At 46.1% G+C, this 57671-nt stretch carries 53 protein-coding genes (2 of these 53 running past the window's edge); 21 read left to right on the forward strand and 32 right to left on the reverse strand.

Annotation, left to right across the window (positions count from 1 at the left end; translation table 11 throughout):
- The 8 genes in view from VIC_RS18290 to VIC_RS18325 are tightly spaced (at most 57 nt apart) and all read right to left on the reverse strand, a layout consistent with a single transcriptional unit that may run on beyond the window.
- Positions 1-283, reverse strand: partial view of a type II secretion system F family protein gene (locus VIC_RS18290; protein WP_006961603.1) — the 5' end (the start) only. Its footprint begins 623 nt before the window's first position; 283 of the gene's 906 nt are visible here — the first part of the coding sequence; the start codon lies at positions 281-283; its stop codon lies beyond the left edge, outside the window.
- Complete coding sequence (locus VIC_RS18295) at positions 280-1617, reverse strand: CpaF family protein (protein WP_006961604.1); 1338 nt, start codon at positions 1615-1617, stop codon at positions 280-282. The genes VIC_RS18290 and VIC_RS18295 overlap by 4 nt, the downstream gene beginning before the upstream one ends.
- On the reverse strand, positions 1617-2783 hold the full coding sequence (locus VIC_RS18300; protein ID WP_006961605.1) for a P-loop NTPase: 1167 nt from the start codon (positions 2781-2783) through the stop codon (positions 1617-1619). Before VIC_RS18300 ends, VIC_RS18295 begins: the two co-directional genes overlap by 1 nt.
- Positions 2783-3409 carry a CpaD family pilus assembly lipoprotein gene (locus tag VIC_RS18305; RefSeq protein ID WP_006961606.1) on the reverse strand — a complete coding sequence of 209 codons (627 nt, stop codon included), beginning with the start codon at positions 3407-3409 and terminating at the stop codon, positions 2783-2785. Before VIC_RS18305 ends, VIC_RS18300 begins: the two co-directional genes overlap by 1 nt.
- A 7-nt stretch (positions 3410-3416) precedes the next feature.
- Positions 3417-4826, reverse strand: a complete 1410-nt coding sequence (locus VIC_RS18310; protein WP_006961607.1) for a type II and III secretion system protein family protein — start codon at positions 4824-4826, stop codon at positions 3417-3419.
- Positions 4827-4844: 18 nt separating this feature from the next.
- On the reverse strand, positions 4845-5684 hold the full coding sequence (gene cpaB, locus VIC_RS18315) for a Flp pilus assembly protein CpaB (protein WP_006961608.1): 840 nt from the start codon (positions 5682-5684) through the stop codon (positions 4845-4847).
- Positions 5685-5708: 24 nt separating this feature from the next.
- Positions 5709-5891: a Flp family type IVb pilin gene (locus VIC_RS18320; RefSeq protein WP_006961609.1), complete on the reverse strand. Its 183-nt coding sequence runs from the start codon at positions 5889-5891 to the stop codon at positions 5709-5711.
- A 57-nt stretch (positions 5892-5948) separates the two neighbouring features.
- Positions 5949-10820, reverse strand: coding sequence for an Lcl C-terminal domain-containing protein (locus tag VIC_RS18325; protein ID WP_050778639.1), 4872 nt, complete (start codon positions 10818-10820; stop codon positions 5949-5951).
- Positions 10821-10991: 171 nt separating this feature from the next.
- On the opposite strand from VIC_RS18325, the gene VIC_RS18330 reads away from it, so the two are divergent.
- The 3 genes from VIC_RS18330 (at position 10992) to VIC_RS18340 (ending at position 14273) form a co-directional block, all read left to right on the forward strand.
- Positions 10992-13034 (forward strand): hypothetical protein, encoded by a 2043-nt coding sequence (locus tag VIC_RS18330; protein WP_006961611.1) that lies wholly within the window; start codon positions 10992-10994, stop codon positions 13032-13034.
- Positions 13035-13455: 421 nt separating this feature from the next.
- Positions 13456-13890, forward strand: coding sequence for a hypothetical protein (locus tag VIC_RS18335; protein WP_006961612.1), 435 nt, complete (start codon positions 13456-13458; stop codon positions 13888-13890).
- Between the two features lie 68 nt (positions 13891-13958).
- A complete protein-coding gene (locus VIC_RS18340; protein ID WP_006961613.1) occupies positions 13959-14273 on the forward strand; it encodes an NIPSNAP family protein in 315 nt (104 codons plus the stop codon).
- Between the two features lie 72 nt (positions 14274-14345).
- Here the strand turns inward: VIC_RS18340 and VIC_RS18345 are convergent, their stop codons facing one another.
- Complete coding sequence (locus tag VIC_RS18345) at positions 14346-14987, reverse strand: MarC family protein (RefSeq protein ID WP_006961614.1); 642 nt, start codon at positions 14985-14987, stop codon at positions 14346-14348.
- A gap of 156 nt (positions 14988-15143) precedes the next feature.
- Here VIC_RS18345 and nfsA point away from each other — a divergent pair, with 156 nt between their 5' ends.
- The 8 genes from nfsA (at position 15144) to VIC_RS18385 (ending at position 24090) form a co-directional block, all read left to right on the forward strand.
- Positions 15144-15866, forward strand: a complete 723-nt coding sequence (gene nfsA / locus VIC_RS18350) for an oxygen-insensitive NADPH nitroreductase (RefSeq protein ID WP_006961615.1) — start codon at positions 15144-15146, stop codon at positions 15864-15866.
- Between the two features lie 430 nt (positions 15867-16296).
- Positions 16297-18048 carry an SgrR family transcriptional regulator gene (locus tag VIC_RS18355; RefSeq protein WP_006961617.1) on the forward strand — a complete coding sequence of 584 codons (1752 nt, stop codon included), beginning with the start codon at positions 16297-16299 and terminating at the stop codon, positions 18046-18048.
- Between the two features lie 192 nt (positions 18049-18240).
- Positions 18241-19239 (forward strand): ABC transporter substrate-binding protein, encoded by a 999-nt coding sequence (locus VIC_RS18360; protein WP_006961618.1) that lies wholly within the window; start codon positions 18241-18243, stop codon positions 19237-19239.
- A gap of 71 nt (positions 19240-19310) precedes the next feature.
- Positions 19311-20210: an ABC transporter permease gene (locus tag VIC_RS18365; protein ID WP_039952184.1), complete on the forward strand. Its 900-nt coding sequence runs from the start codon at positions 19311-19313 to the stop codon at positions 20208-20210.
- Complete coding sequence (locus VIC_RS18370) at positions 20203-21426, forward strand: quaternary amine ABC transporter ATP-binding protein (RefSeq protein WP_006961620.1); 1224 nt, start codon at positions 20203-20205, stop codon at positions 21424-21426. Before VIC_RS18365 ends, VIC_RS18370 begins: the two co-directional genes overlap by 8 nt.
- Positions 21427-21672: 246 nt before the next feature.
- On the forward strand, positions 21673-22620 hold the full coding sequence (locus VIC_RS18375; RefSeq protein ID WP_236612189.1) for a hypothetical protein: 948 nt from the start codon (positions 21673-21675) through the stop codon (positions 22618-22620).
- Between the two features lie 224 nt (positions 22621-22844).
- On the forward strand, positions 22845-23798 hold the full coding sequence (locus VIC_RS18380) for an alpha/beta hydrolase (RefSeq protein WP_006961622.1): 954 nt from the start codon (positions 22845-22847) through the stop codon (positions 23796-23798).
- 1 nt (position 23799) lies between these two features.
- Positions 23800-24090 carry a hypothetical protein gene (locus tag VIC_RS18385; RefSeq protein WP_006961623.1) on the forward strand — a complete coding sequence of 97 codons (291 nt, stop codon included), beginning with the start codon at positions 23800-23802 and terminating at the stop codon, positions 24088-24090.
- An 85-nt stretch (positions 24091-24175) separates the two neighbouring features.
- Here the strand turns inward: VIC_RS18385 and VIC_RS18390 are convergent, their stop codons facing one another.
- Together VIC_RS18390 and VIC_RS18395 are read right to left on the reverse strand one after the other, a co-directional pair.
- Positions 24176-26161 (reverse strand): hypothetical protein, encoded by a 1986-nt coding sequence (locus VIC_RS18390; protein ID WP_006961624.1) that lies wholly within the window; start codon positions 26159-26161, stop codon positions 24176-24178.
- Positions 26162-26255: 94 nt separating this feature from the next.
- Positions 26256-26666 (reverse strand): hypothetical protein, encoded by a 411-nt coding sequence (locus VIC_RS18395; RefSeq protein ID WP_006961625.1) that lies wholly within the window; start codon positions 26664-26666, stop codon positions 26256-26258.
- A gap of 451 nt (positions 26667-27117) precedes the next feature.
- On the opposite strand from VIC_RS18395, the gene VIC_RS18400 reads away from it, so the two are divergent.
- The 6 genes from VIC_RS18400 to VIC_RS18420 all read left to right on the forward strand — a co-directional run bounded on the left by VIC_RS18400 (position 27118) and on the right by VIC_RS18420 (position 30285).
- The gene (locus tag VIC_RS18400) at positions 27118-27468 is read left to right on the forward strand and encodes a DUF4144 family protein (protein ID WP_006961626.1); all 351 of its coding nucleotides are present in this window, start codon (positions 27118-27120) and stop codon (positions 27466-27468) included.
- 90 nt (positions 27469-27558) lie between these two features.
- Positions 27559-28266 (forward strand): class I SAM-dependent DNA methyltransferase, encoded by a 708-nt coding sequence (locus VIC_RS18405; protein ID WP_006961627.1) that lies wholly within the window; start codon positions 27559-27561, stop codon positions 28264-28266.
- Between the two features lie 25 nt (positions 28267-28291).
- Positions 28292-28696 carry a fosfomycin resistance glutathione transferase gene (fos, locus tag VIC_RS18410; protein WP_039952185.1) on the forward strand — a complete coding sequence of 135 codons (405 nt, stop codon included), beginning with the start codon at positions 28292-28294 and terminating at the stop codon, positions 28694-28696.
- A gap of 50 nt (positions 28697-28746) precedes the next feature.
- The gene (locus tag VIC_RS27215; RefSeq protein WP_080555946.1) at positions 28747-28956 is read left to right on the forward strand and encodes a GDCCVxC domain-containing (seleno)protein; all 210 of its coding nucleotides are present in this window, start codon (positions 28747-28749) and stop codon (positions 28954-28956) included.
- Positions 28957-28994: 38 nt separating this feature from the next.
- The gene (locus VIC_RS18415) at positions 28995-29759 is read left to right on the forward strand and encodes a carbon-nitrogen hydrolase family protein (protein ID WP_006961629.1); all 765 of its coding nucleotides are present in this window, start codon (positions 28995-28997) and stop codon (positions 29757-29759) included.
- A gap of 91 nt (positions 29760-29850) precedes the next feature.
- Positions 29851-30285 carry a GNAT family N-acetyltransferase gene (locus tag VIC_RS18420; RefSeq protein ID WP_039952186.1) on the forward strand — a complete coding sequence of 145 codons (435 nt, stop codon included), beginning with the start codon at positions 29851-29853 and terminating at the stop codon, positions 30283-30285.
- 72 nt (positions 30286-30357) lie between these two features.
- On the opposite strand, the gene VIC_RS18425 is transcribed toward VIC_RS18420, so the two are convergent.
- From VIC_RS18425 to VIC_RS18465, 9 genes are all read right to left on the reverse strand, one after another.
- Positions 30358-31170: a maleate cis-trans isomerase family protein gene (locus tag VIC_RS18425; RefSeq protein WP_006961630.1), complete on the reverse strand. Its 813-nt coding sequence runs from the start codon at positions 31168-31170 to the stop codon at positions 30358-30360.
- Positions 31170-31625: a nucleoside deaminase gene (locus VIC_RS18430; RefSeq protein WP_019276346.1), complete on the reverse strand. Its 456-nt coding sequence runs from the start codon at positions 31623-31625 to the stop codon at positions 31170-31172. The genes VIC_RS18425 and VIC_RS18430 overlap by 1 nt, the downstream gene beginning before the upstream one ends.
- Before the next feature lie 93 nt (positions 31626-31718).
- Positions 31719-32114 carry a DMT family transporter gene (locus VIC_RS18435; protein ID WP_006961632.1) on the reverse strand — a complete coding sequence of 132 codons (396 nt, stop codon included), beginning with the start codon at positions 32112-32114 and terminating at the stop codon, positions 31719-31721.
- Positions 32115-32163: 49 nt separating this feature from the next.
- Positions 32164-32487, reverse strand: a complete 324-nt coding sequence (locus VIC_RS18440) for a DMT family transporter (RefSeq protein WP_006961633.1) — start codon at positions 32485-32487, stop codon at positions 32164-32166.
- A 67-nt stretch (positions 32488-32554) separates the two neighbouring features.
- Complete coding sequence (locus VIC_RS18445; protein WP_019276344.1) at positions 32555-33157, reverse strand: DsbA family oxidoreductase; 603 nt, start codon at positions 33155-33157, stop codon at positions 32555-32557.
- Positions 33154-35013: an acyl-CoA dehydrogenase family protein gene (locus VIC_RS18450; RefSeq protein ID WP_006961635.1), complete on the reverse strand. Its 1860-nt coding sequence runs from the start codon at positions 35011-35013 to the stop codon at positions 33154-33156. Before VIC_RS18450 ends, VIC_RS18445 begins: the two co-directional genes overlap by 4 nt.
- 36 nt (positions 35014-35049) lie before the next feature.
- The gene (locus tag VIC_RS18455) at positions 35050-35427 is read right to left on the reverse strand and encodes an ectoine synthase (RefSeq protein WP_006961648.1); all 378 of its coding nucleotides are present in this window, start codon (positions 35425-35427) and stop codon (positions 35050-35052) included.
- A 50-nt stretch (positions 35428-35477) separates the two neighbouring features.
- Positions 35478-35732, reverse strand: coding sequence for an acyl carrier protein (locus VIC_RS18460; protein WP_006961650.1), 255 nt, complete (start codon positions 35730-35732; stop codon positions 35478-35480).
- A gap of 9 nt (positions 35733-35741) precedes the next feature.
- A complete protein-coding gene (locus VIC_RS18465; RefSeq protein ID WP_006961652.1) occupies positions 35742-37214 on the reverse strand; it encodes an AMP-binding protein in 1473 nt (490 codons plus the stop codon).
- A 399-nt stretch (positions 37215-37613) separates the two neighbouring features.
- Here VIC_RS18465 and VIC_RS18470 point away from each other — a divergent pair, with 399 nt between their 5' ends.
- Positions 37614-38039: a MarR family winged helix-turn-helix transcriptional regulator gene (locus VIC_RS18470; RefSeq protein ID WP_006961654.1), complete on the forward strand. Its 426-nt coding sequence runs from the start codon at positions 37614-37616 to the stop codon at positions 38037-38039.
- Positions 38040-38331: 292 nt separating this feature from the next.
- Positions 38332-39924: a BCCT family transporter gene (locus VIC_RS18475; RefSeq protein ID WP_006961656.1), complete on the forward strand. Its 1593-nt coding sequence runs from the start codon at positions 38332-38334 to the stop codon at positions 39922-39924.
- 59 nt (positions 39925-39983) lie between these two features.
- On the opposite strand, the gene VIC_RS18480 is transcribed toward VIC_RS18475, so the two are convergent.
- The 8 genes from VIC_RS18480 to VIC_RS18515 form a co-directional block, all read right to left on the reverse strand.
- Positions 39984-42107 carry a TonB-dependent receptor gene (locus tag VIC_RS18480; protein ID WP_006961658.1) on the reverse strand — a complete coding sequence of 708 codons (2124 nt, stop codon included), beginning with the start codon at positions 42105-42107 and terminating at the stop codon, positions 39984-39986.
- A 157-nt stretch (positions 42108-42264) separates the two neighbouring features.
- On the reverse strand, positions 42265-43575 hold the full coding sequence (locus tag VIC_RS18485) for a lysine N(6)-hydroxylase/L-ornithine N(5)-oxygenase family protein (protein WP_006961660.1): 1311 nt from the start codon (positions 43573-43575) through the stop codon (positions 42265-42267).
- Between the two features lie 52 nt (positions 43576-43627).
- The gene (locus tag VIC_RS18490) at positions 43628-45412 is read right to left on the reverse strand and encodes an IucA/IucC family protein (RefSeq protein WP_006961661.1); all 1785 of its coding nucleotides are present in this window, start codon (positions 45410-45412) and stop codon (positions 43628-43630) included.
- Positions 45412-46332, reverse strand: a complete 921-nt coding sequence (locus VIC_RS18495) for a GNAT family N-acetyltransferase (RefSeq protein ID WP_006961662.1) — start codon at positions 46330-46332, stop codon at positions 45412-45414. The genes VIC_RS18490 and VIC_RS18495 overlap by 1 nt, the downstream gene beginning before the upstream one ends.
- Positions 46325-48109, reverse strand: coding sequence for an IucA/IucC family protein (locus tag VIC_RS18500; protein ID WP_006961663.1), 1785 nt, complete (start codon positions 48107-48109; stop codon positions 46325-46327). The genes VIC_RS18495 and VIC_RS18500 overlap by 8 nt, the downstream gene beginning before the upstream one ends.
- 217 nt (positions 48110-48326) lie before the next feature.
- Positions 48327-50324, reverse strand: a complete 1998-nt coding sequence (gene fhuB / locus VIC_RS18505) for a Fe(3+)-hydroxamate ABC transporter permease FhuB (RefSeq protein WP_006961664.1) — start codon at positions 50322-50324, stop codon at positions 48327-48329.
- Positions 50324-51220: an ABC transporter substrate-binding protein gene (locus VIC_RS18510; RefSeq protein ID WP_006961665.1), complete on the reverse strand. Its 897-nt coding sequence runs from the start codon at positions 51218-51220 to the stop codon at positions 50324-50326. Before VIC_RS18510 ends, fhuB begins: the two co-directional genes overlap by 1 nt.
- Before the next feature lie 25 nt (positions 51221-51245).
- Complete coding sequence (locus VIC_RS18515) at positions 51246-52013, reverse strand: ABC transporter ATP-binding protein (protein ID WP_006961666.1); 768 nt, start codon at positions 52011-52013, stop codon at positions 51246-51248.
- A gap of 152 nt (positions 52014-52165) precedes the next feature.
- Between VIC_RS18515 and VIC_RS18520 the strand changes: the two genes are divergently transcribed.
- Positions 52166-53371, forward strand: a complete 1206-nt coding sequence (locus tag VIC_RS18520) for an MFS transporter (protein WP_006961667.1) — start codon at positions 52166-52168, stop codon at positions 53369-53371.
- On the opposite strand, the gene VIC_RS18525 is transcribed toward VIC_RS18520, so the two are convergent.
- On the reverse strand, positions 53368-54099 hold the full coding sequence (locus tag VIC_RS18525) for a siderophore ferric iron reductase (RefSeq protein WP_006961668.1): 732 nt from the start codon (positions 54097-54099) through the stop codon (positions 53368-53370). The genes VIC_RS18520 and VIC_RS18525 overlap by 4 nt on opposite strands.
- Positions 54100-54362: 263 nt before the next feature.
- Here VIC_RS18525 and VIC_RS18530 point away from each other — a divergent pair, with 263 nt between their 5' ends.
- Positions 54363-54917: a type II secretion system protein gene (locus tag VIC_RS18530; RefSeq protein ID WP_006961669.1), complete on the forward strand. Its 555-nt coding sequence runs from the start codon at positions 54363-54365 to the stop codon at positions 54915-54917.
- 109 nt (positions 54918-55026) lie between these two features.
- Here the strand turns inward: VIC_RS18530 and VIC_RS18535 are convergent, their stop codons facing one another.
- The 3 genes in view from VIC_RS18535 to VIC_RS18545 are tightly spaced (at most 15 nt apart) and all read right to left on the reverse strand, a layout consistent with a single transcriptional unit that may run on beyond the window.
- Entirely contained in the window at positions 55027-55623 is a 597-nt protein-coding gene (locus VIC_RS18535) for a fructose PTS transporter subunit IIA (protein ID WP_006961670.1), read from the reverse strand.
- 10 nt (positions 55624-55633) lie between these two features.
- A complete protein-coding gene (locus tag VIC_RS18540) occupies positions 55634-57325 on the reverse strand; it encodes an alpha-amylase family glycosyl hydrolase (protein WP_006961671.1) in 1692 nt (563 codons plus the stop codon).
- Positions 57326-57340: 15 nt separating this feature from the next.
- Positions 57341-57671 carry the final stretch of a glycoside hydrolase family 38 N-terminal domain-containing protein gene (locus VIC_RS18545; RefSeq protein WP_006961672.1) on the reverse strand. It continues 2291 nt past the right edge of the window, so 331 of the gene's 2622 nt are visible here — the last part of the coding sequence; its start codon lies beyond the right edge, outside the window — the gene reads right to left on this strand; the stop codon is at positions 57341-57343.

A 57671-nucleotide genomic window follows, 5' to 3' on the forward strand; every position in this document is an offset into this window, starting at 1 on the left:
ACCATGCCAGCGCTTGCAGCCAGAATATCGTGCCAAGCGGTAAAGCGAATGCTGATAAAGCAAGCAGTAGCTTGTCCTGACGTGGCAACAAGGCGTCAGTACGATACAAGAACTCGCGCACTCTCCCGCCAGACTGGCGCGATTTAACAATCGAGCTCAAATGACTCGTACCCGCCTCAGGGGTATACTTCGACAAGCGTCGCTTCACATTACGACGCTGGCTGTAGTAATGAAGGGAAAACGCTACGGTCAGGCACCAAATCACGACCAGAGCAAGGATCATAAGTTGAGCTCCATGGCCGAACGTAATTGGCTGTCAAGTTGGTAATATTGCGCTTTGGATGCAAAAGCAGGCAAGCTTCTGGCACTCATGTACTTGCCCAGCAGTTGACCCTGATGATCTTCGCCCTGAACCTCAAAGCGGTAGAGATCGTTGGTGACATACTGCTCGCCTTCCAAACCGATAACCTCTGTGATAGCGACGACACGACGCTTGCCATCACGCATTCTCTCTACCTGAACCACCACATCAATCGTATCAGCCACTTGTCGACGCAATGCAAACAATGGCAAGGTGGATTGCGCCATCATCAGCATGTTTTCAATTCGAACCAATGCATCTAACGAAGAATTCGCGTGTAAGGTCGATAAAGAACCTTCGTGGCCAGTGTTCATAGCCTGCATCATTTCAAAGGCTTCGTCACCACGCACCTCTCCAAGGATGATACGATCAGGGCGCATCCTTAGCGCATTCTTAACCAACTCTCGTTGACTGACAGCAGCGAGCCCTTCTGCGTTTGCAGGTCTGGTTTCAGCTCGAACCACGTGCGGCTGTTGAAGCTGAAGCTCTGCGGCATCTTCAATGGTGATAATCCGCTCATGAGGCGAAATACTGAATGACATCGCATTGAGCAGCGTCGTTTTACCTGCACCGGTTCCACCCGCAATCAAAACGTTCAACCGACAACGAACAATGATGTCCAGTAAGCGCACCATACTGTCTGACATGGCGCCATTTTGCGCCATCTGATTGAGAGACAGTTTTTCCTGATTGAATTTACGAATTGAAATACACGTGCCATCCAATGCAAGCGGAGGGATCATGACATTGACCCTGCTGCCATCTTCTAAACGCGCATCAACCAGTGGAGAGCTTTCATCAATTCGACGACCTACTTTGCTGACGATTCGACGAGCTAGGTTGAGCAACTGCTCTTCACTGCGAAACTCGACCGACGTCTTTTGCAATTTACCCAATTTCTCGATGTAAACCTCATTGGGGCCATTCACCATGATGTCACTTACCATGGGATCATCGATCAATGGTTGCAGCGGCCCCAAACCCAATAGCTCATCCACCAGCTGTTTGACCACTAGCGCGACTTCACGATTGCCCAGTGGTAGCTGATGAGTCGCAACCACATCCGTCACCAGCAGTAAAATCCTCGCTTCTAATTCCTGAGGGCTGAGTTTGATGACAACACTGGCTTCAATCGCATTCACCACCTGAGAGTGGATCAGGTGATAATGTTCACGAATAGGATCCGATTGCGCTGCTACGGCACTGTGTGCGTGGTTTACCGCTAATGGCTCTTTCGCTCTTGTCGACTTAAACATTACGCCCCTCGTTTCCAGAATCTGAATGAGCGTGATTGCGGTGTGCCTTCAACTTTATCCGCTAAGTCAGAAAACGCTTGGCTGACCTTGCGATTCCCTCTGATGGCAGACTGCCCCAACGACTCTTTAGCTAAGAAGTGATTCGGTGCAAAAGGCACTGAAACATCAATATCAACACCCAGTGCACGGTGAACATCATTCAATGCAATTAAGGAAGCTTTGTTCGATTTGGTGCGATTGACGACTAAGAGGTTTTCCTTAGCGAGACCAGCTTCTGCCCCAGCAGAAAGGAAGCTAAAGATTTGCCCAGCGTTACGAATTGACGACAAGGTTGGCTCAACGACGATAACGCGCACATCTGCACTTTTTAGCACGCTCATACCGACCTGATCTCTCAGAGAGAACGAGGGAATATCAAAGATGAGATTATCGGCGTGCTCCAGGCAGTATTTACTGAAATGTTCTAACGCGTTTTTGTCCGGCCAAAACGGGTCTGTATCCAAAGGTAAATAGCCCGTGAACAAGGTTAAGTCTGGCTGAACCGTAATGCCACTTCGTTCAAAGACTACTGGCTCAAGGCGCTCTGGATACTGCAGCATTTCAACCAAAGCGGTATTCCCTTGAACATCGAAGTGCAAGTCCAGATCCCCTGAGGCAAAATCAAGGTCAGCCACTGCTGTCGACTGGCCACGGCTGTTCATCATTCGTGCGAGATTCGCAACGACAGTGGAAGTGCCAACGCCACCTTTAGTACCTACTACAGAGATACGTTTACCCCTTTGGTTTCCATTGTGATGGTGACCAAAATCGAGAGACGCGAACGCATCCGGTGCAATAGGATTCACCAGATATTCGAGAGCTCCAGCCGATAGCAAACTGCGGTAGTAAGCGATCTTCTCATCATCACCAATTGCGATGACCTTGCAGCCTGTACGATGAACTAGATTACTCACAAGACTTTGAGCATCTTCAATTGACAAACCAATCACATCTAGCGCAATGACGCTGTGGTTATTGATCAGTGCCTGCTTGATGATCTGCTCACGCTCTAGAGAAACCTGAGTAAGCTGAGTGATCCCTTGCTCTGCAAATGCAAGGCTTAGATGGTAGCTGTCCAGCGCCGGAGAGCTTGCCACCAATACTGAAAGGTTCTGATTTTTCATCATTAGTTACCCCCCGTACTAATCGAAATCACCGAGCCGTTGTCTTGACTATTTTCATTGGTGCTTGCTGGAGCAACATAAGCATCAATGGCTGCAACGGCTTTTGCCCCATTCGTTGGACCGAGCTTTTCACCCACAACCAAATCCTTCGGGTTAGCGACCATTTGCGCTAAAGCCGCAGCATTACTGCACCCGTATGCCTGATGCGTTTTATATTGGTTGAAGATGACCGGCTGTGATTTGTCAGTGCCACATCCAGGCACTTTGGCACGAAACGACTCAACGATGACCTGCACATCACCAGATTGAGTTCCGGTCGCACGTTCCGTCATGATCTGGTGCTTGGCGAGGCCCTGTCCGAGCAATAGGTTTGAAATAGGCTTAATCTGAGACTGCCCTTTAGGTGAATAGCTCACCAATTTCACTCTTAGGCTATAAGGGTTTCCGCGCTGAACGATGAACGAACGGATATCTTGTTGCTGCTGCGGAGTTAGCGACTGCTTTTCGACCGCAAGAGTAAGCTTATTAGTTACGGAGACCACATCTATGGCAGGCTGACGCGCTATTTGATCAGAAGCACAGCCACTCAGGGCAAGCAAAACAGGCAAAAGTAACGATTGTATTTTCATGCGCACCTCAGTAGTAAAATCCGTTGTCGCCCAGTAAACGAGGCTTGCGGTTGTCGGTGTAAGTTGCTTTGCCACTGGTTCCGACGAAATCCTCGTCAGGCAGCGCCAGTAGTCTCTCCAAATCGCTTTGTGGAATCAGAGCATCGGTAGGAATCGGCAAGTTATCGCTTCGTGTTGGCTCGACAAGATAAGCGGTAGCGATAATGATCAGTTCTGTTTCACGGCGTTGATACTCGTTAGAACGGAAAAGACCACCTAGAATTGGAATATCTCCCATACCCGGCAGTTTTTGTAGCTGCTCAATTTCACTACTTTGCAGTAAACCGCCAAGTGCAAAGCTCTGCCCGCTAGCCAGTTCAATCGTTGTTGACGCTCTACGTGACGTAAAGGAAGGCAGTACATTGCCATTTAAAACCGCTTGATTATCAACAGAGACACTGCTGACCTCAGGCTCAACTTTTAAGCTGATTCTATCTGGACCAAGCACCACAGGTTTGAAGTTCAGATTGACACCAAATGGCTTGTACTCAACCGTCGCAGTGTCCCCTTGAATCAGAGGAATTGGCACTTCGCCACCAACTAGGAAGTTAGCTTCTTCACCAGACATTGCGGTCAGGTTTGGCTCTGCCAGAATCGACATATCACCAGTAGAAGCCAGCGCATCAACCAGCGCACTTAGGTTAGGTTTGCCCCAACTACTTACATCCCAAGGTTTATTGTAAAGAAAGCTACCGACCGTATTCTCAACGGTGCTGCCATTGGTGACCAGAGAGCCCCACTTAATGCCGAGTTTATTCGATACATTGCGTGAGACTTCTGCAATTCGAATACGGATGTTAACTTGCGTTGGCATCGTCACGACCAACTGGTTAATCAGCTCGTCACCATTCGAGTTTTGCTGGTTTTCAGAGTTACTCTCCGATGAATTACTGCTTTTTGAAGAGTCATTGTTATTGCTCTCTTGCGGAGCGACGATCGGAGACAAATACCCTTTCGCCACATTAACGATACTGTGCGCCATTACCGGAGTCGGCACAGACCCTTTAAGCCACAGCTTGCCACCGAGTGATTCAGAATTCACGGAAGCGTCAGGGAACTGGGCTTTGATTAGTTCATCCAATTCCTGAGTATCATGGACCACGCGAATTTTGTTGCTGTAAATCACTCGTTCCTGCTCATTAAGAACGGTGATCGTGGCAGTGCCAGCCTGCATACCAAACACCATGATTTTAGTGTTGGTCATAGGTTGATAGTCCGCGATGTGTGTATTGGAAATAAAAATCGACTTTGCCTTTTCTGACAGGCGAATCATTTTCGCTTCATTTATGTTCACTTCGAGGGCATTTGCCCATGTTGGAAGCGCAAAAAGCCAACCGGGAAGCAGCAACAAGCTCCACCAGCGCAGTAATGTGTTCATTGTTTCGTCCTGAAGTTGTTAGTTTTTGTCGCTGTTTGGTCGTAACTGAATCAGGTCTACGTCCGGAGCAATTAGTTTGCTTTCCGGATTCAGCTGAGTCGTTGTGATGGTATGGCTTTGCGGTAATGAAAAGTCTGTTTCACCCGAACCACGCAATGAAAGAGTCAAGCGGCCTAACTGGTTAGCAAGCACAATTTGTGTTGCCTGCTCTGGCGTCACTTCAAGTGATACAGAGCTGTTATCCGGTATTTTTGCCCCGTAGTCATGACGCTTTTCCTGGAACCCTTCAGATGATGAGAGATTATTGAAAGCAAGAATACGAACATTGGTTGCAATAGTGCTGACGTAAAGGCCTTCAACCACATTATCGTACTTCTTCAACTCGCTGACCTTAGAACCCAGCAGTAAAATATCGACTTTATCACCCGGTTGAACAAAGCCAGAATTGGCAGTCACCTGATCAACAGGCACCGATACCGCTCTATACCCAGCTCTGACTTTCAAGGCTAATGAAGCCCCACCCTGTGGTGGTATCAAGTCAGCCGCAGCGATAACTTGCCCTTGTTTAATTGCAATATGTGCAATACCACTCGCCAGGTTAATGGAAGTGATCTCATCTTCCGTCACGTAATCGACGTAATCAGAAAGCTGCTCCTCACTCAGAGATTGCCAACGAAACATATTGGGCGTGTAGACATCGCCGACACCGATATCCTGACCCGAAACCAGCACTCGCTGGAACACTTGTTCAGGTTGCTCTTTCGTCTGATGTTCTGAGTTATCTTGCCCAAGCAGCAACAATCCTATGCCTACGCTAGACAGTAAGATAGATAACATCATCAATCGCTTAGCCGTCATGATTATTCCTTCAGCCTTGTCGGTTTAGTTACCAGAATCCTGAGTTTGCTCCAGTGATTCGATCACTGTCTCGTAGGCACCCACAATGGCTTTGGTCAACTTGCCATCACTGCCTCCAACGAACGAAAGAAGAACAACAGACATTGCCGCTGCCAAAATTGCGTATTCAATCGCAGCTGCGCCACGTTGCTTATTTTTATTTAACATGAATAGACTCCTGAAAAAGAGAAGGTTCAGCCGCAATAAAAGGGCTGAAAGTTATTATTATTTTGAGATAAATCGGTATAGGTAATTTTTAAAGAACTCGTGAGAGCTTCTTTCTTTCCGTCCTTGCTCACCTGATTTTAAATCTAGATAATCGTAATAATTTGAAGTTGTTAGGTTGTTCAAATAAATGGAGACTGTGCCGCCGTAAGAGCCTTTTACTATGCTGTGTACGAATACAGTTTCATCTAGTGGCATCAAGCTTGATAGTTCATCGACAGATGGCAACCGCCAGTTGCTTAAGCCGCAAACTTTTTCAGAGTTTTGAAGGTTTAACCTTTCGCTGTAAAGTGCGTAATCAACTTGGCGAGCCCCCCCATCATTGGTATCAAACAACTGCCAGACTTCCCCAGTAGAATCATTTTTTGCACACGATGCCTGTTCTCTACTTTGCACAATATCGCCATTGTGCGCGAGATAGATCCAGTTAATCTGTTGGACCGTTTCACGGACTAAACGCGCTAACGTAACATCTTGATCTGAATAATGACTGTGTGAGAACCTTTCCGTCTCACCTATGTGCGTTTCAGTTGAATAGGTATAAGCCTTCTGCTTGTCCGCACTGTATTCAGCGTCTGACCAGTAGTAATATGTGGAAGTTTTCTGGCCTTGATTAGCGGGGTGATGAGGGAAAGCTTTAAGATCTAAAGTCGCCTCTTTACCTTCTAGCGTGGTAGCTGTCGCCAATCCTTTTAACTGAGGTAAGCTCGGCACCTGCCAGTCACTGAATCCGCAAAAAGAACGATTGTTTCTCGCTTCTAAGTAACCACCAGCACCTAGCAAGGTTTTTATGTCAGCGCCTGCTGCATTGAAAGAGACGTGGTCAACACCACCAATTTGGCCATCTTGTAGTAGAGTCCATGTTCTCTTTTTATCACCAGAACTCACATCCAATACACAACGCCAACCTTGAGCATATGTTGCACTTGCAGGCAAGAAACGACCAAGTAAATCTAATTTGGCAAACCGACCCAATACGGTCGCTTCTCCCTGACTGACAACATACCCAGCGTCATGCGCTCGATTTAATCCGTCTACAATTGCGACTTTCAGAGCCGAAATATCCTGAAGTGAAGAAGCGTGTGCAACTTCCTCTGTAAGAGGGGTAATTAACAAACCAAGTGTCTTAAAGCGATCCGGAAGAGCCGCTAAATTCGTGTCTAATAGTTGCTTCAAAATCGCAAGTGATTGGATTTCACTTTCCATTTGAGCGACTAAATCGCTCAATGCCAATGACGAAGAATGAATTTCACTGCCTAGACTTGCTGCCAATAAACGATCTTTTTCAGAAACAAGCTCACTATCTAGTGTATGTATTTTCGCTATTTGTTTGGCGGCTTCTAGAAGCTCTTTTGTTACGACTAAAGCATTTATGTTTTCACGAATGGTAGACAGCTTAGTCTCAAGGCTTTTTACGTTGACCAGGAAACTAATGCTCGCCGTATCAGTGTTGTAGCGCAGGAGGTTGGACTGTAGTTTAAAATCTTTTAACACTGATTCAAATTGCACTAATTGAGAACTTGATGGCATGACAGCCTTGTTCACAGTCTCCAGTTGATCTGAAACGTCAGTAAGTAATATTCGAGACGTTTTGGTTTGATTCTTGAGTGCAGTAAACCAGTTAGATAAAAAATTCTCAGACTCTGTCGTTAACGTATTTTGGTCAGATAATAGCTTTTCTGCACTAGCTAACTGAGTGATTGAGTCAGCGAGCAACCTATCGCTAGATATGGTTTCCCATTTTGCATAAGCATAGTTGAAAAGCATACCAGGCTCTTTTTCTATACCTTTTGCATAGGTCACGGGTACGCCGGACTTGTTGGCCCAAATGGACGGAGAAGCATCACTGATCATGTTGCCTCGCACTGTTGGAGGCAAAGAATCACTGTTTCTCTTCGACAGTAATGCAACTTCCTCAGCTGTAGGCAAAGTCCATTGGCTGATACCGCAGTTGTTTAGTTCAGATATCACGCTCATTACTTCAGCTGAAGTCGAGATAGAAACAGAAGTTGACCAAAAGATAGGTGTACCTTTACCTTCAGTATCATATTCAGCGATACATTTAACATTGCTACCTACCCAACCATTGTAATCCGCATAGCTTGGTACTTGCAGCATTGACACCATCGGAAGATACTGAATCGCAACAAACTTACCTTCCAAACTAGATGCCCAAAGAATCTCACTCGCCGGGTGTTCCAAACCTGGGAATACGCTCTTTTTAACACGCAGGCCGACGTTACTCTTCGCATAAGCCTGTGTACCGATAAACTGAGGAACCGATGTAACAGGTTTCCAGCTAGCACCTTGGTCGACCGTAAATTCATAATACTCAGGCTTATCAAAGGTGACGGCTTTATCAGCAATGGTGGTCGAGAGGAAGTTCCAAGAGATTAAGTTGGGGTACTTTGTGTTGGCTTGGTCACTCCCTACAACGATGTTTCCACCTGTCAGTGCAGGTAATTTTGGAAGCTCTGTAAAGGCAGTGTCATTACTGGCTTGTGCGCCTGCTGGCATGCCGTTTTCACTATTAGCACGAACGCGTACTTGAACATGACCGATACTTTTGGCGACATCGCCCACTACTACAGGCTTTTCTAGCACTGGAGCCCAATCAGTTCCCTGATTCATTGACCACTCATAGTCGGACAATGAGGTAAAGCCAGTGACAAAGGTCCAGTCCAATGTATCAGCAATGTCATCCACCACCACACCTGTTGGCGCTGCTGGCGCATCCGGTTGCTTTGTCAGAGCCTTGGTGTTTGACAAAGCGGAACTAGCAAGACGTCCTGTGACGGGATCGTACTTAACACGGACCTCTAAACTACCAACGGCATAAACTTTGTCTTCAAGTTGAAGAGGTTTGCTCTGAACGGTTGCCCAAGCTGCACCATCGACGCGATATTCATAATCACTATCCGAATTAAAACCATCGACCCAATCCCAATTGAACGTATTTAACGCATCATTAACCAGCCCATTCGTCGGCGCACTTGGCGTACTTGGAGTGACAGTGAATACCTTGTCTGAACACAAGTTTTCACCGACAGCATCATCGTCTGATGCTTTGATACGAACACAGACCTGTCCCACTTTGAATGCTTCATCAGGAATAGCCTGAGGTTTTGATGTTACAGGGCGATAGCTGATTCCACTATTAAGTGAGTATTCGTATTGCTCCACGTTCGGGTAACCGTCAACGTTCGTCCAGTTCAGAAGGTTGTCAGCATCGTTGATGACTGGAAGCGTCGGTGCAACAGGCTTGTTCAACACTTTGTTAAACGCGCTGCTCACCACCAGACTTTTACCAGCCGGGCGGCCATCAATCGGGTTCGCTTTCACTCTCAGTTGAATGGTGTTGGCTGGAATGTTTACATTGCCAATTTGGTAAGGGTTCGCTGACGCATCTTGCCATCCGCTGCCGAGATTGATTTCATAATCAGCGGCGTTACCGAAACCAGACACGTTTTCCCAAGCCAGGATATCTGAGTCATCATTCGCAGAGATTAAAACCGGAGCAACGGGCGCATCAGGAGTGACCGTCATCGCGGTCTCTGATTTCACCACCAGCCCAGCAGGACGACCTGAACTTTGGTCAGCTTTAACTCTGAGCTTTAAGTCTCCGACTGGAATCGCAATATCAGCGATGTTTTGTGGTTTGCTCACTACATCGTGCCAATTTTTGCCACCATCCAGTGTGTACTCATAGTGAGCGACGAGCCGAAAATCTGCCGAGTGTTGCCAGTCAAAGCTATTGTCAGCGTCATTGAGTGTCAAAGATGTCGGAGCGGCAGGTACAAGCGTCGCCGTGAACGCTTTAGTCGATAGAAGTGCCATGCCTGATGCCAAAGATCTCGCTGGCTTTGCCATGATACGTACCTGAACATCACCAACACTTCTTGCTGGAGCACCGACATTAATGGGCTTTGACGTTGCCGGTTGCCAACTTTGACCTCTATCTAACGAGAATTCGTAAGCGTTAACCTCTGTGAAACCCGGAACAAATTGCCAATCAAACGTGTCAGCCGCGTCATTGACGACCCCGCCGCGTGGTGCTCTCGGTCTGGTTAGAATTTTGTCGCCATCTAAGTCTTCTGGCTTAATTTTAAGATGCTCATAGTAATCAGAACCGATCTGAGCTAACGCTTCTTCCGTATTGCTCGCGCCATGAGATAACTGATCGGTACGAAGCTTTAGTTGCGCGGCGTCTAAATTCGCCAATCTTTGAATCGAGCCTTTTCTCGCCACTTCCTGACTGACACCGTCATTGACGGAGCTTTCCTGAGCAGACTGCAAGACTCGGGTAATCCCTCGTGCCAGCATGTGTATCTCTCGACTTTCCTGAGAAGTATCTGCCGCATAGTCTGACTTAAGCACATCGGCGGAAACACTTAGCTCGCTAGCAAGGCTTTCTGCAGCTTCATCAAACGTTGCCCCAGAACTTGTTGCTAGGCTGGCAACCATCGACGTCATAGGGCTGATGATGCTCGGTTGTGATGATGGCGTTTCCAGAGTGAAGCCCTGAGTGACAGCTTGATTTGGGTTGTCCATGTCAACCGTCACATTGGCAATGGCTTCTACCAGCAACTTGTAATTTTCGACGTTGCCTTCAAAAGGCAATGTGTACTGACCCGACTTGTCCGTCTGAACCGTTGTACCATCTCCACTATCACAGACCGCATTGTTGTTTTTATCCAGACAAACATTCGCTTTGTAAAGATAACCATCGAGTACCACACCAGATAATACTGAGCCAGAGTTGCCTGTTGCAGGCGTCTCATTTGAAGTCAGTTTTGGGTCAGATTCATTTCCTCCGCCACAACCGAAAAGTGCAACGGAAATAGCCCCGACACTGAGCTTTTTGGTCAGCATTTTCACCGCTGGATACTCCTTAAATTTGTAGGTCTAATCAAAATTCCGGCGGCGATATTAATTTAAATGATATTTATTATCAATATCATTTGATCTTTTATTTCACATGGTGATTAAATAATAGAGATAAATGCTAGGTCTGATATTAATTAACAAGATTATTGGTTTAACATGCTTAAGAATACAACAATATGCAGTGTAGCCCTTGCTGTGTCTAGTGCTATAGCTCTATCCGCATGCGGTGGTGGCGGAGAATCTGGAAGTTCATCATCGGCGGCAACAGCCAGCACGTACAGCTACCAAAGTATGGCATCCTGTGCAGATACTGACCTTGATGGCAGTTGTAGTAACTATGAAAAACAAGTGGCGGTTACGAGCGGCTATTCAAGAATGATCGATGCCAATGGGGCAATACTTACCTCTCCCGCTGAATTGAGCATCATCTCTCCCTTCACGACTCTGCTCCACAGTGAGATGCTATACAACCCATCGACGAGTGGCAGTGTCGAAAAATCAAAGGTTTACCTTCAGTCTGTGCTTGGCCAGCACGTAGGTGTCGACTTCACATCGGTGGACGTCAGCCATGGCCCTCAACAAGCGACAAATCTTCTGATGGCATCGCTGGAACAAGCTCAGACCCAGGGCTCAAGCAGTTCGCCAATGGTGAATATAGCCCAAGCTCTTGATGCAATGATTGAACACAAGACGCTTGATCTTTCCGCAATAGATCTAGCAGCTCAAACATCACGCCATGTCAGTTTTGATGGTTCACTGTTAATTCATGGGTCACAAAGTGATGCTGGCTTGGCCGCTATGAAATCGATCGCCCTTAACCCTGCCAATAGCAGAATAATCTACGTTGATGCACGCGATAATGTCCGAGAGCTGGATACGGCCACAAAACAATCGGTTGCAGTCGGTGCTTCAAGTTCATCATTTAGCTCTCGTAGTATCTCTTCGTATGATGACGACGATGAAGATGAGCATGACGATGATGACCATTATGGCGGAAATGCTAACAAACTTCCTGGATATCAACAGGATACCTCCAACACGCTCAAGGAAGTGGTTCCCGCGCTCAACAGTGTTCAGTCATACAAATTGTACGAACCTAATGGCGTACGAAACCAGAGCTTCGTCTGCAATACGACAGGGGGTAACGGCATATTCCTGACCAGCCTGCAGGACAAGACGGGCAACCCGAATACCAACGTTGCGGTCAGAACAGCAACGCGGAAATTGCAAATCGATGCGTACGGAGGTGCCTCAGGAAGTGAGCTCCCTGTGACTCCACCACCTGCTCAACCAACCGTTCCGCTATCTGCGTCTTCCTGCTACAACGATAACTTTGAGTGGATGCACCCTCTCTATCAGCAAGGTACGATGATTGCTAAGTTGGATGACGGATTAAATGCAAACGGGGATCAGCTACGCCGCTTAGACGCCACCACGCTCAGTATGGAGTCCATTACTTACACGTTAGATTCTGATGAGAAAACCATTATCTTCTCCAAAGATGATAATGAAATTCTGATTATCTCGGATAATCGTCAATCTGCACCTAAGCTAGTTGAAACCAAGACTTTAACCGAACGGTTAGCTTTGAATATCACCGACGTCTTAAATGCCAGCTTCGCTTCTGGCGGTCAAATAGTGATGGCACTGGCATCGGAAAACAAAATCATTTGGACAGATAAAGCGCCTAATACTCAGCAACTTGGCTCTGTTAATCTCGACGGTCAGGTCAAGCTGATGGACTCATCTCCCAACGGCGCGTTCACCGTTGCCATCACTGCCACCAGCGTCTACTTGCTCGACAATGTTAAGCGAGAAATCGCTAAGCAAATCAGCTTTGACGCAAGCCAGACAACGAATCTGTTTGTCCAAAACGACAAAGCGATAGCCATTAACAAAAATGGAGTAGATTACTTCCAGTTCGCCAACATCTCAGGGCCTAAGCTAAAAGTTGCTTCTCAATTAGTAACCAAGGAGCTGCTTGAGAGCTGGGAAAAAACCTCGACCTCTCACTGGAACTCAACCAGCTTAGGTTATGTGCTGACTCAAACAGGAACATCGGCAAGTTCAGCGCAGGCGTTTAATGATGTCACGTTGAACTGGAGCCCTTCAACAGCGACACAGGCTAGCCAGATTACCGGAGTCTACATAAACGGCACAAACCGTGGTGACAGAGTGCAACTATACAAAGCGCTTTAGCCCTAAGGGAGGCCAAGCCTCCCTTTATTTTGTGAGTACAAAATGAAGCGACCTGGTGCCTTTCAGCGCTGCTCTCTATACATGCGACAGGCTTGTTCAAAGTTATTCAGTGAATAAAATATCACCTAAGTCCTAGTAGCTAAAACCACTTTAAATTCAGTTACTTTTCCAGCTTTACGAAGCATTTGTAGCTCGTTAGTATTGGCGTTCAACGTTGAACTAGGAATCATAAGCGAATACTGCAAAATACAAGGTTTAAAACCCTCACCCCGTATCATGAATTACATCGATCAAATGAATCACATTACGGACATGTCAACGGTGTTTGAACGTATCATGAATCAGCAATAACCATTGATAGCATTAAAGGCTTCTCTGGAAACATCCGGTGAAGAAAGAAAGTTTTGGGAGTGCATTTACAATGCGTTATAAAACTATGGCCTTAGGCTTGTTGTTTTGCAGCCTTTCGGCACAAGCAGCGAGTCTTGATCCTTGGGCAGAACAGCTCGAGCAAGAAATGCATGCCAAATATACCGTTCTTAATGAACGCGTTTCAGCGTGTAAGGCCATGCGCAAAAGCTTTGATTATGCCAAGCCATTAAATGAAGGTTGGTTTAAGACTCTTGATACCACTGAGCAACAAAAAGTTATTCAGTTTGGATTCGCAAACGCCTCACAGCAATGCTCAGCGAAAGAGCGCGAAGCTTATGCAGGTTCTATGCTCGATTACGTCGCTTACACCGGAGACAAGAAGCCTCTCAATGAATGGCTTGAAGCACATCAATCGTCCTTGCTCAGCCGCTCGCCAATGCTCGATTACTGGCGTGATGTCAAAACTTTGTTTCGTCTGACGTAAAATATTGCGTTTGTTATTAAATCGGATTACAACAAGAAACATCACTTTATCTACCAGTGGATGACACTTTGAAACTCATTGAACTTCGTGAATACAAGATCAAACCCGGCATGACTCAACAATGGCTAGACTGGATGCACGAGGAAATTCTTCCGTATCAGATCTCTAAAGGCATGAAAGTACTCAATACCTATATTCACAAGGGTGAAGACGGAGAAGATTACTTTATCTGGTTACGCGAATTTGACGATGAAGCATCACGCGAAAAAATCTACGCGGAAACGTACAACGAGTGGTGGATCAACGAAATTCGCCCACGGGTATTTGAGCATATCGACCAAGACTCCGTCACAGTACGTGTATTGACCCCTTCGGGCATCTGATCACGAATTGAACGCATTAAAAAGGCCATCCATCAGGATGGCCTACATGTATCAGTTTAAAAGTGCTCAACCTTAAACAAAGACAGTTTTGTAAGCTTCCGCCAACCCTTCAATCAGCATCTGAGTACCAATTACCGCTAAAATCAACCCCATCATTTTAGTCACCACGTTCAGCGCACTTGGGCCAACGGCTTTCACCAGCTTGTTGCCAAACAAGAAAAGAACGTAAGTGATGACGCACAATACCCCGAACGCGACGATAGTAATGATCGTCTGGTCAAAGCCACCTGTCGTGGCAAAGTTCATTGCTGTGGCGATCGTACCTGGGCCAGCAAGAATAGGCATTGCAAGCGGAGAAACCGCAACACTCAAAGCCGCTTGCTGCTGCTCTGGAGAATAGGCTTTTTCCTTGGTTTTATGATGAGTGGAATTGCCTTGCAGCATATGAAAACCAATCAGGAACACTAGGATTCCCCCCGTGATGCGCAGCGCGTACAACGTGATGCCAAACAAATCAAAAATCAGTTTCCCTGAAATGGCAAACACTGAAACAATCACAAAAGCAAAGAAAACCGAACGAAAAGCAATCGATTTTACCGTCTGTCGATCATCATCGCTGGTCAGGCCAAGAAAAATAGGAATGTTGGCAATCGGGTTCATGATGGCGAAAAAACCCATAAACACAGTAACAGCATGCACGACTAATTCTTTCATAAGTCCTTCTTATTCTATAAATTTTCGATTTCAGTATAGAAGGAGACCATAACTGTGAAACAGAAAAGTGACAACTAAGTGATCTCTGACTCGACATTTCCACGCATACTCGATATGTTGCACAAGCAATTTATACCAAGAACAAAGGACTCAGCCATGACACCGACGATAGACACTATCCTGTCTCACCGTTCGATCCGTAAATTTACCGATCAGGCCATCGATTCATCTCAGCTCAACACCATTATTCAGTCTGGCCTTGCAGCTTCGTCTTCCAGCATGTTGCAAGTTGTGTCGATCATCCGCGTCACGGATAAAGAAAAGCGCAAGGCGTTAGCGCATCTAGCAGGCGATCAGCCTTACGTTGAGAGCGCGGCAGAGTTTCTTGTATTTTGTATTGATTATCAAAGACATTTTGAAATTAACCCGCAGGTAAAACCTGAATTTACTGAGTTGACACTGATCGGGGCAGTAGATTGCGGCATCATGGCGCAAAATTGCCTAGTGGCAGCCGAATCACTCGGGTTGGGCGGTGTTTACATTGGCGGTTTGAGAAGCTGTGCTGAGGAAGTTGACCAGTTACTGAATCTGCCAGCCAACAGCGCGGTATTGTTTGGGCTGTGTTTGGGTCATCCAGATCAAAACCCTGAAATCAAACCACGCCTGCCTGCACACGTCATTGTGCATGAAAACGAGTATCAGACTCTGAATCTAGACGATATTCGCGAGTACGATGAAACAATGCAGACCTACTACGCAGGTCGTAGCAGCAACCAGAAACAAAGCACTTGGTCTGAGCAAGTCACAGGCAAACTCGCTGGCGAGTCCCGTCCGCACATCAAAGGTTACCTAAACAGTAAGGGCCTAGCCAAAAAGTAACACCTCACAGGCTCAGGCATGGGCCTGAATGCGTGGTAAAAAGAGCAGCACTGCCAATCATGTTCGTGGGGGTTTTAGGAGCATGTTTGCCTGCCAGTGCTGCTGTCTTTAGCCACTTACCAGTGGCAAAGTTGTATCAAGGCCAGAATCGCTGAACGTTCCAACCAAGAATCGGTTTTTTCCAATCTCTCGTGATAGTACGAGACCAGACACTTCTGCTTACTGTAACTCATCTTGCTTCTCTCTCTGTATCCTGTGTTGACCTGATTATTATTCCTCTATAATAGGAACAGAAAAACCGAGAGATTTATTCTATATATTTCCCTATTAGTTCCCCAATTGGGTTTAATCAATCAAATGACGCCCAAAATAGGTAAAATAGGGAAATTAAAAATTAGCATTGTGCTTGTTTTTTCGATCTGAGGGACCGATGTCAGACTTAAACTTACTGCGTTACTATTCCCGACTAGAACCACTAGGTGTTGGCGAAGAAATCAAAACGTCTCTGCCGCAGGTGGCTGAACTCTTGTTTACCAGCCCTCGTCATGCGAGAAATTTGCTCAACCAGATGCAGCAACTTGAATGGTTGGAATGGTCACCTAAGGTAGGCAGGAACCAACGTTCCGGTTTGCTGCTCAACCTTCCGCTGGATGAACTGAAATCTCAGCTGGCTGCCAAACGTATTCTGGAAGGGAAGTACGAGAAAGCACTGAGCATTCTCGATGATGATGAAACTGCATTTGGCCGCTTGCTACAAAGCACATCGGGTGCATCACTCAGAGAGGGATTACTTCATATTCAGTTGACCTATAAACGTCCTTTTGAACGCTTAGTGCCTCATCAATTGCAGCGTTCCAGTGAGCGATACTTACTGCGCCAGATTTATTGCTGCTTGGTAAGCAGTGACTCCGAAGGCAATTTAGAACCTCAACTCGCACATCATTGGCAATACGATGAGACTCACTATCAATGGACGTTTTATCTCAGGCCTGCCCTCACATTTCACAATGGCGCAGCGATAGACGCAGACAGTATTGTCAGCCTGTTTGCCAAACTCTCCACTCTAGCCAACTATCAGAGTGAACTCTCTCATCTAGTCAGCGTGACGTCTCCGATGGCGAACAAGGTCGTGTTCCAGCTTTCAGAACCCGACCAAGGTTTTGGCGGCCTTATCTCTGGCGTGAAGTATGCGATTCAACCAACCAGTCAAGTCAACAATGCCCACAGTTACGCGGTGACTGGTTCTGGCCCTTTTCAGGTAAGTGAACATTCACAAACTCGCCTTTGTCTGGAAGCCTTCGAGCGCTACTATGGCTGCCGCGCATTAACCGATCAAGTCACTATCTGGAAGCTTGATGAGAGTGAATTGGCCAACAAACAGATTCAGACTAACCAACCCGGCGCTCAGGAAAGCAGCGAGTGCAATTATTACCTCTCTCATGCGGTGGACGTGAAAGTACGCAATGATACTCAGCAATCTCGTATTGAAGATGGCTGTATGTTCATACTGTTCAACCAGATTGCCTCCACCACTCTTAATGATGCTCAGCGGCGCTACCTGTCTTCACATTTAAGCCCATCTCGTGTTTTTGAACAGCTCAAATCGAGTCAGACACTGTTTGGCTGCGAAATCGCGCAGAACATGCTGCCGATGTGGCATCCAGTCATTCGCCCAGAGGCGTCCAGTATAGAATTACCAAAGCAACTCGATATTGCCGTTTATGATTACACTGTGCTGAGAAATTGCGCGTTTGCTGTCAAAGCGATATTGGCGAAACTGGGCGTAAAAGTTGAGGTTAATACCTATTCTTATCGAGAGCTCAATGAGCTTGCCCAAAATCAACAGCTCAACGAGTCCATGATCATCACTAATATCAATCTGGATGATAACCGACACGCTTCCGCGTTCAACAGCCTGTATCACAACCCGGTTCTGCAAAGCTGCATTGGTGAAGAATCTAAACAATGGCTCACTCAATCACTCACAACACTTCGAACGCAAACTCCTTTAAATCAATACCTTGATGCTCTGGAACCGATCGCTTCAGCCCTGATTAATCAGTACTGGCTAACACCACTTTTCCATCATCGCCAGACACTGCGTTTCCACGGTGTACTCAAAGATGTAGAGCTGACCAATTGGGGTTGGCCTGACATAAGAAATGTTTGGTCGACGGATTAAACAAAATTCGTTTGTACTCTTATGTTTAGCACTCTAAGGGAATGTTTTAGAAAAACATTCCCTTTTGCTTTAAAAATCGACCTTTTGCAGCCAAAACCAATATCTCACTTCTAAAAACTAATAAAATAATAATTTGAACACTAAATAAATATTTATTACTCTGTGCTTGTATACTTCAGAAAGGATTTCGAAATGAAATACACAACTGCAGCGTTAGCCTTAATCGCCGCTAACGCAGCCTTTACCTCTCAAGCTGTTGCAAGTGAATGTGGCAAGGTGACCATCGCTGATATGAACTGGAACTCTGCCAGTCTGATCGCCAACATCGACCGCTTCATTTTGGAACACGGTTACGATTGTGAAGCCGAGTTAATTCCTGGTGATACCATGCCAACCGGCACATCTATGATTGAGAAAGGTCAACCAGATGTCGCTCCTGAGCTATGGAGTAACAGCCTGAAAGATGCACTCGATAAAGGTGTAGAGGAGAAGCGACTCCGCTATGCAGGGCGATCACTAGTTGATGGTGGTGAAGAAGGGTTTTGGGTTCCGTCCTATCTGGTCAAACAATATCCTGAAATGAAGACCATTGATGGTGTTATCAAGCACGCCAACTTGTTTGAACATCCTGAAGATCCAGAGAAATCTGCATTCTACAGCTGCCCAGCGGGTTGGAACTGTCAAATTAGTGCAGGTAACCTGTTTAAAGCACTAAAACTTGATAATTCAGGTTTCGTTATCGTCGATCCGGGCTCAAGTGCGGGCCTCTCAGGTGCAATTGCAAAAGCTTACGAGCGAGAAGAGCCATGGTTTGGTTACTACTGGGCTCCAACTGCTGTGTTAGGTAAATACGACATGGTCAAAGTCGATTTTGGCAGCGGCGTCGATGAAAAAGAATTCATCGCCTGTACCACGAATGCAGACTGTGAAGCGCCTAAAGCCACTATGTACCCACCATCACCTGTACACACAATTACAACTGAAGCATTCGCGACTCGAGCGCCAGATGCTTATCAATACTTTACCAAACGTGGTTTCACTAACGCTGATATGAACCAACTGCTTGCGTGGATGGAAGACAATCAAGCGGATGGTGAAGAAACCATGTACTACTTCTTAGAAGATTACCCACAAATCTGGACCAAGTGGGTTTCTCAAGACGTAGCAAACAAAGTAAAAAGCGCGCTTTAACAAACGTTAGGCGCGTATGAAGTACTCCAAAGCCAGCACTGTCTGGCTTTGGTTTTAAAAGGAATTAAATGATGTCTGCAGAAAACTGGTTTAACAGCTTTCCTGAAATGGAACGCTCTGATTTAAGAGCTATCCGAAAAAGCCTCGATGGCGCTTACCGAGAGTTCTCCCGAGAATACGGAGAATTTATTGAATCCCTCTTTGACCCACTACTCTCATTTCTCATCTGGTTTGAGAAGCTTCTTCTTTCGACGCCTTGGGTCATTGTACTTGCTATCTGTACTGGTCTCGTTTTTCTCGCCAGTCGCTCATGGAAACTGACTTTAGGCTGTTTTGTCTCTTTGATCTTCATCGGATACTTCGGTATGTGGGAAGACACCATGCGCACCCTAAGCATCATTACCGTCTGTACCATGCTCTCCATCGCACTCGGAATACCGATTGGTATTGCAATGGCGCGTTCTGACCGCATTCAATCCGCTGTGACTCCTATGTTGGATATCATGCAGACCATGCCTGCGTTCGTCTACTTGATACCTGTAGTGATGCTGCTGGGCATAGGTAAGATTCCGGGCCTAATTGCAGTTGTAATTTACGCTATTCCACCAGTCATTCGTCTAACCAACCTCGGTATCCGTCTGGTCGATAAAGAAGTGCTGGAAGCGGCCACCGCTTTTGGTGCCAGCGCCAAACAGAGACTATGGGGAGTCCAGCTTCCGCTTGCTATGCCAACCATCATGGCTGGAATTAACCAAACTATCATGATGTCTCTATCTATGGTGGTTATCGCGTCGATGATCGGTGTGAAAGGTTTGGGCCAGCCTGTACTTAAATCTATTACCAACCAATACTTTACTTTAGGTCTACTTAACGGATTTGCCATTGTAGCCTTAGCCATTTTGTTTGACCGAGCATCTCAAGCCTACGCAAAACGTACTCAAGCTCACTTAGGAGACATGAAGCATGACTAAACCTCTTATTGAAATTAGTGGCTTGTATAAAGTATTCGGGCGCAAACCTAAGTCTGTGATGGAACGTGTCAAAGCCGGTGAAAGCAAAGACAAAGTGCTTGCAGATACTGGTCACACGGTCGGCCTCAAAGATATCAACTTGCAGATCAACAAAGGTGAGATCTTCGTTATCATGGGCCTTTCTGGCTCAGGTAAATCGACATTAATACGTCACTTTAACCGCCTTATCGACCCAACAGAAGGACAAATTCTGGTCGAAGGCACAGACGTGATGCAGCTCAATCAGAAAGAACTGGAAGAGTTTCGTCGTCATAAAATGTCGATGGTTTTTCAGCGCTTCGGCTTGTTGCCACACAGAACAGTAGTGGAAAATGTTTCCTACGGCCTTGAAGTTCAAGGGGTTGAGAAAGCTCAAAGACAAAGCAAAGCCGAACAATGGTTGGAAACCGTTGGGTTGAAAGGGTATGAGAATCAATATCCAGCTCAACTGTCTGGCGGTCAGCAGCAACGAGTTGGTCTCGCACGGGCTCTATGTACGGATGCAGAAATCTTATTGATGGATGAAGCCTTTTCTGCACTCGATCCTTTGATCCGCAGCGAAATGCAAGATCAGCTGATTGAGTTACAAGAGAAACTTCACAAGACCATCGTATTCATCACTCACGATCTCGATGAAGCACTTCGTCTCGGTGATCGCATCGCCATTCTAAAAGACGGCTTATTGGTTCAGCAGGGTACACCTGACGAAATCCTACTTCACCCAGCCGATGAATACGTTGAAGCTTTCGTCAAAGACGTGAACCGCGCGCGAGCATTAACTGTAGAGACAGTGATGCAACCACCAGCGTATCGTATCTCAGCAACCAACATCCAAGAAGCGATCAAACAAATGAAAGGCATCAGGCAGGACTATGCTTACCATGTCACGGATGAGGGTTATCAAGGCGTTGTCACCAAAGAAAGCCTACTGGATGCAGCGAAAGACACTTCCAGTGAAGAGTTTAACGAAGGGATTTACGAAGAGGTCCCTTCCATTTCTCCAGATGCTGCTATCGAAGAAGTACTGATGGACAGCATCTCTTGTGATTACTCACTACCAGTTGTTGATGATGAAGGTAATTTGCAAGGCGAGTTGGAACGAAGTGCCGTTGCAGAGATTTTCTCAGATCAAGTGGAGGAAGATTCCCCAGCCCCAAAGTTGGATAAAGTCTCCTAGGCTCAACGAGAGCCAAGCTGGCTCTGCAAGCACGAAGCAAGAACCCCGTACTATTGTGGTATGGGGTTTTGTATGAATAGCCGCCCTTTCTAACACTCCTCCTTACCACAGCAAACTATCAATCCATCTCGGCTAACTTTTCGCCATTGCTTCAAACTTTGAACATAATCACGCAGTTGCATTTGAAATCAAAAAATTAGTCCGTATTGTGTATGGGAAAGTCAAAAATACTGTATGGATAAACAGGTGTTAGCCAATAAATTTCAAGTCCACTATTACTTCAACGACGATTCTCACTCGATAGATGCACTGGTGCGACACCAGTGCGAAGCTGAGATCATCGCCATACTTTTTGAAGTTGCCACCACAATTGATGAGAACATTCAGATAGAAAGCGAAGCACATCAGGAAGGCGGTCTGCGTGACATCTGGAAAGTCGCCAACGCGAACGCTGGTATCCTTTCCGTAATTGTTGGCATTGCCTCGCTGGCTATCCCCCTTCTTCCAAAATCAGACTCCGAGCTTGAACGTTTACAAAAAGAAGAACTGCGTTTGAGCATTGAGGAACGTAAGCTGAGAATTGAAAAGCTAAAAGCGGAAGTAAAGTCTGAACGTGTCAACCCAGAAACGGTGTCAAAGGTTGCTGAAGTTGTTAACGAAAATTATAAGGTCATCACCCGACGTTCCAACCTGTTTAAGTATCTTAGTGCATACCCTAAAGTCACCAAAATTGGCATCAATGGACTCACCAAATCCGGCTCTGATGCGATGCCCGAGTCACACATCAGCAGGGCCGTTTTCAAAAAATTTGTCTTACCTTCTCACCGGCTGCCAATTCAAACCATCGACGATGCAGTCATAGAAATAGTTTCGCCAGTATTAAGGCAGGGCAACTATAGATGGAAAGGCATCTGGCAAGGACAAAACATCAGCTTTACGATGAAAGATATCAGCTTCAAACAAGATGTTCTGAGCAAACAAATCAGCTTCCAACATGGCTCTTCTATCCGCTGCGTCATGAATATTCGCTCGAAGCTAGACCACATTGGTGAAATCGTGATCACCAGCTTTTCCGTGGAGACGGTTCTTGAACATGGTCATGGCGTAGGCTCTCATGAAACTCCGCAGGGTAGCGCCTATCATCATCGACGAAGTTTAGAGGCCGCTCAGGGCGATCTGTTTGAAACCTCTTAAGAGCTGAGATAACTCAGCCTTTACCCACCGAAGGCTTTTCTCTCCCAAAATGTGCTCTAGAAAATCAAACACATTTTCGTCTTCAATCACTGCTTAAGGCTACGTTAATCCCCATATTCACAGCGATTTGACCGCTATCTCCCAAAAACTGAACTGTATGTATACACATATTGAATTTATAAAATTAGAATCAAAACTATTCAGTCTAGTGGTAAGGAATAATAATGATTGAACACTTAGAGTCAGGTATCCGAGAATTGGTTGAAGGGTTCATCGCAGCCGGAAAGCCTTGTCCTTCTGAGCAACCCATTGAAGCGAGACGTGCTGGTTATCAATCAACAGTTGAGTTGGCAGGCAAAGGCCCTGAGATGGCGCAGGTGTATATCGATATCGTTGACGGGATTACGCTCAAAATTTTCAGACCCAGCAACGCTTCTCACTTGCCGATAACGATTTACTTTCACGGAGGTTGCTTTATCAGTGGAGGCTTTGACACCCATGAACAGCAGTTGCGTCAACTCGCGGCTGAATCTAACAATGTGGTGATCAGCGTTCAATACCGATTGGCGCCAGAGCACACTTATCCTGCCGCTCACGATGATGCCTACAATGCCGTTGTCGCAATCCGAAAAATTGGCTCGAAATATGGTGGTGATACCGAACGTATCTCCTTGGTAGGCGATAGTGCCGGCGGCCATCTCGCGTTAGTGACAGCAATGCGCCTTAAGCAAAGACAAGACTGGCTACCTGAGCGCCAGATTCTCATTTACCCAATGCTTGATCCGCACGGTTCATCGGCCAGTTACAAAGTTAATGCAACCGACTACATCATTACCGACAAAATGCTGCTGTCTGGCTTTGATATGTATCTTGGTGATAAAAGTCCAGAGCACATTGATGCAAACCCTGAACTCAACCCGCTGTTATGTGGTGACTTTCGAGGTTTACCTCCAACTTCTATTATCACAGCAGAATTTGATCCATTAAGAGACGAAGGTGAGCTGCTTTACCGTCAGCTGTTGAAGCATGGTGTAGAAGCGCATTGTGAACGATATTTAGGTGTCATACATGGTTTTTATCAACTTTCTGCTGTCAGTCAATCAGCAGTACGTTGTATTAGTCGTATTGCCGCCGAGCTGGCTAGCTCGACTCCAAGTACATTAACCAGAGGCCACTGACATGATTGAATTGGATTACCTGGTTCAAGTCACTAAGCTACCGAGCGATCTACAGAGTGCTTCTGGGGATGTGAATCACCATCTGTACGACACCTATGAAATTTATCAACGTGTCATCGATTCTAACTTGCTGTGGCGAGTCTGGTTAATTGACGAATACGATCAGGTGTGGCTTGAAGTTAATTTCATCAACTCTGACGGTGAGGCAGAGTTTCACACCATTATGATCGATGAAGGCACCTACCACAAAGTGGACTTTGATCGTTACCAAGCGCTAGATAAGCTTGAGTAGATGTACCGAAACCAGTAAATGATAAGAACAAAAACGCATCACCGACTGGGTGATGCGTTTTTATTTTTCCTTTGTTTACGAACGTTTAATGATATCGAGTACCCGGAAAGCCTTGATGCAACCCTGTCGATATCACTTCATAGCGATCAGCGCTGAAGTTAGGAAACGGATCGAATACGGCTCTCGGTAAACGAGGAAGCTGGACTAAATATCCCTTCGGAGCGGCCAGAAAGCCAACGTCAATGCCGATTTTCTTTAGCTCTGTTTCAAGCTTCGATAAATAAAACCCTCCACCAACGTTACATGACTGCACCTTTAGTACACCAACCTGTCGAAGACCCAACTCGAAAAGCTTTCTTGCCAATCCTGTCGGTGTCAGTGATGTTTCAATACCACTTTGATTCATACAAACTGGGCCATAAGGATTACCGTGAGCAACCACATCCAAACGATGATTGAACGTCAAAGATGACAGTTGATCGGATTGCGCGTGAGGGAACAAGTTATTGAGGTGGCGAGAGCTTACGTCACCGTCACTATACAAATTCCCTTGAGGGATACCATAGCGACTCTTAACGTTCTCTCCAAAATGTCGAAACAGTGACGCCGGCTCTCCTTTCCCAAGTAGTAGTACATGACGATATTCACCCGAGGAGACCCAATTGTTGAGGCTGGTAGCGGTTTGATTCAGCAACCACCCCGTGGCTCCGGCTCGGGTTACCTTATGCACGCCGAAAGAACCAGCTCCTTCAAACAAAGCATACTCGTTACTTGAAGGGAAGCGTCGAACTCGTTGCCAAGCTCCTTGTATATTCGCGACAAAATCAGCGCCTTCTGCAGCCCCTTCACCTAAGTAGTAATGCAACCCTGGCTCCACTTGTTGCCCAATGAGTGTTGAGTCAACGACCTTACTCACCTGTAAAGCGCCACTTTGTGTCATCTGTTCGCCCAATACCGCTGTTTCTTCTGTGGCAAGTTCAACAACTTCGCTCGTATAGACGGCATCAGCCACTCTCGCTCCATTAAACATCGTCCTTGAAAACAGTAGCCCTTGCGCGATTTCTCCCAACGCTAACTCGCCAACCACCTCAGGAGCAATTAGCGTCACTATCGTGATCGCAGCTAGCGAAGGAAAGCTCCAACGACTATGATGCGGTTGTTGTTTTATTTGACGAACATCGTTAACCAAAGCTTCGCCGACCATAGAGTAACCATATTTTGAGCCAGGTAGATTCTCAATATGTTGATACCAATCCTGTAGGTTTTCCCTATTTGCCTCTCTTAGCGATGGCCAGCGGGCCAAAAGTGTCGTTTGCAACATAGCTCCAACTCGAGCATAGGGATGTGAACCATTTTGATACTGCGAAAAGTCGTCATAGACAGGCTTCCAGTCAGTTGCCGATTGCTTAAGTTCAGCCAATAACACCTCTTCTAAGCGATCTTTGAATGCTCCTCCTCCTGAGAAACCTGAAATCAAAAATTGACGTATTGAGTCTGCATAACGACTACCCGTTTGCTGTGCTAGCTTTTGGAGCAGTTGAGATTCTCCATACTTTTCTAAACTTATGTTCAACGCTATCGAGTATATGGCCAAACCAGGAAGATCATTTTGATAATAACGTTGCAGATACAGTGCTTCATCTTCCGCTGAAGGGGAAGCAAGCTCTAGCTCTCGTGACAAGTTGTCCAGAAAAGTCTGCTTCATATACTCTGCTGGAAACAGCTCATAATGAGGCAAATCGTGAGCCTGTGACATAACGAATAACGTAGCTGACTCATTAATGATGGCGACATCTAATGAAGAGAGACCTTCTGTACTAAAATTTTGGTTGGCAGATTCCTTCAGCCGCGTAAAAAACAAGTCTGGCATATAGGTAATGCCGTGCTTCTTTTTCACCACATTGAGCGCGTCGACTGCACTGAGTGAATGCTCCTGAGATTGCCAGTCCACCCACTGACTGACCTTATCCCTCATCGCTTTATGATGTTCGTATTGATTGTACACAGAGGAAGTCGCGCTCGTGGGTAAACTTAGCCCAAGCGCTAAAATAGACAACAGTATTTTTTTCACAATTTTATATTCTGTAGTGTATTGAAAAAGGGCACAATCTGATGAGTAGTGCCCTAAATGAGGTAAGAACTTCAGTTCGTCATGAATCTAGGGATTAGCGATTGAAGTCGACTGGATTTGCCACTTCTAAACGAGTTAGAACATGATCAGGAAGGTTATTAAAGAAGGCATTAAGGTCAAGCTCAAACGGGCTGTTTGCTCCCGAGCGGCACATGATTAAATCGTCACCCATTATGGCCAGTTTAGGTGTAACTCCATCCCATATCAGCTTAGCGGTAAGGTTTAAATCACTGATATTAATGCCACAGTCGTAAGTTCTAGACCTCAGAACCCCATCTTCAACTGTGTAGCCGCCTAACAGAGCGATCGGGTGCTGAGATTTCGGAAAGACAATAGGTGCATCTGGAACTGAAGAAGAAGCTTCAGGAAAGGTAATGGTTTCAGTAGCTGAAACGCAGGTTGCAGCAAGTAGGGCCACTAAGCCAATGACGTTGTTAGTTTTCAATTTTAATTCTCCAAATATTTATAGCGGGAACAATCCCAATGAGAATGTATATCACTAACAAACAGCCATTCAATCCGCATAAAGCTACGATTACTGTAGGAAATAGCCGTTTTATCTTTTTATGCACTCAATGAATAAAAATAAATATAAAACAACATCTTAAATATACAAACTTCATATTAACCATCTCCTAGGCATACCTAAAAAAGCGTCACAAGACTAAGAACACTAAGAAGCCACCAAATTCAAGCCCCAAAAAAACAATTTTAATCAAATAGTTAAAGTAACAAATCCAACATTAAACAAGGGAGCAGCAATAGGTCAAAGCACCACATCTATGTATTAAAGTCAGCAAAAATTAAATGGTTGATATCTCACATCAAAAAAGGAAAATGTTTATACAATAGAGTCTTGATCAAGTTTTGTTCACCCAAAAACCCAAGGAATCGTTTTGATAGATACCGCAATCAACAAAGAGGGCTGTGAGATTCAATGGCCCGCTTTACTTAAGTTCGAAGGTGATAACGAACTCATTTTCCTCGCTTCACAAGATATGCTTTTTCGAGAATTAGAATCACTGATACTCGACACCAACGATTTGGTCATCGATTCTGGAGGGAGGTGTTTCCAACTGGAATCAGACTCTGAAAAAATCGGGTTAAACATGATGCCAAAAACATACGACTTGACCGAAATAACCGAACTAATTCAGGCACATGAATTCAGCAAAGCTCAAGTTTGTATTATAAAGATTCAATTTGATTCCATTCACACCGCGATCGATTCATTACGCGATCAATAAAAGATCAACATTTGTTCACGCCGGACGTTCGCGCTTACAATACGCTTCTCTCCTATAGCGGATTCGCTGCTCACACAAAAGGTCTCTATCATGTCTGAAATGTACACCAAACACGCTAAACAGTACGATGCTGTCGTCAAGGACAACATTTACAACGCCTTGCTAGAACGCCCTTCAACCATGGCGCTTCTCGATGACCTTTCAGGTGCTGATGTCGTTGACATGGGCTGCGGTTCAGGCGTGTATGCTGAGTGGTTTATCAGCCAATCGGTGAAGCAACTAACTTGTGTTGATGCGTCTAGCGATATGATCGATCTTGTTCAGGCCAAACTGGGCGATCAAGTCAGCGCTTACGTACAGGATATTGCGAAAGGCCTTCCTCAAGAGTCAAACAGTAGCGCCGATGTCATCGTCTGCCCTCTAGTGTTGCACTATATCGAAGATCTCACATCAGTCTTCGCGGATATGTATCGAGTCCTTAAACCCGGCGGCTACATCGTATTTTCAACCCATCACCCTTTTGCAGATTTTGAATGTTCAATCTCGGGCAATTACTTTGAACGCGAATACATCGAAGAAGAGTGGAACACGGTCGGTACGCCGGTCAAAGTGAGCTTCTATCGACGCTCTCTGATGGAAATAAGTGAGGCAATTAGTGCGTCTGGGTTAAAGATATCTCGTATTACCGAAGGTAACGTGGATGAAAAAGTGAAATCCGTTTGTGAAGCTACTTATCAGCGTTTGAAGAACAACCCTAATTTCATTTTCTTCCGTTGTGAAAAGCCAAGCGCAGACTAATCAAACAAAACCTGTTGGATAAACGATGATAACCGGACTCAACCACATCACTCTCGCTGTAAGTAACGTAGAACGTTCGTTGGACTTCTATACTCGTGTTCTTGGCTTCGAGGGAGAGGTCAAATGGGAGAAAGGTGCTTACCTCTCGATAGGGGAATTGTGGTTGTGCCTATCTCTAGACTCACCTTGCCCTAAAACCGATTACAGTCATATTGCATTTAATGTCGCTGAGGAAGACTTTACTACATTATGTGAACACCTAGAAAAGCACAAAGCTGAGCAATGGAAAAGTAACCAAAGTGAAGGTTCCTCTGTGTATATTCTCGATCCCGATAGGCATAAACTAGAGATTCACTGTGGAAGTTTGGAAAGTCGCTTACAAAGCTTAAAATCAAAACCTTACCATGGTTTAAAGTGGTTGAAACCCTAGTCTGATATTCGCACCTATGCTTAAATAGTGCACATGGTGGAGATGCAACTATGGAAGTAGTAACAGTATCCAAACTGACTTGCCCTAAATGCGGTTTTTCGAGTCTAGAATCTATGCCAGATAACGCCTGCGTTTACTTCTATGAATGTAAAAGCTGTGGCGAACTACTTAAGCCACTGGCAGGAGACTGCTGTGTATTTTGCTCTTATGGCACGATTCCCTGCCCACCCATTCAGATTTCAGGAAAATGCTGCCAGTAGCCTAGCGGCAAGCCATTAAAGGAAAGGCATAACTAAAGATGGAACAAACACTTATCATTGGTTTGGCTCAGGCTCCAGCCAAGCGAGGAGACATTGAAGCCAATTTGCACACTCACCTTATGTATGTGGAGCAATCTTCTCAACTTGGTGCAAATCTCGTCGTGTTTCCCGAACTGTCTTTAACAGGGTACGAGCTGGATCTAGCCGACGAACTTGCCTTTGATCTATCAACTCCTGCGATTAATACACTTTCGTCCGCAGCTACTGCGCATAATATTACGGTCATTGCGGGCTGTCCGCTTGCAGTGCCAGACTCAAAACCATATATTGCCGCGGTTATTTGCTTTCCAAACGGAGAGATCGAGTTCTACTCCAAACAGTATCTGCATGACGGTGAAGGCGCGTATTGCGCTGCAGGAAAAAACAATTACGTGCTCAACATTAATAATAAGTGTATTGCGCTTGCCGTATGTGCAGATTTTACTGAACCTGAGCACGCCCAAGGCGCAGCCGACAACAAAGCCGACCTTTATCTTGTTAGTGCTCTGATCTCACCAACTGGTTTCACCCCTGATGCTAATATTTTGTCTGGCATTGCTCGTAACCATGCGTTCCCAGTCCTCCTTTGCAATCACATATCGAAAACAGGTGGATGGGATACTTGCGGCAAGAACAGTGTTTGGAATGCTCAAGGGGAATTAGCAGGTACATCCGACAATGCTCAACAAGGCTTGCTTATTTGTACAATGAGTAAAAACCACCTTTCAGCACAGTTTCACTCTCTTCAGGAAAGCGGCTATTAGGCGCCAATTTTGACAAAGCGGTAACTTATTGATAGTTATTGACTTAAAACATTTTTACGTCCAACATCATCTGCTTAGCAAGGAGGCTAAATTGGTGACCATCCGCCCAATGACAATCGAAGATTACGACGCCGTAATCCGGTTGTGGCTTCAGACTGAAGGCATGTCCGTAAGAGATGCCGATTCTCGTGAGAACATTGCGCTCTACCTCGACAGAAACCCCAATTTAAGCTTCGTAGCAATCAGTGAAGGTAATATTATCGGCGCCGTCTTAGTTGGAACCGATGGCAGGAGGGGCTATCTGCAACACCTAGCAGTCTTGCCTCAGTTTCGTGGTCAGAGAATTGGCTATCAGTTAATAAGCCAATCCATTAACGCACTAGCCAAGATTGGTATTCCTAAAACTCACCTGTTTGTCTACGACGACAACCTCAATGCCCAAAAATTCTATGAGAAACTGGGGTGGTTCCCTAGAGATAACATCAGGATGTATTCGTATAATTCTTCTAGTAATTCCAACGTCTGAATAATCCGCTAGTCGAAAACCTTAGACTAGAACAAAGGCAGTTAACCCATGCCAACTGCCTCAAAACATGCTCTAGCTGAAAAGCCTGCCATAACGTTCAATCTTGGCATCTGAGCCAATTGAACGTAATGCGTCCCACAAAATTAGCTGATTCCCAGTGATAATGGTAACACCTAATGTTTCTTCAACCGCTTTAATAATGCCAACAGATCTTTGTCCGTTACCACCGACAAAAACAGTGTCAGCACCTGAGTCTAAAACAACGTCTTTTATCCAAGTGTAAAGTGCTTGAGGCGTAACATACTTTTGCCCACTTTGAATACCACAAGAACTATGATGAACGACATTGAATCCCGCTTTTTCAAAGTAACTCGCGCCTTGTGCGCTTAGGTCATAGTCAAACCACGCAGGGTTCACTACCGCTAGCTTTTGAGTTCCCAGTTTCTTAAGTGCACGCTCCGCAGAAAGACAAGTTGAAACAATCGGTATCTCTCTTGCTACTGGTTTAAGGCGTTCAATCAGCGCTCTTTCTCCATCCGGTCCATGTTTATAAGCTGAACTGGTAAAGGCTAAACCCACACAATCAATTGGTGACTGACAAACTGCCTCTACAGCCTCATCCAGATAAGGTGCCTGCACAAAAGATTCCACAGGAGCATGAGGAATTTTGTCATCCATCTCACCACCCGCTCTCATCGCTGAAAAAAAGATACGACTGCCGTGAACCGTTGCATGATCTCCTGCCATGGCGCCAATTTCGGCTTCTGGGCCAACATCAGCATGCGGTACCACAACACCAATTCGAGCCGTTCTGTTCCAGCCATCTGGCTCGAATAAATGTTCAATTGATTGTGTGTTCTGAACTTCCAGTTCCAGCTTACTCATTAAAATTTCCTTTTACTTTGCAATAGCTTGAATGGTTCAAGCGCATTTTCCGTTGATTGTTTACGAACCAGCATTCCCCAGTTTTCGGGGAACCCTGCCAATGCCGAGTATGAGTTGCGATAATCAAAACCATGACGTGCGGCTTCATCTCTATCAGCGACATAAACCACCTCACTAATACCAGCGAATAGTGCATTCAAGTAGCACATGGCACATGGTTCACCTGAGGCGAGCAGCGTTAAACCTCTGAGATGAGAAGACTTGGTATTTCGGCATGCATCACGAATCGCTTCCACCTCTGCATGCGCTGTAGGATCATGGTTTTCCAGTACTCTATTAACCCCTTTGCCAAGCACCTCTCCTTTTGAATTAACAACATAAGCCGTGAAAGGGATGCCGCCCTGATGCACATGATCGACTGAGTAATTCACCAGACCATCTAAAAGCGTATCCATATTTTCGATCTTGCTCTTACACATATTCACCTCGCATAGAATTAAAATCTGGGTGTAAGTGGGTATTTTCAGCACCACTTACACCTCAATCGATCATTGGTTTGAAGCTAATACTTGGTCAGAAGATTGAAGCTTTTCACTACTCGCCAACTTGAGCCATATAACACCAGCGATAATGACACTTAGCCAAAATGCTTGATACAGAGTCAGCGTTTGGTCAAAGACAATAGCGCCAAATACCGCAGCACCAATTGCCCCGATACCAGCCCAAACCGCATAACCAATACCAACATCGATTTCTTTAAGGGCCACACTGAGTGCATAAAGTGTCAGCAAAAAGAAAATGACGGCGGATACAGACCATTTTAAAACGGTGAATGCTTCACTTCCCGCCACACTCAATGCATAGCCGATTTCAAATACGCCTGCCAGCAGCAGCATTATCCAAGCCTGTTTTGTACTTGCTTTGTTCTGTTTAGTTGTTGCCATGTTATTAACCTCTTATTTTTTAATAATTTTTATGATTTATCGACGTAGTTTATGCAGCGCCACTCATTCTCAGACCAATCACTCCACCAATAACCAGAACAATGCCTGACAGCTTTTGTAAGCTCAGACGTTCACCAAAGAACAAAGCGCCTAAGATGACAATTCCGACACCAGCTGCAGAAGTCCAAATTGAATACCCCACCCCGACATCAAAACTGAGTAGAGCGAGGCTTAGGAAGAAAGTAGCTATCGCACCACTAATCAATGTCGCTGCGGTCCACTTTGGGTTAGTGAAGCCATTCGCATTGCCAGCAGAGATAGCCACTGCGATTTCAAATAGCACTGCCGTGCCGAGGTAAAGCCAACTGATCATATTAATATCTCCTAGTGTTTATGATTGTTGTGACTCAGTTTCCCTAAGCCACACTTTTAATGCCTTTTTAAGCTTGTATTTCGTCCAACGCTTCTATCGCGAGTCTTAGCTCTGTCGGGTCTGGGACGCCTGAGAACTTTCGTGAACCAACATAAATGGTTGGAACAGAGGAGATACGAGCCTCTTCAACCGCATGTTTCAGCGCCGTTTGGTGGTGCTCTAAGTAGGTTCCATTTGATAAAGCTTCAAGAACCTCATCTCTCTCCATGCCAATCTGGCTGGCAATATCGGCAAGAACATCTGGCTCACCAATATCTCTTTCCTGTTGGAAAAAAGCCTTCATAACGGCAACTGAAAATTCGTCCCCTAGACCCACTTGCTCTGCCAGTGCAAACACTTGGAAAGCTTTGTCTGTTCTCGGTTGAGGAGAAATTTCAGGGAGTTTCAACGCCACTCCTAACTTCGCTGCCATTGGGTACACAGAACGCTCCCAAATTTCTGGCAAATATCGGTCTTCCGTTCTTAGTGTCGGTACTGGAGCGGGCCTTAATTCAAAAGGACGCCATTTGATTTCAACATCTAATCCCTGAATGACCTTGTTAATCACGTGATCTGCAAGCAAGCAGTACGGGCAGACGTAGTCGGTATAAATCTGAATTTGCTTTTTCATAAAATCGACCTGTTCTCATTAGAAGACGTTGGTTTTCTAGCCTGCGGAACCGTACCTGACTCCGTCACCATGTTCGGGTGGTGGGCATCAACCAAATCGATCAATTGTTGGTAGTTTGGCTGTTCAAACCGAATCGGTTCACCGATGTAATTCATGGTGCCGCCGTCGCTATATGGCTGCGCAAGCGCATCGCTAAAGCCATCAAACTCAAGTGTTTCTAACCCATACAACTTGCACAGTAAGCTATTAAACACCGGGGAAACTTTAAGCCACTTACCGTCAATTTTGACTTCGTTGTACCAATGTAAGAATACTTCTCCACCGACTAGGTCCTGCAGCTCAGGCGTTGAGATATGGTTGTTCACCCGATTGGCGACGATACGACATTCAATACCTTGAGAATGACAGGTGGCAGCGTAAAGAATCGCCTTGTGCAAACAAAAACCTATACCTGCTTTGACAATAGAGCTCGCTCGGAGACCCTTCTCACTGATGTCTGTGTTGAACACCATGTACGCAATTTTGTCTCGCACTGCATAGTAGAGTTTGACCGCGGTCTCTCGCTTGTTGAGTTTCTCTGAACCTAACGCTTTTTGCACAAATGACTGCACATCAGGATGCTGATAATTAAACACGGCCTCACTCTCAGAATGTTCAGCTACTTTGAGGGTTTTCTTAACATTCGGCACGCGAATCTGGTTGCTCTCTGATCGCTTTTTACTTTGAGTTGCTACCCCCAACATCGCGGCGATTCGCCCTCGTTGGATATCATTTGTTCCCGAATAGATTGGCCCTGACAGTGCGTTACACACCTCCTCGCCAAAACCATTTGACGCGACATAACCGTATCCACCGTGAATGTGAAGTGCATCGACCGATGTCGCCAAAGCGTTTTCGCTAACGAACACTTTAGCGATAGCCACTTCACTCGTAATGTCCTTGTTATCAATCATTTTTTCAGCAACGTGGTAAAGCCACTGACGACTCAGTTCATAGCGGATTTTCATGTCTGCAATTCGGTTGGAGACCGATTGAAACGAACCAATAGGGCTATCAAATTGATGACGCGAGTTCACGTAGCTGACACAGCGATCTAAGCGACGTTTCATCTCCCCCACATTGAGCATAAAGGCAAAGAGAATTTCTCTTTGCATCACATGACTGAGAACGAAAAAACCAGCTCCACGTCGGCCAATCATATTGGCTTTGGGAACACGACACTCTTCCAGTGTCAGTTCACATAGAGGAGAAGTATGTAGGCCCACTTTCTCCATCTCTTTCCCAAGGCGCACACCTTGAGTTTTGGTATCAACTAAAAACGCGGAAACACAGTCTGCTGTACTCGAATCACTGGTTTTTGCGTATACAACGATAACGTCAGCGATGCTTCCGTTAGTGACAAAAGCTTTGTGTCCGTTGAGCACATAGTCATCACCCTCTTCTCTCGCCGTTGTCGTCATACTGAGTGCATCCGATCCAGCTTGCGGTTCGCTGATGGCATGAGCACCGATCAGACGACCTTTGACTAACGATTCCATAAACTCATGTTTAAGCTCCTGCGAGCCAAACTTATTCAGAGCGGTAATCGTGCTCGCTAAATGCGTAGCCACTGAGAAGCTCAGGCCGGAGTCTTTACATATTTCTCCCAGCCGTTCTAAGCCGTATAAGGTCGAGAGCACGGATTCACGCTTGTCGATAACACTACTGACTGCTCGCTCAAATATCCCAGTTCTGGCAATTGCTTCCCATTTATCACGCGGAAACCGTCCGCTACTGGCTTCATTTTCTAATTCATGTATCGCGGCATCGATGAAACTTCTCGCACGCTTTTTTATATTTTTATCCTGACGTTGCATTTTGCGTCCTTTAGAAACTGTTATTGGACAATCAAATTAGTACTGTGAAAATCCATCAGCACTTAGCTGATGTTTCTCTTGGCCAGTTAATGGAGGGTTGAATACGCTGACTAGATGTAAGTCGTCACTTTCATCAGCAATCAGGATATGTGGATCATTCTCATCAAGTGCGTAGATTGCACCCGGTTCAATATCATAGATTGTGCTGCCATCGGCTGAAATCACTTGCCCCTTGCCGCTGATGCAATAACAAGCTTCTAAATGGCGACGATACTGAAGACGAGACTCACTACCCGCCTCTACAACGGTGTGACAAACCGTAAAACCCATCCCATCTTTCTCAGTGAGTAGTCGAAAGCTTGAACCATTGCCCCACTGAACACCTTCAAGTTCCTTTTTATTTCGATGTATCATTTTTTGCTCCTTCAAATACGTGTTGTTTGGATTTAGCGTTTAATGCAAAGCTAAGCTGTTAGCGGTGCATGTTCATGAATAAATTGTTCAATGCGTTCGATCGAACTGAAGTCTTCAGGTGCGATTTCAATATCACCGGTTGGTATCTCAAACTCTTCTTCTAGCCAGGCCACAAGTCGAACAAGAGACAAGCTATCAATGACGCCTGTCATAAGAAGATCACAGTCTTCAGGCAACGTCTCAGCAGCAATATCAGGGGCTAGCTCCCCGCAGATGTAGTTTTTGATCTCGGTACGGTAGTTCATGTTTTTCTCCTATAGGTTTAATGTGTGAGCAATTTTTGTTCGGTCCGGCTTCCCTGTAGATGTTCTAGGCAGGGAAGTTTTACTAACGTGAAAACGAGATGGAATAGACGTTCTGGGAAGATGCTTGGCGCACAGCAGACGCAGGGACATCCCATCGAAATCCTGTTCTGAATTACAGTGAACAACGGCGTGAAGTACTGAGCCCGCAACCTCATCTCTCACCGCCAATACAAGTGACTCTTTGACCTGCTGCGAAAGGTTAATGACATGTTCGATATCCTTTAAATTAGTGCGCACGCCTCGAACCTTTACAATGAAATCAGTTCGACCAATCAATGAAATCTCTCCACGGTCACTGACGGAAACCCGATCACCCGATTTGTAGAACCATCGGTTATTGGCTTCATCAAAATAGAAAGCCTGACTCGTTTTGTCTGACTCGGTGTAGCCAAGGGACATGAAAGGCGTAGAAGTATGCAGTTCCCCTTCACCTGCACCGTTAAGCTCAAAACCTTCATCATTAACGATCTTAAAAGTTGAGCCTTGAATAGGTATTCCCAAAGGAAGTACTTCTAGCTGATTGATCTCTATAGCATCGGCACTAAAAACAAATGAGTCATTGGTTTCCGTACAACCATAAATATTGTGGAAGCGGGAAGAGGGATAGTATGCCGCGACTTGCTCTCTCAATGATTTCGTCGTGACGTCCCCCGTGAACACAATATGTTCAGGTGAATACACGCTTGACTCTGCCTGACTATCCTGGCAAAGCAACGTATAAAGCATAGGTACACCTTGTATAAGGTTTGGTTGAGTTCGAGAAACTAAAGCTTTGAGATAAGAAGCCTGCGTTGCTTTTTCCTGACTCACCATAATCACGCAAGCCCCGAGCATCAGTGGCGCCCATACTTCCAATAGGCTCAAATCAAAGTTCAGTGGTGCGTAACTCAAAACCTTGGATTCATTGCCAAGGCTAAAGAATTCTTCTGACCAGTTAACAAATGCATCGATTCCGCTTTGAGTTAAGCGAACAACCTTAGGAACACCAGTTGACCCTGATGTTGTGAGCATTAATGCCACATCTTTATCGTCCTCAGCATGAGGCGCTCGCTCAAAATCCCAGGACCCAACAACTGAAACCTTGCCTTCGACTTCACTTATCACCAGCTCACAGCAGACAGCGGCTTTTTGATAAATGTGAGGTTTAACTTCACTACCCAAATCTTTAGAAATCAGTAATGGAGTGCAGCCCTTTTGACCAAGAGCCACGCACAAAGCCACATTTGCAACAGACTTTACCGCAGACACAGCAACAGTTACCTGAATAGGGACCTTCAGTCGGACCAATTCTTGTTCGGCACGCTGAACAAGCTGATCAAATTGGCGGTAACTCCATGTTTTATCTTCAGTAACAAATGCCGTGCTTTCTGGATCTTTTTTCACTTTTTCCGATAGCGCTGACACAACCCTCGCCAGTTTCATGACTCTTCCTTGTCTAATAACATTAACTTGCATGTGCAAGCATATTATTAATCAGCGATAATCATGTCAACATGCTTGCACATACAACATGTTTGATATTTAGAATGAAAATTATGTGTTTTTATTACTAGAACAAGAGGTTAATCGACAAATATATATAAATAGGTTATATGAAACAGTTCTTTATAATGATGATTTTGAATTTAATAAAATAAATCGATGCAATGAAACGCCTAAAATGAGAACTTTATAAAACACTAAATATGTGAAGAGTTTCACAATAATCTGTTCTACTGCTATAATTCGGTCTTACAAATTAAATGCATGTACATATTTATATAAGCAAATAACAACAAATCGGTAAGGGTGACGCCTCACCAACGACGAAGAGGTCCTCAAATGAAAACGCAATTTCTTCTCTGGCAAAAACTGAAAATTGTCATCGACAGCGTTGAAGCCCAGATAGCGAAAGAGCTACAACAAAAACATGGGTTAGGTATTACAGAGTACCGAGCGCTAAGCTTGTTAATTGAGGCCCCTGATTCAGAACTAAGAATGCAAGAGCTCGCTAAATGCTTAGGATTGAATCAAAGTTCCGTCACCAGACTCGTAGAAAGACTCGAAAAAGGCGGCCACACTATCCGTGATTTGTGCCCAAAAGATAAGCGAGGCGTTTACACCGTATTAACTGGCAAAGGCCGAGAGGCTCAAACCTCAGCAGAAAAAGATTATGCTGAATTCCTTAACAATGCGCTGAGTGAAGCAGCTCTGACCGAAGACAATGCCGAAATAGTGCAAGGCCTGCGCGAGATGATCCAACTGTAGCGACACTGGAATATCCCCTCTCTTTTACCCTCGCGAAGGTTATGGCAGCACCGTCAAAAGCAAGGATCGCTGCCTGCCCATAAAATACTCTGCTTATACAGCGTTGGCCTCTCTAATGAGGAGAGCAAATCACCATTGAGGCTTGACACATTTCATTAGACCTCTACTTAATCTTCCTTCCATTATTTACTCAATTATTGTTAATAAACCAGACTCACTTTCGTTTGAACTAGCATTCTGTTACCCTTCTCCGGAAAATTTATTTCGAACTCTAAATAATTAGCGAGGATTAATGAGTAGTACTAAGGATAGGTATAGTATTGAAAATACCGATTATACCGTCGGTCAGGACAACGTTCAGAAATGGGGTTTTGACGTTCACAACCCAGTTTTTGGTGCCAGTGCGGGCCTGATCATTGTCTTTCTTGTCGCCCTTCTTATCGCCGATCCTACCGTTGCAAAATCCACTATTGATGGCGTAAAACTGCAAATCATCGAGTCATTTGACACGCTGTTTATGTGGTCAGGAAACGTGTTCCTGATTTTCTGTATTGGTCTGGTTTTATCGCCGTTTGGTAAAATTCGTATTGGTGGCGTCGATGCCAAACCTGAGCACTCCAACCTTTCATGGATCGCCATGCTATTTGCCGCTGGCATGGGTATCGGCCTGATGTTCTGGGGCGTTGCGGAGCCAGTTGCTTACTTCACTGGTTGGTTTGAAACACCACTAGGTGTCGAGCCATACACTGAAGAAGCAGCAAAAGTGGCCCTAGGTGCAACCATGTTCCACTGGGGTCTACACCCATGGGCGATTTACGCAGTGGTCGCGTTAGCGATGGCCTTCTTTGCCTTCAATAAAGGTCTGCCACTTTCTATTCGCTCGGTGTTTTATCCGATTCTGGGTGATCGCACTTGGGGTTGGTTTGGTCATATCATCGATATCCTTGCAGTGCTAGCGACACTATTTGGTCTTGCAACCTCATTGGGTCTAGGCGCTCAGCAAGCCGCGAGCGGTATCAGTCATGTGTTTGGTATTGATGGTGGTCTCGGGTTGCAGTTGGGAGTAATTGCATTTGTCACCAGCCTAGCTGTTGTGTCTGTTGTCCGTGGTATTGATGGCGGCGTAAAAGTGTTGAGTAACACCAACCTGATTGTGGCCTTCGCCCTATTGATGTTTGTGATCATTGCAGGTCTGGCGACGGCGCTGGGTACCATTCCAACAACACTGACTGGCTATGTGGAAAATATGCTCCCACTGAGTAATCCATATGGCCGTGAAGACGAAGCTTGGATGCAAGGTTGGACGGTATTCTACTGGGCTTGGTGGGTATCTTGGTCACCATGTGTCGGTATGTTTATCGCCCGTATTTCAAAAGGCCGTACCGTACGCGAATTCCTTTCTGCAGTTATCCTAATTCCAACGGCTATTACCCTAGTCTGGATGTCCGCATTTGGTGGTATCGCGATTGAGCAAGTTGTCAATCAAGTGGGTGAACTGGGCCAGAACGGCCTGACTGATATTACTTTGTCACTGTTCTACGCCTTTGACGCCATGCCAATGGGAACACTGCTTTCAGTAATCTCTATCGTATTGATTATGGTGTTCTTTATTACCTCATCTGACTCGGCGTCACTTGTTGTCGATAGTATTACGTCAGGCGGAAAAGTGGATGCACCGATTCCACAACGTATTTTCTGGGCATCGGTAGAAGGTGCTATCGCAGCAATGTTGCTTTGGATTGGTGGTACAGAGGCCATTCAAGCGCTTCAAGCAGGAACTATCTCAACTGGCTTACCATTTACTGTGATTCTGCTGACCATGTGTGTCAGCCTATTGATGGGTATGCGTACAGAGCTTCAACATCACAAGCTCAGCTACGCGTAGTAAGTGATACCAATAAAAAAAGGCCGCTCAGTGAGCGGCCTTTTTACTTAATGAAACTCTTAGAACTTAACTTGATAGTTCAATGTGTACGTGCGGCCGCGACCTTTGTAGTCATAGATAGGAGAATCTCCATACCAGTAAACGGCTCGTTGAGCCCACGTAGTCAGATAATCTTCATTCAATAAGTTTTTAATTCCGAAACCAAGGCTACCGACAGGAAGCTGATAGTTACCCACGAGGTCAACCACGGTATAACCGTCAAGTTTGCGATTGTCAGCATCGGTGTAATCAAACGTGGTCAGGCTTTGCAGCTTCACGTTGTAGTCGTACTCATACCAGCCAACCCAAGCACTCGCCTTAGAAGTACTAGCTTCGGTGGCTGCATAGTCTTCCCAACCATTATCCGTTTTACCTTCAGAAATAACATAGTGGCCAGAAGAGCCTAACTGAAGATTGTCCGTTGCCCAGTAGCTAATCTGCGCTTCAGCGCCGTATACACGCTTGGCATCTTTAAGCCCCTTAATTGTCTGGTCATCCGCATATTCGATCGATTTATTCGAATGTGAATAATAAAGTGCACTTTGCAATGATAGGTTATCTAGGTCATTTCTATAACCAATTTCATAACTATCGGTCTTAATGCCATCAAGCTGCGTATCATTGACATTTATGTCCGCACTTTTGCCATAGCGCTTAGCAGGATCAGCAAGATCAAAGCCTTGAGCGAAGTTAGCCCACACTTGTGAAGATGGTGTTAGATGATAAATAGTGCCTACATTAAACAAGCCTTCCGAATAGTCTGTTTCACCACCAGGAACGAAGTCAGAGCTAGCATTTTTCTGGAAATCAGCAACTTTAGTATTCATGTACTGATAACGATAACCACCTTGCAGCAACCAATCAGGAGTAAGTGAATACTCTGCCTGAACGAAACCTGCCAACACTTCGGTGTCTACACCAGGATATTTGCCTTCAATGGTATCAATCACATTGACCATACCACCCGATCCTTCAGTAATCGTAGTGTTGTAAACCGCTTCATTGCTCGTCAGCTTATCTATAAAACCATCAGCACCGTACGTCACATTGAAAGATCCATAAGCTTTATTAAGAGCAACTTTTAATGATAATACTTCCGTATTCTGGGCTGATGACCTTAATTCTAAGCTGTCGGCGCCATCCTCAGTATATGGTGTGAAGGTGTTATCTTCTTTTCTGTATGAGAGCTCTGAAATAAGGTGATGATTAAGAAAATTAGCATGACTATATTGAGCACTTAACATGATTCGCTCTGTACCTTGCTGACGATCAGCCGAGTAACCATCACGCACTTCAACAAACTGATATTTTCCGTTACCGTCTTCTTCAAAATACAGACCATATGGCGAGTCTTGCTGGCTATCGTAGTACTGTGCTAGCAAGTTTAGGTTTTGGTCTTCAGCAAGATTGATCTGCAAAGTACCCAGTAGGTCAATCGTCTCATTAAACTGAGTAGAGCCTTGGGAAATGTCTGGCGTCACGATTGTGCCATCAGCGTCATAGTAGCCTTGAGTTTTGGTGTAGGCAACCGATGCTCGGCCTTGCACTTTCTCGTTTCCTCCTGCGACAGATTGCGCCAGTTTGTAGTCGAAATCTTCACTTGAATTCAGACCAGACGTACCGCCAACAAAAGACTCAAACTCTGGCACTTCGCCCTGCGCTTTTTTGGTGATGATGTTGATTACACCACCACTCGCACCAGCACCATAAATTGAACTTGCACCGGATAACACTTCAATTCGTTCTATATTAAATGGGTCTATTGAATCTAGTCTGCGGCTGATCGAACGAACAGACTGTAGAGACACGCCATCAATCATCACCATGATACTGCGGCCACGCAAATTTTGACCTTGATGCGTACGACCGCCACTGCTGACATCAAGCGAAGGAATCGTCGCCGCTAGGATTTCATCCAAGCTTTTACCACCGCGATACTCTTGCTCGATTTGCTCGGCATCGATGTACCAGACAGTACCCGGGATCTCACTGATCGCTTTTGGTGTTCGGCTGGATACCACCACCATTTTTTCTTGGGTCGTGGTGTATTCTTCAGCATTTGCTACTGAAGCAACGGTTGATGTTGCTGCTGCCACTGCAATTGCAACTAGGCTAAACGGGAATGCCCCTTTATTGAGTTTCATGTTTATCACTCTGTTTATAATTAAATCAAAAGCGCTATAAGAACGAGAATAGTACTCACTAACACTTTCATTTCCATCTTTATATAAAACTCTTATCGGTATAATTATTTATATAAATCAGTCATATGTAATTTACTCACGTTGTTGTCCTCTCCTCTCAAGCCGAGAGTAGTTGATGAACTTTTGAAGGTGTCGTCCATTCAATCATGCCCTTTCCGGCATCAAGGTCGTAGAGGGGTTCTTGCGCTAAGCAGTTGATGATTCTTGCGCTTCGCCACGCCATCAGGCTCAGCTGAGGCTCTGCAATGCCGTGAGTGTGCATACCTGCATTAACGGCGAAAATCTTGTTGTTTGCAGAACCGCTCCACTTGAGTTCAAAATCAGGACTCATCTTGTAGCGCTGCTGCTCGTCAAGTTCCAACAATGGCAGAATCGCATCGAGACAGGCGGGATAAGGTGACTGAAAACCGGTCGCCAAAATCACAATATCAGCATCGTGTGCTTCGGATTGCGAGCTAAGCGCATTGGCTGTCTCCAATTCAAAGCCTGATTGGAGTTCGTACATTCTGTTAAGCGTACGGTGAGGTAATAGGCGCACCCACTTATCTTCTTTTAAAACATCAAACCTGTAGTAGAGCTCCTGATAAATCTCCAACAAGGATTTCTGCGTTACGCCATCAGACGTAAGCTTTTGCGCCTGTACTTCTGCTTGCCTCACTTCAGGTGCTAAACCGACAAAAGCATCAACGTAATCTGGGGTAAAAAACTCATTGGTAAACGCCGCTTCATCCAGAGGTTGGAAATTTGATCGTCGTGAGATCCAGTCAAGAGAGGCGACCTTACCCCACTTGCCTCTTAGTACATTAAGGAAAATGTCTGCCCCACTCTGACCACCTCCAACAATTGCAACGCGCTTACCGTTAAAGTCACGTTGGCGCAGGCCAATTTCAGCCGCATGGAACACGCGCTCACCAATATAGGCTGTCGCGCAATCTGGAATAAACGGCACCTTGCCAGTCCCAATGCATAGGTTCTTCGCCGCCACTTTGCCCTGACTGGTGTGCAGTTCAAAATGGTCACCCGTGAACTCAACATGCTCGATACGCGAAGAGAACTGCACGTTATCTAACTGATGGGCCACCCATGCGAGATAATCAGAAAATTCGTGACGACTAATGCAGCTCAACTCAGCAGATAGAAAACGGTAGAACTTTTTGTTTTTAACTAAATAGGACAGAAACGAGTAAGGGTTCTCTGGGCATACCGCGCTGACCAGATCCTTGAGAAACATAGTCTGCATATTAGTGTTATCAAGCAACAACCCAGGGTGCCACGAAAAATGCTCCCGACTTTCAAAGAATCGGGCATTGATATGGTTTTTCTGAGCCAATAGTGCGGCAACACTGAGATTAAATGGGCCAGCTCCAATGCCAGCCAAATCAAGTATGGTGTCGTTAGTGCGTTCCATATTGAACGTTCCTTAGTTGTTATTAAACCAAGGCTTAAACAAGCATTAAGCCTTATTGCAGCTCTGTGGCTACTTCTTTATTTGCTGACAGATGGAGTGGGTTATCGAGCTGTTCGTCCATATCCGGCAGCATTCTTGAGGAGCTCGAATCCGTGTTGTGTCTGAACTTGGCGAGGTTAAGGCCAATTCGAAGTATTCTGGGCTTAAATAGATCAAAAGATCGGAAGCGCTCTTCCAGTTCTGGAAGCGCTCCTGCATAACTACGAATGCGGTTTCCAAGTATCTGGTAGAAGGTTTCCTCGCTGACACCGATTTGCTCCACCAGCGGAGAGATAAAGCGCAAGACCGTCACGAAATGTCCGGTTTGAAGATCATGAATGATTAGCTCTTCGGGTAATCGCACCGTGACTTCTTTTACTGAGTCAGACAATGAATCCTGTTCAGGGTAATGCTTGTCGACCAAGCGCATATCGCCTTGGAAGTCTTTAAGAAGGATTCGCTTTGGTAGGGAATCTTCCATTACCAAGGTGACGTTCTGACCATGTGCAATCAGAGAAACGCCATACTTGCACAGCAGATGGTAGTAAGGGATCACGACCGCATCGAACAGCTGGCTGAGCCATGACTCGATAGACACACCCGATGCGCGAATGTACTCGCTAATCAAAGATGCACCTTGGCAGTCCGTCTCCATCAAGGCTGCCATTAGTATCGCGCTTTCGCCTTGTTTGAGCTTAGAGATTGCCGACTCTCGCCAGATCACACCAAGCAGCTCATGATAACGATATGGCGCGTGTTGCAACTGCGCATAATCATGTTGAGCGGCAAATGCCGCTGCGGGCTCTTGCAATACTTCGGCTTGCTTTTCCAGCAATATTGGATCGCTTTGGAAAACAGAATGGATCCAGTCAGAAGCGCTAGGGCCTGCTAGAATATAACGCCCCGGAATACCGCGATAGCAGGAAGTATTCATCACCGTTAGCGGCAGTTTAATATCGAAATTCTGCGGACGGGTGGCATTACTCAGCGTACGTAAGGAAAGCTGAGGAAGAAACAGATCACCAAACTCACCCAGATAAATCAACTGCTTGCAGGCCTGTTCACGAGTAAATAGCAAAGCAAGTTTGTTGTGCCATTGCCAAGGGTGGACAGGCACAAAATGGTAATCAGCAACATCTTGATCCAATCCGGAAATCACCGATTGCATTTGGTCAATGTCAGCCTTGTTGACTGCGCTTTCCACCAGTTGGCCCCAATTGACTTCTTGATTGGTCGATACTTGAAGAATATCGTTGTGTACAGCGACCCAACCCAACTGAAAAGCTTGCTGAGATTCAGGTGCATAGCGCAGCAAGTCCTCACTCCCCCAGCCTCTTCTACCTTTGTTAAATGCAAATTTTGGGTGACCTTCGAAATAAGATTGCTGCTCTTCACACGACATTAGACTCAAATCTTTAGCCGTTATCGATGCCTTGCGCGCCATTAACTGACAATCACTCCACAAAGTTGCATTGAGGTCTTCAAGGTGCTCTGCCATGGCTTCATCTGGCATCTCAAGCAAAGCCTGAATGTCGCGCATAAACAGTGCTGCACTAAGCGGTTCTTGTTCACCATTTCGTGATGTGCGAGCCAGTGATTGCGGCTCAATCACGATTTGGCCCCAGATGTTTTCCTTTCCATCAAATTGATAGGTAGTGCCGTTATCAAGCTCAAGCACGAAACCTTGCTCTACACGGTGGATCGAAAACGCCTGCTCGTAACCAAATTCACTGATGAGCTTGGCAACCATTTTGAGGTTCGCAATGTGCCAATACTTGTGAAGTGCGGATTGTGTCATCACCATTGCTCCTCAAAGAATCGATCACGATTGAGCATTAACAACGCGGAACGTTTGTGAGGAAAATTGAATTCCATACATTTGTCATAGCCAAGCGGCAAAATGCGCTTGAATAGCCTCTGATTGTCGTGGCGAGGTTCAAGAACAATACGCTGAGTTCTGGCGTCATCAATAAAGAGATAGTGACTGATTGCTCTCATCCAGCAATCAAAATACTTAGGCCCACGAAAACTTTCTTCACCGACCAACAAGTGGATACCGCGGTCAAAACTTTCGACCGGATAATACGGGCTCAATCGATCTTCAGCGACCCAGTAAGCTTCGATGTAACCAAAAGGCTGGCCGTTGAACTCCGCTATCAAGGGGATAATATGCGGATCAGCTAGGCGCTGCTGAGCAAACTCAGCCAGTTTCTCTCGGCTCCATGCTTGCTCCCAAAATTCGGCCACACGCGGATCGTTCATCCAAATCGTAAAGTTATCGAGGTCTTTCTCCAACGTAAAAACACGAAAACTCACTGTTAATTCAGACTTAGCGTCATAACGCTGGTAAACCAAACCTTCCGGCATCGGTGGCCTCTGCGGGTGATGGCGATATCGGCTATCCGTCTGGACCTGAAGCAATGGATAGCGATCGGAAGGCTTGTGCTTTAGCCAGTTAAATTGGCTCTGATAGAATGCGGCGCGCTTTAACGTACAGTCAGTAAAGATAGGCAACTTCTGCTTAACTTTGTGCCAGACATTGATGTCCTGACATTCGATCTCAACAGCCAAAAGCTCAACATGCTGGCTAAACAAAGCATCCAGTTCATCCACCATCAAAGACAATAAATCAGCTTGGTTTAAGTCACTATCTTGTATAGCGATAGTGACTTTAGGCAGGCTATCAGGCTGATAAGTTACGGTGCGAAACTCATGCATGGCTGGTCTCCTTAACGCGAACTAACGGGTTAGGTAAATCGAAATAGATCACCGCAGGATCAGGAATAGAGTTTTCATTGAAGTTCTGCAGGTAGCAGAAGAAGTTGCCCTTACAACATAAGGACTGGCTTTCCAATACATAGCGCAAACACTGATCATCTCGAACCCCTGCGTCTAATAAACGACGGAGATGTTGATGCAGGATAGCCACGAGTTCCATCTCCTCAACTCCACATTGGGCGGCTAAGTTGCTGATGACGTTGTACGAGGAATTAATGATCAGATAGTAGGCGAAATAGCGTCTTACCTTGTCCTGATCCCAATAATTCTCAACATCTCGCTTGGCTTCTTTTAGCTGCTCACCAAAAAGTTCAAAAGCAAGATCGGTATAGCCTGTTCCTTGGCAGTCTCGGTAGTACATTCCGATTGGAAAACCATTCTCCAACTGCATGACTATGTTCTGCTGATGGGCGAGAAACACTACACCAAAGTTAGCTTGCAGATGAAACAGAGGCACCACTGTGTGTCGGCAGTAAGCGTCAAACCAATTTGTTGCCGCATGTTTCACATCAATGTTTTGTGTGCGGGCATATTCACTAACGCGGTTCGCCAAGAGATTTGCCCCACCATACGGGTTTTGTTGGGTCAAGGTTGCCAGTACGACGGCTTCTTGATCGGGCTGGGTGGCTAATGGGTTATCACGCAATGCGACAAGGCTTTCATCAATCACTTCACCGTTTTGATCCACTAAGCCAAGGAATGCAGGCTCCTGCATTAATTGGAAACCCGCCCCATCGCCAAGTGTTTCCTGCAGTGACGAGTGCTGGAAAAGATCATTCAATCGCGTACCACGTACGACTTCTTTGAGTGACAAATTGCGAATGGAGTTAGTCAGCTTCACGCTGAGAGAAAACTTCAGCATGTATGGTAACGACGGGGAATACAGCGAACGTGTCGACGATGTTGGATACCACTGTGCGCCCAACTGACCTAGCTGACGAATTTTGCCCTGCTGCGAATATTTCTGAATGCTTGGCAGCTCTTGCATCACTTGCCACTGCCAAGGGTGAGCAGGCAACAGCGTCTCGCCATCATTCAGTCGACCTTCAAGCCCATGGCACAAAGCTCCATCTTGTGAGACTAACGCCTGCAATCGCTGCGATAACGTAGAATCAGCAGAGCTATCGCCAATCAGCACATCTTCGCTAACCGCCAACCAAACTAAAGCAAAATGACCACCAAACTCTGGAGAGAACTGCTTCGCGTCTTCAAAACTAAATTGTTCACGACTCTTTGGTGCTGGGTGGAACGAGTGGCCAACCAAAAGACTCTGCTCTGCTTGAGTAAAGTCCAGCCGCTGTTCAAACAATTTAGATCCATTCGGATGATTCTGCGCAGCCAGATACGTATTGTGGTAGCTCTCAGTCACACGCTGGGTGAATATCGCTTTCTGCTCTTTGCTGAGCAGCCCAACTAAGGCAGGCTCATCAAGCACTAACGCGAGCAACTGAGAAAACCTAATAGGTTGAGAAACATCGGTTGCCTGGTCATTCAACATGGCTGGAAAGAGGTATTCGTGACCTCCAAGTGAAGAAAAGTGACTGAGCTTAATTGAAATACTTCGTTCACCGGACAAGGGAATGTTGTACAAGGTAACAGAGGAGTTATGCTCAAACTGAATAAGCTCACTTTCGCGCGCAAGGGCATTAAGAAAGCATGCAGCGGGAACATCATTAACTGCTTCGAAAGGGGGGATCTGATCGTTTAAACGATTCATTAGATATCTCGATTTCCATATAACTGACATCGAGAACGATAAGAATTCTTATTTTCGTTAACAAATAAAATTAACTAAATAATTAAAATAGCCACCTCATTAATATAAAAATATCAAAAAAATCTGTGCCGTATACTCATTACAAAGTTGGCACAGCTTTAGTCCAGTAAGGCTTAGCGAGTGGTTTGAACAAACTAAACCACTCGCACCAACAGCATTACTTTCTCATCAGATATAGGAAGTAGGCTCCGCCTAAAATCGAGGCTAGTAAGCCTGCGGGGAATTGCCATGGGAACCACAGCGTTCGACCGATCCAGTCCGCCATCACCATCACCACTGCACCGATAAGCGCAGCGGTAATTAGTTGATTCTTGGCTTGATATTGATTGAGTGATCTCGCCATATGCGGCGCCAACAAGCCAATAAAACTTAGCGGGCCAATAACAATCGTACATAGCGTAGTAATGGCCGCAACTAAGATCAGCAACAGCAAGCGAACCTTGCGACAATCAATACCAATGCTGCTGGCGGTAATTTCGCCAAGGCCAATCAGTTCAATCCAGCGATGAGCCAGTAATGCCGCTCCGCCAAGTACAGTCACACCCACGAGCAACAGGCCAATATCGTAACTTGAAACCAAATAAGTAGAACCGGAAAGCCAGGTAAGTAGCGCGCGGACATTGTCCTGCCCTGACGTCATTGCGATGCGCAAAAAAGCATCCAAGCCAGCACTAAGTGCAATACCAGTCAGCAAAGTCTGAGTAGGTGCAAAATTGTGTTTACGACCGAACAACCACACCAGCCCAGTCACCAGCAATGCGCCGCTTGTACCAAGTAGCATTTGCTCATGGCGCTCAACCGCAAAACCCAGCATAGCTCCGAGAACGAGTGCCAAGGCTGCGCCTGAACTGATACCGAGAATTTCAGGGCTCGCCATTGGGTTGTTTGATACGCGCTGAATGATGGTTCCCGCAAACGCCAAACCAATACCTGCAAGTAAGGCAACAAACACGCGTGGCAGGCGGAGTTCAAGCACCGCCATCGAATCAGCAATCGACCAGCCCGTCTGATTCTTACCGACAAGTATCCCTACCACAACTGCGACAACAAGCACAATCACCAAACCGGATACGACTTTGAGTAAGCTGCGATGGCGATACTGCTCAACCACCTCATCACGGGCTTTGAGGTCCGATTGTAAGGATTTACGTTGCAATAGCCAAAGCAGGAAAGGCGCACCCAGTAACGCGGTCATCGCGCCGGTTGGCAGTAGCTCACCACCCACTCCGGAGAAAGGCTGAATACTCAAGTCTGCGAGTAGCAACATGGTCGCGCCGACTAAACCACTGATAAGAATCTGCCAGTGCAGCGCTCTCGCGCCTAACATTCTTGCCAGTGCTGGAGCGACGATACCGACAAAACCAATCAAACCGACTTCACTGACAACCGCCGCGGTCACAAAGATTGCCAGAGTCAGGCACGCCACTTTGATTTGTTTGACGTTCACACCCAGTGATGAAGCAACCCCATCGCCAAACTGCAATGCTGATAATGGTCGTTGCAAGACAAGCAACAACAGGGTTGGGATAATCACTAAAGGCAATAAAGTCGTGACACTCGACCAATCATTCTGATTCAAGGTGCCCGCACCCCAAACAAATACGCTGGTTAGCTGCTGCTCGTGTAACAGCAATAGCATGGTGTTGAGCGCACCAAAGAACAGGCTGACCACCATACCGGCCAACACCATATGAACTGGCGAAAAGCCTCGTTTAGCACTTAGAGCAAACACCAGAAAAGTCGCCAGACATCCACCAATAAAGGCCGGAATAAAACCAGCAACACTCATTCCAGCAGGTAGGAGAAGTATTCCCAATACCATGCCCAGTTCTGCGCCTGCCGCAACGCCTAACGTAGTGGGTGAGGCAATCGGGTTACGCAACACAAACTGCATCACACAACCTGCAATTGCCAGCGCAAAACCGCAAATGACGGCAATCGCCAAACGCGGCAGGTAAGTCAGGTGAGTGATCAGGTGTTGATAGTTTGCCGCATCATAGTGAAACACCGTATCCCACAACAGAGACCAGCCTTGTGAGTAAGGGGCGGTAATCTGTACTAGCCAAACAAGGGTTGCCAATAACAAAAACGCCACTAAAGGCGTTTTTAGATTTATCGCAGCACGACGTTCAGTCTGCGTTTGTGTCACGTTCATTATTTATCGCTGGTCAGTTGTTCTGTGATGTGGTCACTGAACCTTTGTGCAGCAATCAGGCCGCCGAAAGTCCAGATAGCCGGTAGCTCATACACGGAATCGGTACGAGTGAATTCCATCGCCTGCCACAGCGGCGATTGGGTCAATTGCTTACGCTCATTGTCTTTTAAAGGACCAAAGATCATTAGGTTTGTTTTCTGATGCTCAGCTAACTTCTCAGTCCCAGCGGTGGTGAAGCCCCACATATTGGTTGTTTCGCGCCAATCGTTCTTCAGACCCATCTTCGTAATCGTCGACTGTGCAAGCGAGCCATCACTATGAATTCGTAGCGTTTTATCGTTAATAAAGCGGATGAACATCAAAGGTTTCAGATCCGCATTTGCCGCTTTTATCTTGTCACCATTGGTTTTAAGACGAGCCGTGGTTTGCTCAATTACCTTTTGTGCTTGCTGCTCTTTGTTGAAAAGCTTGCCAAGAGAACGGGTGATGCTCTCTGCCGATGCAAGCGGTGTTTTTGCATCGCTGTAGACGGTATAAACCAGAACTGGTGCAATCTGCTCTAGCTGCTTGTAGGCAGGGGCAATGTGCTCACTAATCAGGATCACATCAGGTTTAAGGTCAGCAATCAGCTCCAGATTTGGCTCGCGGCGAGAGCCAACATCAATGACATTTTTATTCAGCTCAGGTTGTGCCACCCATGTATTGTACCCTGCCACATCGGCAATACCTCGCGGCATAACACCAAGGCTTAATACGGTTTCAGTTAATGCCCAATCAAGCGCGACAACCTTCTTTGGTGCCTGATCAAAAGAGGCAACCCCGAGCTCGTGTTTGATTTCGAATGCATTCGCGGCAAAGGCTAGAAAAGAGGTCAAAAGTATGATGATTCGTTTCACAAGCGGATTCCTCAACGATCAAAAATTATGGGATGTAACTGATAGGGTGGCCGGTATCCGGATGCGGGAACAAAGCCAGCTCCATACCGTAGATCTTCATGAGAGTGTCAGGTGTCATCAATTCTTGTGGCGTGCCCTTGGCGATAACCTGACCAGAATGCAAAGCCACCAGCTCATCACTGAACTTGGCCGCCATGTTCACGTCGTGCAGCACCATGATAACCGTCAGCCCTAAGCTCTGATTCAGCTCTCGAATCAGCGCCAACAACTCATATTGATGCGCCACATCCAGCGCTGAGGTCGGTTCATCCAGCAAGATGCACTGACTTTGCTGGGCAAGTAGCATCGCCACCCACGCACGCTGCCTTTCACCACCAGACAAGGTAGCAACAAATCGGTCACTGAACTGGGTCAACCCGACCTTTTCAATCGCTTCGTCCACTAACGCGTAATCTTCTTTACTGTAGCGGCCAAAGGCGCCTTTCCACGGATAACGTCCGAAGCACACCAACTCTCGCACAGTCACACCATCCGTCATTGGTGGATGCTGAGGCAAATAAGCAACATTAAGGGCAAAGTCTTGGCTGGTGTAAGAAGACACGGCCTTGTCATTGAAAAGTACTTGACCACTGGCTGGTTGATTCTGTCGACTGAGTAATTTAATTAACGTCGACTTACCGCAACCATTGTGACCAAGCAAGGTCGTCACCGCGCCCTTTTTAAAGGTCAGACTTGTCGGATGTAAGATGGTTTTATCTTCGATTGCAAACGAAGCATCCAGTAATTGAAACATGAAAATGAAGAGTTGTTTTATTTGGCACCAGCGGTTAACTTTATCACACCGCAAGGTTAATGATAATTATTTTCATAATCATTAAATATCACGTTATTTCGATGCATTTTCATCACCAAGATCAATAAGAAACCGACAAACGATGCTTTCTCATGTCAGTTGTAAAAAATACACGTATCCAACTCAGTGTGATTGGTTTAATCGCCGCCTTGATGGGAATTGGCCAAAATGGGCTTTTGGTGTCATTACCCTTCCTGGTTGAGCACTCCGCTTTTGCCTTACCAACGTGGTCAATCTTAATTGCCGTCGGGAGCTTTCTGTTTCTCCCCGCCGCCCCTTACTGGGGGCGCCACAGCGATCAATTTGGCCCCAAACGAGTCGTCATTCAAGCACTGCTGGGAATGGCTGTGAGCTTCTTGCTATTGCTGGTGTTTGCAGTACTCAGCGCTCAAGGTCAGCAATGGATCGGGTGGTGCCTAGCGGGGCTTGTGCTTGCTCGAATTATCTACGGTTGCACCGTCGCCGGCATGGTTCCCGCCAGCCAGCATTGGGCGATTCTCCTTTGTGGTGAGCAAAACCGGATTCAGGCCATTACTTCCGTGAGTATTGGTCTCAGTACGGGGCGTCTACTTGGGCCTTTGCTTTCTATTGTGCTATTGAAGTTCTCGCCTTTCGCACCATTAATGGTGATGGTGTTATTCCCTGTCTTAGCGTTAATGGGGGCTTACTGGCTCCCTTCCCCACAATTGGACAAGCCATTTTCAGGTGAAGAAAAATCTCGGCATTCTTGGATCCCTAACGCTCACCTGATGCCATTTCTGTTGTCTGGCTTACTACTGTGTGCGGTCATCGCTTTGTTGCAATACAGTTTCTCTCCACTGATTTTCAGCGTGACAGAATGGTCGACAGACCAGATCAGTAATGCGATCGGCATTCTTCTGACCATCAGTGCTGCCATGACTTTGAGTACTCAGGTACTGGTTATCAAAAAGAAAAAGTTGACGCCGACGGCAATGTATCAGTTAGGCGGGTTGGCAATGCTGACTGGGTTTGTTTTGTTCCTCATACCTAACATCTGGCTATTCGGCGTTGCAATGGCGATTGCAGCCAGTGGCGCTGCACTCTTGGTCCCTGCTTATACGGCGAAAGCCACGGAAACAGACAAAAGCTCACCTGGTGCGATTTCAGGGTATATTTCAATGTCACACACACTCGGATATGGGTTTGCTTCGCTATTGGCTTATAGTGCGACCATCAATCCAATTTACCCGATCTACATTTGTATCGGCTTTTCCGCAATCATTCTCACCATCGCGCTTAAACAACGTAGCGCTGGAGCGTTGGAAACACAGGGCTAGGCTTTATTATCCGGATGTCTCGGACAATCCTCGCAGAGTTTACGTCCGTGACATTTGTATACCAAGCAACAACTGGTACGCACCAGTTTCAGCTCTCCACTTTGTTCATCCACGGTCAGTGTTTTAGCCAATTTAGCGGGCAGCCCACACGCATCCAACCAAAGTGAAGCCTGCTCAAGCAGATAGTCATTCGGAATATGCGGGGCAAACTTGCTCAGCTTGACCAAACAACCCAGCACGCCATCAGCGAACAAGTGGTTGGTAAAGCCCGGACGAATCCGCGTCCACTGGCTCATCTCTTCACGGAAAAAAGCAAACAAGGCCTGCAGTTGAACGCCTGCTTTTGCTACTAACTCCGCCTCTGTGCCATGAACATGCTCTGTCGACTCGAATTGAAAGCCCGCCACAAACTCCGACTGCACTTTTTGCCCAATACGAGTGAGATCGGGCAAGCCATGCAACGCATAAATCGAGATGAACGAAAGATAGACAGGCTGCCAACAAATCAGATCCCACGTTCGCGTTAACCAATAGGCAGAACCGGCTTCCGGATGAGCCGCCTTAAGGCGTTCGTACAACTCTTGGATATTTTCACTGCACGGATGATCGACGTGGAGAATGTCTTGCTGAGGCGCATCTTCGGGGATCGGTGAAACCGTTCCAGCCAGATAAGGCGTGACCTGTTGAGAGTATTCGAAGAGGTGGTCGAAGAAAGCGTCTGAGCTCATAACGGTGATATTTATACAATCAAAATCAGCTTGTTAGGATAGTGATAACATAAGGTTAATGCAATTGATTATTATTAACTAAAGTACCAAATGCCAAGGTTCGAGTAGCTTTTTCTACCTTCATTTATTAACCTTAGCTATATGAATGGCAATTTATCCGTAGTTGTAGTTATTTGTTTTGTCTCCATAATTACCCCTGTTGGATAGTTCTGGTACGTGATTAAAGCCAACACGTACATAGATGATAGGCGTATTGCAGTTTGATGAGAAAATCAGGTTTTACATTAATCGAGTTGGTTACCGTCGTGGTGATCCTAGGTATTCTGGCCGTCGTAGCTGCGCCTCAATTTCTCAACCTTCAAAAATCGGCTCGTGAAGCAACGTTAGAAGGCATTGCAAACGCAATGGAAGGCGTGATAAGTCAAGTGAGCGCTAAAGCCTACGTTAACGGATTAACGCCAAGCACCTCTAACCCGGGAAATCAGCAGAACTATATCTTGGATTTCGGTATCGGAACTGTCGAAGTCGATTGGGGGGCTCTATGCCCAGAAAGTGAGGGCGAGTCGGGAGATGCATTGACCATGCTCGATTTTATGACGCTGGGTACAACCGATGATCTCACAACCGCCATCGGCAATCGACATACTGTAATTGGCTTTGAACACTCTTTTTCTGATACTGAACTTAACAGTAGCAACATTACCACGCTGCCGCAGGGTTGCTATGTAATCTATGACTCCTTCGGTGGAAGGTCATCAGGTACCTGCCCTGCAGAAGGCTGTGTCTGTACCGTACGGGTTGAAAATACCAACTGCTAAGTCAAAGTTCTCTCTCCCTTCTTATAACGTCCGTTTTGCTTACTTTCAGCACAAAAAAGCCCGGTCATGCCGGGCAAAACAGAGAGAAAAATCCCTAAGACTTATCGTCTTAAAGCAATAAGAACAAGAAGGCAGAAATCAGAACACCCGCCCCCAAGACAAGTGGATACGCATGACGACTGATATCCCTTGCCATTTCGGGTTGCTCTTCTTCTACTTCCGGTTCAGGGGCTGCTTCTGTTGACGCTTCTTCTTCAGCGCCAAACAGCTGCATGACTTCTTTACTCGATTTCGCTGCCACCAGCTGGTCACGGAAATCGTCATCTACCAAAGAGGAAGTGAGCGTAGTCAGCACTTCCATATGTGTTGAGCCAGCTTCCGCCGGCGGAATGGCGAGCAAAAAGATCATGGTCACAGGCTCATCACCATCCAGACCTTTCCACATCATTTCATCTTTAACGAATGCGCAGGCAAATACGGGCTCTGTGACCGCAGCAGATTTACCATGCGGCACAGCGAGGTATTCACCTAGTGCCGTCGGGCCCTCGTCTTCACGCTTTAATACAGCTTCTAGAAACTGACTCTTATCCGTCAGTTTTCCTTCTTGCTCGATTTTGTCTGTCAGAGCATGAATAGCAGCGATTCGATCATCAAACGCCGCATCAAGCATGATCAGATTTTCAGAGGTGAGGTTCGCAAGTTTCATAGTGTGGCTCCTATTGCTCTGTCAGCCAGACAAATTGATACGGATTAAGAGTAAACTGGTTATCAAAGCTCTGATCGCTGACCAGATCCTTACCACCAGTGTTCAGCGTGACGGATTGCGCCTGCTGAGACAAGTTGACGACGAAGCGAATCGCCTTTTCACCTTCGCCACGCTGTAAGCCAAACAGGCCATCACCCAGCTCCAATACCTGCTGAGATGAACTTGGTGAGAAAGCAGATTGCTGCTGGCGTACGTTTAGCAAGCGTACCATTTCACTGTAGACGTTATTGCGCAGTGAACCTTGCTCAGCCAACTCGGCTTCGAGCGATTCGACCGAGAACTTTTTGCGGTTGATACGACGATTGATGCCAGACTCTTCCATTCCGGCCACATCGTTCTCACTGCCAAGGAAGCTGTGGTAGTAGACCGCAGGCACACCAATGAAAGAGAGCAAAATTGACTGCGCTGCGAGAAACTTCGCCGCTTTCGTCTGTGTGTCATCTTCAGGCTCAGTAATGGCACTCAAATAGTTAATGTTGAGCTCGTACGGGGACTGGGTACCATCGCCATTGTTCTTGTAGTTGACTCGGCCACCCTTGCGCTCAACCTGCTGACACATCATGTGGCGATCGTCGTCGCTAAGAATACCTTCCGTCGGACGTACACCAATACCATCATGGCTGGCAAGGAAGTTAAAGTAAGTGGTTTTACTCCCCGCTTGCAACGATGCCATGGCTTCGTTCGTTAGTCCCTTCGCCCATTCGGTCAGCACACTGCTGTCCTGACTAAGGAACGCATGCAGCGTTAATGGTGGCAGTGGGAACTGGTACACCATATGCGCTTCATCGCCCTGACCAAAGTAAGAGATATTCTCTTTATGCGGCACATTGGTTTCTGTAATCAGCAAAGAGCCCGGCATGACGTCATCGAGAACAATGCGCCATAGCTTGATGATTTCATGGGCTTCCTCAAGGTGAATACAGGTTGTGTTAAGCACTTTCCAGATAAAGCCGATGGCATCAAGACGAATAGAACGGCCACCGTTCGCTGCGTACATCAGCAAAATATCGATGCTTTCCAACAGCACTTTCGGGCTTTTAAAGTTAATGTCGATCTGATCGTCTGAGAACGTTGTCCAGACATGTGTCGTCTCACCCGAGGCCTTGGTAAACGGCGTCAGGAGCGGTAGTGCGCGGGGACGCGTAACGCTCGAATAATCAAGGCTCGGGTCAGACTCTACAAAATAATCCTGATAAGCCGCATCGCCCGCGAGATAGCGCTGGAACCAGTCGCTGCTCTTAGAGATGTGGTTAATCACGCAGTCGTACATCAGGTCAAAATGTTCCGCCAGCTCATTCAGCTCTTTCCAGTCACCCAAGTTCGGGTCAACCTTGCGGTAATCCACTACGCTGAAGCCGTCATCCGAAGTGTATGGGAACATAGGTAGAATATGGATATTGCTGATCGCGCCACGCAAGTACTTATCGGCAAAGTACTTCATGGTATTCAGCGTCGGCTCTCCCTCGCGGCGAATACTGTCGCCGTATGTGATGAGGTACGCCGTCGATTCGTCGACCCAGCTCTGATAAGACGGCGCATGACCACGCCACTTATCAACCAGTGCTAAAATGTCCTGTGTCAGTGATGGTGCTAGCTCTTCACCGTACAGCTTGGCAACTTTATTAAAAATCTTCTCTTTCATTGTGATTCCAACCTGTTAAATCTTGAAACTAACGCGCAGGTCAATGGCATTGTTTGGTTTGACTGTCCAATTCTGCTCGACACTCTGCTCTCGGTGATTGACACGCTCAACATCAGCGAAATGAGCGAACGCGGTGACATCGAGTTGCTGTTCACTGTCCGTCGCATTAAATAGGCGCACAATGACCGCATTGTCTTGATAGAATGAATGGCCAACGCTGGATAAAACCAACGGCTGATTCAGTTCAAACAGGCTGAATTTTTTCTCAGCTTCGCGGCTATCAAATCTAACCTGAAAACGTTCGAGACGATTCTCAAAGCTATTGAGCGACTGTTTCTGGTAGCTG

Source organism: Vibrio coralliilyticus ATCC BAA-450 (assembly GCF_000176135.1).
GTDB classification, from domain to species: Bacteria; Pseudomonadota; Gammaproteobacteria; order Enterobacterales; family Vibrionaceae; genus Vibrio; species Vibrio coralliilyticus.

Bases quoted from the DNA above. Each gene is read 5' to 3' on its own strand.
- VIC_RS18295 (WP_006961604.1), bottom strand. From the start codon at position 1,617: ATGTTTAAGTCGACAAGAGCGAAAGAGCCATTAGCGGTAAACCACGCA.
- VIC_RS18300 (WP_006961605.1), bottom strand. From the start codon at position 2,783: ATGATGAAAAATCAGAACCTTTCAGTATTGGTGGCAAGCTCTCCGGCG.
- VIC_RS18305 (WP_006961606.1), bottom strand. From the start codon at position 3,409: ATGAAAATACAATCGTTACTTTTGCCTGTTTTGCTTGCCCTGAGTGGC.
- VIC_RS18310 (WP_006961607.1), bottom strand. From the start codon at position 4,826: ATGAACACATTACTGCGCTGGTGGAGCTTGTTGCTGCTTCCCGGTTGG.
- cpaB (WP_006961608.1), bottom strand. From the start codon at position 5,684: ATGACGGCTAAGCGATTGATGATGTTATCTATCTTACTGTCTAGCGTA.
- VIC_RS18320 (WP_006961609.1), bottom strand. From the start codon at position 5,891: ATGTTAAATAAAAATAAGCAACGTGGCGCAGCTGCGATTGAATACGCA.
- VIC_RS18325 (WP_050778639.1), bottom strand. From the start codon at position 10,820: ATGCTGACCAAAAAGCTCAGTGTCGGGGCTATTTCCGTTGCACTTTTC.
- VIC_RS18330 (WP_006961611.1), top strand. From the start codon at position 10,992: ATGCTTAAGAATACAACAATATGCAGTGTAGCCCTTGCTGTGTCTAGT.
- VIC_RS18335 (WP_006961612.1), top strand. From the start codon at position 13,456: ATGCGTTATAAAACTATGGCCTTAGGCTTGTTGTTTTGCAGCCTTTCG.
- VIC_RS18345 (WP_006961614.1), bottom strand. From the start codon at position 14,987: ATGAAAGAATTAGTCGTGCATGCTGTTACTGTGTTTATGGGTTTTTTC.
- nfsA (WP_006961615.1), top strand. From the start codon at position 15,144: ATGACACCGACGATAGACACTATCCTGTCTCACCGTTCGATCCGTAAA.
- VIC_RS18355 (WP_006961617.1), top strand. From the start codon at position 16,297: ATGTCAGACTTAAACTTACTGCGTTACTATTCCCGACTAGAACCACTA.
- VIC_RS18360 (WP_006961618.1), top strand. From the start codon at position 18,241: ATGAAATACACAACTGCAGCGTTAGCCTTAATCGCCGCTAACGCAGCC.
- VIC_RS18365 (WP_039952184.1), top strand. From the start codon at position 19,311: ATGTCTGCAGAAAACTGGTTTAACAGCTTTCCTGAAATGGAACGCTCT.
- VIC_RS18370 (WP_006961620.1), top strand. From the start codon at position 20,203: ATGACTAAACCTCTTATTGAAATTAGTGGCTTGTATAAAGTATTCGGG.
- VIC_RS18380 (WP_006961622.1), top strand. From the start codon at position 22,845: ATGATTGAACACTTAGAGTCAGGTATCCGAGAATTGGTTGAAGGGTTC.
- VIC_RS18385 (WP_006961623.1), top strand. From the start codon at position 23,800: ATGATTGAATTGGATTACCTGGTTCAAGTCACTAAGCTACCGAGCGAT.
- VIC_RS18405 (WP_006961627.1), top strand. From the start codon at position 27,559: ATGTCTGAAATGTACACCAAACACGCTAAACAGTACGATGCTGTCGTC.
- fos (WP_039952185.1), top strand. From the start codon at position 28,292: ATGATAACCGGACTCAACCACATCACTCTCGCTGTAAGTAACGTAGAA.
- VIC_RS27215 (WP_080555946.1), top strand. From the start codon at position 28,747: ATGGAAGTAGTAACAGTATCCAAACTGACTTGCCCTAAATGCGGTTTT.
- VIC_RS18415 (WP_006961629.1), top strand. From the start codon at position 28,995: ATGGAACAAACACTTATCATTGGTTTGGCTCAGGCTCCAGCCAAGCGA.
- VIC_RS18425 (WP_006961630.1), bottom strand. From the start codon at position 31,170: ATGAGTAAGCTGGAACTGGAAGTTCAGAACACACAATCAATTGAACAT.
- VIC_RS18430 (WP_019276346.1), bottom strand. From the start codon at position 31,625: ATGGATACGCTTTTAGATGGTCTGGTGAATTACTCAGTCGATCATGTG.
- VIC_RS18435 (WP_006961632.1), bottom strand. From the start codon at position 32,114: ATGGCAACAACTAAACAGAACAAAGCAAGTACAAAACAGGCTTGGATA.
- VIC_RS18440 (WP_006961633.1), bottom strand. From the start codon at position 32,487: ATGATCAGTTGGCTTTACCTCGGCACGGCAGTGCTATTTGAAATCGCA.
- VIC_RS18445 (WP_019276344.1), bottom strand. From the start codon at position 33,157: ATGAAAAAGCAAATTCAGATTTATACCGACTACGTCTGCCCGTACTGC.
- VIC_RS18450 (WP_006961635.1), bottom strand. From the start codon at position 35,013: ATGCAACGTCAGGATAAAAATATAAAAAAGCGTGCGAGAAGTTTCATC.
- VIC_RS18455 (WP_006961648.1), bottom strand. From the start codon at position 35,427: ATGATACATCGAAATAAAAAGGAACTTGAAGGTGTTCAGTGGGGCAAT.
- VIC_RS18460 (WP_006961650.1), bottom strand. From the start codon at position 35,732: ATGAACTACCGTACCGAGATCAAAAACTACATCTGCGGGGAGCTAGCC.
- VIC_RS18465 (WP_006961652.1), bottom strand. From the start codon at position 37,214: ATGAAACTGGCGAGGGTTGTGTCAGCGCTATCGGAAAAAGTGAAAAAA.
- VIC_RS18470 (WP_006961654.1), top strand. From the start codon at position 37,614: ATGAAAACGCAATTTCTTCTCTGGCAAAAACTGAAAATTGTCATCGAC.
- VIC_RS18475 (WP_006961656.1), top strand. From the start codon at position 38,332: ATGAGTAGTACTAAGGATAGGTATAGTATTGAAAATACCGATTATACC.
- VIC_RS18480 (WP_006961658.1), bottom strand. From the start codon at position 42,107: ATGAAACTCAATAAAGGGGCATTCCCGTTTAGCCTAGTTGCAATTGCA.
- VIC_RS18485 (WP_006961660.1), bottom strand. From the start codon at position 43,575: ATGGAACGCACTAACGACACCATACTTGATTTGGCTGGCATTGGAGCT.
- VIC_RS18490 (WP_006961661.1), bottom strand. From the start codon at position 45,412: ATGACACAATCCGCACTTCACAAGTATTGGCACATTGCGAACCTCAAA.
- VIC_RS18495 (WP_006961662.1), bottom strand. From the start codon at position 46,332: ATGCATGAGTTTCGCACCGTAACTTATCAGCCTGATAGCCTGCCTAAA.
- VIC_RS18500 (WP_006961663.1), bottom strand. From the start codon at position 48,109: ATGAATCGTTTAAACGATCAGATCCCCCCTTTCGAAGCAGTTAATGAT.
- fhuB (WP_006961664.1), bottom strand. From the start codon at position 50,324: ATGAACGTGACACAAACGCAGACTGAACGTCGTGCTGCGATAAATCTA.
- VIC_RS18515 (WP_006961666.1), bottom strand. From the start codon at position 52,013: ATGTTTCAATTACTGGATGCTTCGTTTGCAATCGAAGATAAAACCATC.
- VIC_RS18520 (WP_006961667.1), top strand. From the start codon at position 52,166: ATGTCAGTTGTAAAAAATACACGTATCCAACTCAGTGTGATTGGTTTA.
- VIC_RS18525 (WP_006961668.1), bottom strand. From the start codon at position 54,099: ATGAGCTCAGACGCTTTCTTCGACCACCTCTTCGAATACTCTCAACAG.
- VIC_RS18530 (WP_006961669.1), top strand. From the start codon at position 54,363: ATGAGAAAATCAGGTTTTACATTAATCGAGTTGGTTACCGTCGTGGTG.
- VIC_RS18535 (WP_006961670.1), bottom strand. From the start codon at position 55,623: ATGAAACTTGCGAACCTCACCTCTGAAAATCTGATCATGCTTGATGCG.
- VIC_RS18540 (WP_006961671.1), bottom strand. From the start codon at position 57,325: ATGAAAGAGAAGATTTTTAATAAAGTTGCCAAGCTGTACGGTGAAGAG.